Source organism: Priestia iocasae (assembly GCF_016909075.1).
Taxonomy (GTDB): domain Bacteria; phylum Bacillota; class Bacilli; order Bacillales; family Bacillaceae_H; genus Priestia; species Priestia iocasae.
On sequence record NZ_JAFBFC010000001.1, the window covers coordinates 115,344 to 173,014 of the forward strand.

Consider the following 57,671-nt stretch of genomic DNA (forward strand, 5'->3'; position numbering starts at 1 on the left):
AAAGAACAAGATCCTGATCTTTTTATTGTTCAGTTAATTGGAACGGATCAAATTGGTCATAGTCGTGGTGTTTTATATAATGAGTACATTGAAAAGATTGAAGAAGCAGACGCTCTTATTGAAGAGTATGTAAAGTGGTTAGAGAAAGAAGGGAAAATGGACAATACGACACTAGTCATTTGTGCAGATCATGGACAAGCCGATGGAATTGGTGGACATGGCCATTTAGATGAAGGAGAGCGGTATGTTCCATTTTTTGTACATGGTCCACATATTGAAAAAGGAAAAGTAGTGAATGAAAAGCAGAGCTTAGTTTCACTTGCTCCAACCATTGCTTATTTATTAGGAGCTCCTTATCCTAGTCATAGTCGAGGGCGTGTGCTAAAAGAAGCGATTAGAAAGGAAGAGCAGCATTGAGAAAACAACATGTGATGGTTTTTTTACCGGCACATAACGAAGAAGATGTAATTGGAGAGGTGATCTCTCGTATTCCACGTGTGTTTCATCCAGCTGTCAAAGTAGAGGTGCTTGTCATAGATGATGGCTCTACTGACCGAACAGTTGAAGTATCAAAACAAGCAGGAGCAGATTATATTGTACAAACTGAATCAAATCGCGGACTAGGAGCTGCTGTTCGATTAGGTCTTGAAGAGTGCGTGAAGCGTGGTGCAGATATAGGGGTAATGATTGATGCTGATAATGAATATCCACCTGAGCAGATTCCAGATTTATTAGCACCCATTTTTCAAGGAGAAGCGGATTATACAATGGGCTCTCGCTTTTTAGGAACAATACAAGGAATGAAATTGCATCGCCGATTAGGAAACTACTGCTTTACACTCGTGCAGTCTATTTTATTGCGACGTTGGATTCATGATGGACAGTCGGGGATGAGAGCTTTTACGTATCAAGCAATGATTCATGCTGAAATTATTCATGATTATAACTATGCGCAGGTCATTACGTTGAATTTAGTGAGAAAAGGTTTTCGAATGAAAGAAATTCCTATTCAGTATCAAGTGCGAAAAACAGGAAAGTCGTTTATTAAATTTAAGTCATATATGAGCAGTGTATTGCCAGCCATTATACAAGAGATGAGACGTCCAGTTGAGAAAGTGAATGTTAAGCATAATACGCATTTTCTACCAAACGAAAAGGCACAGCGCTAGTCAAATGGATTGATGCGTACCCAAAATTCTTTCTACTATCATTCAATAAAATGGATGAGTAGAGAATTTTGGGTACATGTTTTTGATAGAAAATAAAATGCCGAATGAAATGAGTTGCTTTCACTTTATTTTCTGAAAAAAGCAGATACCTTATTGACAACATTTTTGATAATCATTATCATTATCATTGTGGAGGAGTAAAAGATGAAAAAACAGATCTTATTTTTTTGTTCAATATTGATATTAATTCTCAATACCACCTTTGTTCAACAAGCATCTGCCTATTCATATGGAGATCCAGGAGAAGAGCAAATGGCGGAAGCGTATAAAGAAATGGATAAGCATTTACAAGCGGATGATTGGGATCGTGCGCGTTCCGTATATGATACATATGAAAAAGACTTTGACCTTTATTTTAAAGCTACTCAACCTCTAATTGAAACAGCTTTTGAAGAGAAAGATAAAGAATTGTTGTTAGAGTCTTATCAATATGCGATGCTCCTTAATGTCGAACGTCGATTGCATTTTGCAGAAGATCAGTTTGAAGATTATGGGCAGGCAAAGCTTTTGTTAGCAAAAGCTCGTGGAACATTCAATGTAATGGAGCCACTTTTAGTCGAAAGAGCTGACCAAGAAACATCGGATAACGTGTACAAAGCATTCGATGACGCTTTAAAAGCACTTGGTAATCCTGGTTTGTTCGGTATCGGGAGTAAAGGAACAGATGAGGATGTATTTAAAGAGAAAACTTCTTTTATCATTACAACTTTAAAAGAACATTTTAAATTACCTTCTGATGAAAAAGAAGATGAAAGTCACTTAACCGAAGAAAATTTAGGGTTTTTAAATGGGATGGACGAAGAAGGAAATTCTACGTTTTGGCTTCTCTTTTCAATTGGTTTATTCATCGCCCTTATTATCATCATTGTGTTAAACAAATTAAAAAATAAAAAGAAATAGGAGAGGATGCGAAATGGACTTTCAAGCGTTTCTGATTACACTTCGTGAAGCTATAGAAGCCATTTTAATTGTTGGGCTAGTTTTATCATACTTAACACGTCTTAATGCAAATCAATATAAAAAATGGGTCTATGTAGGTGTCGGTTTAGCGCTTGTTAGTTCGTTTTTAGTAGCCCTTCTGTTTCAAGTCGTGTTTACAGGGTTTGCAAGCTTTGGCTCAGAGGTCTATTTGAAAGTGGGGATTATGTTTGCTTCTGTCTTCCTCTTGACCCACATGGTGGTTTGGATGAAGAAGCAAACGAATGACATTAAATCTGACATGCAAGAGAAGATAAATGCTGCTGTTACAGCAGGTAGTGTGTCAGCGATGGTGATTCATTCTTATTTGATTGTCGTTCGTGAAGGGGTAGAGACCGTGTTTTTCTTTGCTGCCATTAGCGGTGGAGATATTACGAAAGTGTTTACAAGTCATGGTGCGCTTAGTGGATTGTTGTTAGCGTTAATTATCGGTTACTTATTCTTCTCTGGTACGATGAAATTTTCATTGAAGAACTTCTTTAATATTACAGGTATTTTAATTATGTTTATTGCAGCTGGTTTACTTGTTCAAGGAATTGGCGTGTTGCAAGATCTTGGGAAATTAGGATCTGTTGTTACAACAGCAGAAGGTAAACCACAAGAAATCTATAACATTGTTCATATTATGCCAGAGCATTATCAGGATGAAATGCACTATAAACGTGATACAGGAGAAGATGTATTAATTAGTGGTCAAATTGGTTTGTTTATGGCAGCGATGTTTGGTTATAGTCACAATCCATCTTTTGAGCAAGTAATCGGATATTGGGGATATTTCATCTTTATCTTTGTGATGATGAGGTTCTTTGATCGAGGTCGAATATCCTTTCAATTTTTAAAAAATAAGAAGATAGACAATAAAAGTAATAAAGCAATTAAAGTTTCATAATCGTTTGTTGAAAGAAAACTCACATGTGGTGGGTTTTCTTTTTTATGGTTAGCATTTTTTTATATAATGGAAATAAGTCTTATTTCTTTGTGAGATTAGATGTAGGAGGGCTTTATGCGTTACAAAGCAATCATTTTCACATGTGTTACCTTACTAAGCACAGTTTTTATCCTTTTGTTTCATTATGCAACAGATATTCCGAGAACATGGGACGAAGTAGATTTTGTACTTGCTCTTTCTCAATTTGATTTATTGGCGATGCAGCCTCACTTTCCTGGTTATCCTTATTTTATTTTAGGGGGAATGTTGCTTTCACCATTTGTAGAAGAGCCAACGAAAGCACTGGTTGTTTTTAATGTGTTGCTTCTTCTTACCGCTTCTATCCCTCTCTTTTTAATAGGGAAGAAATTTTTAACAAGCGAGAAGAGCCTTTTGCTTGTGACTCTTGTTCAAAGTCTAGGGTTTGTTGGAATTATGACAACGCAGCCAATGTCAGAAGGAGCGGCTTACGCACTTTTATGGTGGTATATCTGGATCGTAATGAAGGCAGATCAATCAGTCAAGCATTCGATTCTGTATCATTTGTTGGCTGTGTTTCTATTTAGCCTGCTAATGGGAGTGAGACTTTCTTATCTTGCATTTGGGGTAGGCTTATTATTTAGTTGGTGGAGAGACTGGAAGAAGCATCGACGCATGATGAGAGTGGTCTTTTTTATGTTCGCTGCTATTAGTTTTCAATTCATATGGATAACAGCTCTTGCTGCTACAGAAGGTGGGTTTGGTCCCTTCCTATCCTTGGCTTTGTCTTTTACAGAAGGTCACTTTCAAGATTGGGGAGGATCAATTGTAACAGAGAACCGCTCTTATGCAGAACGACTATGGCTGCTCATTCAAAATATTATGTGGACAGGCTTTTCGAGCGAAACCCCTGTTTTATTAGTAGGATATGTTGTATTAATTAGTATCTCACTTATTTGGTTTAAGAAGAGACAAGTAAGTGAAGCACCTTCTTATATCATACTGCTAGTATTGTTAATGGCTGCTTATATGGCATGGGCATTCTTTGCTCAAAATATTGATAAGCCTAGACACATTTTACCACTGCCAACATTCGTTTGTTTTTTGTTGTTTTATGTATGTTCTTTTCGAAGGAGCTGGAACGTTCTTTCTCTGTTTATCATATGTCTCATAGTTATTCAAACCATTATAGGAGCGCAGCTGCTTAACGAGCAAAAAAATGAAGTGCCGGCTGTTTATCAATTAGCTCATTATATGAATGAACAACAAGAACAGGCAATGATTTATACATGGGAAGAAACGCGCATCTTTGAATATTTACATGTACCATTTTCTTATAAACGTGTGTTAACATATGATTACTTTTTACAAGATGCTAAACATGGAAATTATAGTGACGTTTTTGTAACAAGTCATGTTGTAGAAGGATTTAAAAAGCAAGGAATTAACATGGAGAGTCATTTAGAAAAGGTAAAAACCTTTCATTCAAATAAATTGTTTGATCCTGTTTATTATGACATTACCTTGTATCGATGGGTACATTAAAAAGAGGTGAGGTGAAAAGGTGATGAAAGATCATTTAAAAGAAAAATTAAGTATTTTACCAGACCAACCTGGTTGTTACTTAATGAAAGATAAGTATGGTACGGTTATTTATGTAGGAAAAGCAAAGGTATTAAAAAATCGAGTACGTTCCTATTTTACAGGTTCACATGATGGAAAGACTCAAAGGCTGGTCCAAGATATTGTGGACTTTGAATATATTGTCACATCTTCAAATCTTGAAGCACTCATTTTGGAGATGAACTTAATTAAAAAGCATGATCCAAAGTACAATGTGATGTTAAAAGATGACAAAGGGTATCCTTTTATCAAAATTACGGCTGAAAAGCAACCTCGATTAGTGATTACGAGAAAAGTGAAAAAAGATAAAGGGAAATATTTTGGTCCATATCCAAATGCTCAGTCAGCAAATGAGACAAAAAAATTGCTAGATCGTATTTATCCATTACGCAAATGCTCAACGATGCCAGACCGTGCGTGCCTTTATTATCACATTGGACAATGCTTAGCGCCTTGTGTATATGAAGTAAAAGAAGAGCAAAACAAACAGCTCATTGAAAGCATTACAAAATTTTTAAATGGTGGACATGGTGAAGTGAAGAATGAGCTGCACGAGAAAATGATGAAAGCATCTGAGGAATTAGATTTTGAACGAGCGAAGGAATATCGAGATCAAATTGCTCATATTGAAGCAACGATGGAAAAGCAAAAAGTGGCGTTTAACGATTTTGTAGACCGAGATGTATTTGGCTATTCGTATGATAAAGGCTGGATGTGTGTACAGGTTTTCTTCATTCGTCAAGGAAAGCTCATTGAACGTGAAGTATCCATGTTTCCTTTCTACCATGAACCCGAAGAGGATTTTCTCACATTTATTGGACAATTTTATGCGAAAAATCTAAAGCCAAAAGAGGTTATGGTTCCACATACAATTGACGCTTCGTTAGCTGAACAGCTATTAGAAGTAGAGGTTCATCACCCGAAGCGTGGAAAGAAAAAGGAACTAGTTGAATTAGCGTGTAAAAATGCAAAAATTGCTTTACACGAAAAATTTTATTTAATTGAACGAGATGAAGAGCGTACGATTAAAGCCGTAGAACAATTAGGTCAAGAAATAGGAATTGATGCTCCGTATCGAATTGAAGCATTTGATAATTCAAATATTCAAGGAACGGACCCTGTGTCAGCGATGATTGTATTTATAGATGGAAAGCCTGAAAAGAAAGAGTATCGTAAATATAAAATCAAAACGGTAAAAGGTCCAGATGATTATGAATCAATGCGTGAAGTAGTCAGAAGAAGATATACACGTGTATTAAAAGAGGGCCTTCCGTTTCCTGATTTAATTATTATTGATGGAGGAAGAGGTCATCTCGCTGCGGTACAAGACGTATTAGAAAATGAGCTAGGATTATTAGTACCAACTGCTGGTTTAGTGAAAGATGATAAGCACCGTACAGCAAACTTAATGATTGGTGATCCACCTGAAATTGTTCAACTAGAACGAAATAGTCAAGAATTTTATTTGCTCCAACGTATTCAAGATGAGGTTCACCGATTTGCGATTACGTTTCATCGCCAAATTCGATCAAAATCAGCTTTTCAATCGGTTCTCGATGACATACCAGGTGTTGGAGAAAAGCGTAAAAAAGCCATCTTAAAACACTTTGGTTCTGTTAAAAAGTTAAGAGAGGCAACGGTAGAACACATTCAAGAAGCAGGTGTACCAGAGGCAGTAGCAAAATTAATTTACAATAAATTGCAAGATTAATCTTGCAAAAAAAAGTTATACCTGTTATTATTTTAACTAATTTCATAAGCCGCTTCACTATGATGAAGCGAAAGATAGAGGTGCGGGTTTTATTAGTAGCTAACTAGAAGAGTATGAGCTCTAGCGAAGGTTAGTGAAAGGAAAACTTGCCGAAGTGAACGTTACCTCATAGTAACCTTTGCTGGTTTTGCATTGAAGAAATGTAGGACTGTCAAGATGTAGTAGTCTTGGAGAGCTATCTCACCGCAAGGAACGTTAACGTATCTTTTTTTCGTTCGTAAAAGCAATGAGACCTCCATCTCATTGCTTTTTTTATTGTGAAAAAGGTGATTTATAGCCCAATGTTTTACATACTGCTACAAATGAAAAATAACAAAAAGGGAATGAGCAGAGATATGGGATTAGTGGTTCAAAAATTTGGAGGAACATCGGTTGGTTCAGTAGAGCGTATTCAACATGTTGCAAGTCGTGTTGTTCAAGAAGTAGAGAATGGAAATGAAGTAGTCGTTGTTGTATCGGCTATGGGGAAAACGACAGATCAGCTTGTATCACTAGCAAATGAAATTACGACACAGCCGAGTAAAAGAGAAATGGATATGTTATTAACAACAGGTGAGCAAATGACCATTTCACTTTTAACAATGGCTCTTCACCAAAAGGGATATGAAGCAGTGTCATTTACAGGCTGGCAAGCAGGAATGCAGACAGAAAGCATTCATGGAAATGCACGCATTCAGCATGTTGACACTACTCACATTCAATCGCAACTAAAACAAGGAAAAATTGTCGTGGTCGCTGGTTTTCAAGGCGTTACAAAAGATGGAAACATTACCACTCTGGGTAGAGGTGGCTCTGACACAACAGCTGTCGCATTAGCGGCTGCGCTAAAAGCAGAGAAGTGTGATATTTATACAGATGTAACGGGAGTGTTTACGACAGATCCAAGATATATAAAAGATGCAAGAAAGCTACAGGCAATTTCATATGATGAAATGTTAGAGCTTGCAAACTTAGGTGCAGGTGTACTTCACCCGCGTGCCGTTGAATTTGCCAAAAATTATCAAGTACCTTTAGAAGTACGCTCAAGCTTAGAAAATGAAAATGGAACAGTTGTGGAGGAGGAACCATCAATGGAACAAAACTTAGTGGTAAGAGGAATCGCCTTTGAAGATAATATTTCAAGAGTAACAGTTGCTGGATTACGTAATCAGCTTCAAACGCTATCTACTATTTTTACAACGTTAGCAAAGAACAACATTAATGTAGATATTATTATTCAGCATGCAACCTCATCGGACCGTATGTCGATCTCTTTTTCAGTAAAAACGGAAGATCTTCAAGAAACAGTCGCTGTATTAGAACAAAACCGTGAAATCTTGGAGTTTGAAAAAGTGGAGCATGAAAGTCAATTAGCAAAGGTTTCAATTGTAGGATCAGGTATGATTTCTAATCCTGGTGTAGCGGCGGACATGTTTGAGGTACTCGCACAAGAAAAAATTGAAGTGAAAATGGTTAGTACATCCGAAATTAAAGTGTCAACAGTCGTACCATATACCGACATGGTAAAAGCAGTTGAAACATTGCATGTAGCATTTGAGTTAGATAAACAGCTTGTTACTGCCTAACAAATTATTCATAAAAAGGGCCGTGTTAAAAGGAGCGTTTTGTTCCTTTGGACACGGCCACTGTATTTATGAAATGATATCTTTTTTATCCCATTTAACAGTGATGAAAACTTTTCCAGCTCTTTCTTTAACGGTTAAATAAGACTCTGCAATACATTGTTTTTGTTGCTGAATTTGATGAGCGATAAAACCAGCTTCGAGATGAAATGAGCAGTCGACTTGTTCATCCAGGCGTTTTTTTACAAGTTCACCATGCAACTCAAATTCAATTGTTTGCTTGTCTGCTTTTACTAGTAGAAGTGATCCCCACCCAGCTTCTGCAAAAAAGCTCACTATTTCATCGGATGAATGTAGTGGGAATTTACGAGCAATATTTTTTCCAGACCAATATAAGATTTGCTCTGCATCTTTACCTAATAAGTCTGTAAGTAAGATATCGCGAACAAGAGTGTATCCGAAAAATGGAACTTGTGTTTTTAACTTATCATCACGTTCAGTTGTTTCTTGTAAATCTTGCTTTTCCTCGGTATGTAAATGACTCATTTTTTCCCCTCTTTCTTTACTATTATTATATACAAAGATAGGTGATGTCTCATCCATTTTTTTATACGGTTTTGTGCTTTTTTTTATTATTTAAATATCTTCTTCACAAATAGTGAAAAAGGAAATAAAGCACGTGTAATAGATAGATTTATAGGTTAGAAAGCTTATAAATATCACGCAAAAAGAGCTTATATATAGATATGGATATTTTTTGAACAATTGCAGTTCGTGTCCTTGACGGTCTTTCTCTATAGGAGTAAAATGAATTTGTCACATACTTTCGAAAAATGCAAGGGTTTTCATTTTTGATCTTGTATAACAATCTATCAAGCTGGACCGGGAGTTACAATGATTTTCACAAAGTCTTTTCATTTTATCAAGGGGGGTATACAAACATGGCGGCAAACAGAGAATTTCAATACCGCAAATTACATTCGTTATTAGGTGTTATTCCAGTAGGAATCTTTCTTGTTCAGCACTTAGTAGTGAACCACTTTGCGACAAAAGGGGAAGAAGCTTTTAACCAAGCGGCTCACTTTATGGAGAGCTTGCCTTTTCGCTACGCATTAGAAATCTTCATTATTTTCCTACCAATTTTATTTCATGCAGTCTATGGTCTTTATATTGCTTTTACAGCTAAAAACAATGTGAATAACTATGGTTACTTACGCAATTGGATGTTTGTATTACAGCGTGTGTCAGGTGTAATTACATTAATTTTCATTACTTGGCACGTATGGGAAACGAGAATTCAAGCAGCACTCGGTGAACCTGTGAACTTCCAAATGATGGAGAATATTTTAAGTAATCCATTCATGTTAGGATTTTACATTGTTGGTGTCGTATCAACTATTTTCCACTTTGCGAATGGTTTATGGTCATTCGGAGTAAGTTGGGGATTAACGGTAACTCCTCGTTCTCAAAAGATCTCAACTTATGTGACATTAGCGATTTTCTTCGCGCTTACATTTGTAGGTATTCGCACAATCTTTGCATTTGCTTAATTTAAATTCGTTTTAAAGGAGTGGGGTTACGATGAGTCAAGGGAGAGTAATCGTAGTCGGTGGTGGCTTAGCTGGTTTAATGGCCACTATTAAAATAGCTGAAGCCGGAAAGCAAGTAGATTTATTTTCATTAGTTCCAGTAAAAAGATCTCACTCAGTTTGTGCTCAAGGTGGCATAAACGGAGCGGTTAACACAAAAGGTGAAGGTGACTCTCCATGGGAGCACTTTGATGATACAGTCTATGGAGGAGATTTCTTAGCAAACCAACCTCCTGTTAAGGCAATGTGTGAAGCAGCACCTGGTATTATTCATTTACTAGACCGTATGGGTGTTATGTTTAATAGAACACCAGAAGGATTACTAGATTTCCGTCGCTTTGGTGGAACGCAGCATCACCGTACAGCATTTGCTGGTGCAACAACCGGTCAACAGTTATTATACGCATTAGATGAGCAAGTACGTCGCTATGAAGTAGCCGGGCTTGTAACGAAGTACGAAGGATGGGAGTTCCTAGGCGCAGTTATTGATGATGATCGTATCTGTCGTGGGATTACAGGGCAAGACTTAACAACGATGGAAATCAAGACATTCCCAGCAGATGCAGTTATTATGGCAACTGGTGGACCTGGTATTATCTTTGGAAAGTCGACAAACTCTGTAATCAACACAGGATCAGCAGCATCGATTGTTTATCAACAAGGAGCGTACTATTCAAATGCTGAGTTCATTCAGATTCATCCAACAGCGATTCCTGGAGACGACAAGCTTCGTTTAATGAGTGAATCAGCTCGTGGTGAAGGTGGACGTGTTTGGACATACAAAGACGGTAAACCTTGGTATTTCTTAGAAGAGAAGTATCCTGCATATGGGAACTTAGTACCTCGTGATATTGCAACTCGTGAAATTTTTGATGTTTGTGTGTCTCAAAAACTAGGTATTAATGGTGAAAACATGGTTTACCTAGATTTATCACATAAAGATCCGAAAGAGCTAGATATTAAGCTTGGCGGTATTATCGAAATCTATGAAAAGTTCATGGGTGATGATCCTCGTAAAGTACCAATGAAAATTTTCCCAGCTGTTCACTATTCAATGGGTGGATTATGGGTTGACTATGATCAGATGACCAACATACCTGGCTTGTTTGCAGCTGGTGAGTGTGATTATTCACAGCACGGTGCAAACCGTCTAGGAGCAAACTCATTGCTATCGGCCATTTATGGTGGAATGGTTGCTGGTCCAAAAGCAGTTGAATATATGAGCGGTCTAGAAAAGAGTGCAGACTCTTTACCATCTAGTCTCTATGAGCGTCATGTAAAAGAAGAAGAAGGCAAATGGAATCGCATTATGTCAATGGACGGAAAAGAAAATGCGTATCTTCTACACAAAGAGCTTGGTGAATGGATGACGGATAACGTAACAGTGGTTCGTTACAACGACAAGCTATTACAAACAGATGAGAAAATTCAAGAGCTAATTGAGCGTTTTGATAACATTAACATTAACGATACGGCAAAATGGAGTAACCAAGGGGCAGCATTCACTCGTCAATTGCAAAATATGCTACAGCTTTCTCGCGTTGTTACACTAGGTGCCTATAACCGTAATGAAAGCCGTGGAGCACACTATAAGCCTGAATTCCCAGATCGTAATGATGAAGAGTTCTTAAAAACAACAATGGCGAAGTTTGTAGATTCAAAATCTGCTCCAGCATTTCATTATGAAGAGGTAGATGTATCATTAATTAAACCTCGTAAGCGTGATTATACGAAGAAAAAAGCGGACAAAGGTGCGAAAAAACAAGAAGAGGGGGTTCGTTAATCGATGAGTGAAAACAAAACAGTTAAGTTTATCATAACTCGTCAAGATTCACCGGACACTGCTCCATACACACAAGAGTTTGAAATTCCATATCGTCCGAATATGAACGTCATCTCAGCATTAATGGAGATTCGACGCAATCCCGTGGATGCACATGGAAATGAAACAACCCCAATTAATTGGGATATGAACTGTCTAGAGGAAGTATGTGGCGCATGTTCAATGGTCATCAACGGAAAGCCTCGTCAATCTTGTACAGCTTTAGTTGATAAACTTGAGCAACCGATTCGCTTACAGCCAATGAAAACATTCCCGGTCGTACGCGATTTACAAGTTGATCGTAGCCGTATGTTTGATTCATTGAAAAAAGTAAAAGCATGGATTCCGATCGATGGAACATATGATTTAGGACCAGGTCCACGTATGCCAGAAAAGAAGCGTCAATGGGCGTACGAATTATCAAAATGTATGACATGTGGTGTATGTTTGGAGTCATGTCCAAACGTAAACAGCAAGTCAAACTTTATCGGGCCAGCACCATTATCGCAAGTGCGTTTATTTAATGCTCATCCAACAGGTGCCTTAAATAAAGGTGAGCGTCTAAATGCAATCATGGATGATGGCGGCTTAGCAAACTGTGGTAACTCTCAAAACTGTGTTCAATCATGTCCAAAAGGTATTCCTTTAACAACATCGATTGCTGCGTTAAATAGAGATACAACCATTCAAGCATTCCGTAACTTCTTTGGAAGCGATCAAGTATAAGTCATTTTATTACGGATTAATAAAACCCCTTTATGTGAATCATAAAGGGGTTTTTCTAAACTTACGCGTTCTGCCATTTTGATAATTTGCTTTGCAAACATTTAAAGAGGTTTGAGAAGTTTAGATAAACAGATGTCGTCTATATAAAGAATCGAACAATAATGGTAATTTTACATATACATAGGGGGATGGAAGATGAAGCAAGCTTCATACATTCAAGACTTTGCACAATGGAAAGAAGGGTTTTCATTTAATCATAAAATAAAGGTGCGCTTTTCAGAGACGGATATGTTTGGTCATTTAAATAATACAATTCCGTTTGTCTATTTTGAAGAAGCAAGAATTGAATACTTCAAACACCTTGGATTTATGCAAACGTGGACACATCCAACCTCGGACAGTATTCCTGTTGTGGCAGACTTACAATGCGATTTTTGGAAGCAAGTCTTTTTCGGGGATTCATTTCAGCTTTATGTGAAAGCAGAAAACATTGGAACGTCTTCAGTAGATTTACATTACATGGCCATTAATCAGGATGGTGAAGTATGCTTTGTAGGACGAGGGACGATGGTTCAAATTTTAAAGAAAACAGGAAAAGGACATCCTTGGTCTGACGCACAAAAAGAGTTATTAACAAATAAAACAGAAGTTTGTAAATAAAAAGTTTTGGAATTAGTAACCGCCTTTAGCCTTTGCACATAAGATATGGTGACTAACTTTACACCCATCCGATAGTTCAACTCAGGATCAGGCAAGGAGGGTTACATTGAAGGAGAAAGAGTTTCAACCAAAGCCATTACTTACTAAAAGAGAACGAGAAGTATTTGAACTTTTAGTACAAGACAAAACAACAAAAGAAATTGCAAGTGAACTATTTATCAGTGAAAAAACAGTTCGAAATCACATTTCAAATGCAATGCAAAAGCTTGGAGTCAAGGGGCGTTCGCAAGCGGTGGTAGAGCTCCTTCGTATGGGGGAACTTGAGCTATAAGCATACCTGTTGCCGACTTTTCTTAATGAGAGATCATTGGGAGGAGTCGGTTATTTATGTTCATCGAATAGCATTTTATTGGAATATCTGTAATTTATATAGCAACCATTCTGCCTACAAGTTTAATAGGTTATTTTCTAATTTATCGCCCTTTTCTGTAAGCGATTTAACTAAAAATAAAACATCGAACTCCCTGTTGGATATAAATCTTCTTTTCTTCGTTTTACTCACTTATGTCTCAGACTCTTTTCGTAGAAATTGAAGACACAAATCAATCTTTCTATTAAATAAGAAGTTAGTCTTTATAAATAGCATTCCTAGTCAATATAGAGTGTATGAACCTTTCATACACACTTGCATAATGAAGTTACCATACATGTGTTTATTACTGATTGTTCTCAAAGAAATAGAAAAAGTCTAGTCCAGTCCAGTACAGTATAGTACAGTAGTTTTAACGAAGGTGACTAGATGATGTACAAAGGAGAATGCATAGTGGCCACATGTAACCAATCAATATTAGATTTGGTTCAATTTAATAAATGTGATGTTAAGGGTTTAATTGAGCTATCAGCGTCAGTTGGGTGGGATTATGATGAGCATGAAGTTGGAACGGTCTTATCTTCTGGTAAAATATTTGGACATAAAAATGAGCAAGGAGCTATTGTTTCTAGTGCTGCAATAGTTCCTTATGATGCTAAGTTAGCTTCAATTGGGATGGTAATCGTTCATAAAGAATATAGAGGAAGAGGGTTAGGAAAAGAGGTGACGCAAAAGTGCATAGACTCTGTGTCACATCAGACTTCAATCATGTTAATTTCTACTGAAGAAGGAAAGCATCTTTATGAAAAAATGGGCTTTATCGCAGTTAATTATGTTCATAAGTTTCTCTGTGATAGTTATTTATTCAATCAACCACTATATCAGCGTGAGGATATGATTATCGAAGTGTTTAATAATCAAGACTTTAACGACATTTTACAGTTAGATGCAGCTGCATTCGGAGATAAAAGAAGCACGTTCCTCCGAAATAGAATCAATCAGTCAGAAAAGTGCTTGGTCATGAGAGACAAAAAGGGAAATATAATCGGTTATGGAATGTCTATTCTAGGTCCCATTAACTTAGTTTTAGGTCCTATTGTCGCCCCCAATGCTAAAACAGCTGCTTTACTAGTTAATTGGTTAACTTCTGGGCATCAAGGTAAATTGAGAATCGATGTGCCATCAGACAATGAACCATTTATGTCACTTTTAACGCAAAGAGGATTTAAACAAGTTAGTCAACCTCCAATCATGGTGACTCATTCGGTTAGTATGCCATCTAGAAACGGTACGTTATTTGGTATTGCTGCTCAAGTCTTTGGTTAAAAATGCGGTATGTAAAAAGGTAAAGAAAGACTTTAGGTTTGTCAAAATAAACGGCAATGTAGACTAGGTGTTATCTCTCTAATGATAGTTATCTTAAGATCTTTTTCCTCTACTTTTTCAACACATTCTTAAATGGTGTCCATTAATCTACATATCTTTCCTTTTTGATTATTGAATAGACATTAGTCAGAAATTATACTTCTATTATATAGTAAATCAACACATTGTTTATTATTTTAGTTAAAGCGTGACGAAAGTAAGAATAAATGATGGCTGTGGCTATATTTATTGAAGGAGGAACAGTAATGGATATTCAAGTCTCACATGTTAGTAAAAGCTTTAATCAAAAGCAAGTTATAAAAGATATTACACTTACAATCCCAACAGGAGAAATTTGTTGTTTGTTAGGCCCTTCTGGTTCTGGCAAAACAACACTAATTCGCTTGATGATTGGTGCCATTACTGCTGATGAAGGAACGATTCAATTCGAAGATGTACAGATGCCAAATATGAGCATGTTAAAAAAGATAGGATTTATGCCGCAAAATGATGCGTTATACGACGATCTATCTGGCGAAGCGAATTTGTATTTTTTTGGAGGACTTTATGGTATTGATAAACGCGAATTGAAAAATCGTATCAATGAAGTACTAGCCATAGTTGATTTAACAGACCATCGAAAGAAATTAGTAAAGCATTTTTCTGGAGGCATGAAAAAGCGACTGTCTCTGGCAGCTTCCATTTTGCATTCTCCTAAAATCTTATTTTTAGACGAGCCGACAGTAGGAATTGATCCTGTGTTACGCCGTACGATATGGGCCCAATTTGAAGTCATTAAAAATTCTGGAACTACCATTATTGTTTCTACGCATGTGATGGATGAAGTAACAGAATGTGACAAAGCAGCACTCATTTATAACGGTTCTTTAATTGAATATGATACGGTTACAAATCTACTTGATAAAACGGAAAACGGACGAGTCGAGGAATTATTTTTCATTGCTTCAAGTGAACCAAAAGGTGGTGTCGTACGATGATTCATTTAGCCAAACGCGTCATCCTTCAAACAATAAATGACAAACGAAGTGTTATGATGATTTTAGTTGCGCCACTATTAATTTTGACGTTGATTTATTTTCTATTAGGTAATTCAGATTATGTGCCGACAGTAGGAGTTGATAAAAGTGCCCTTTCTAACCCTCTCGTAACGGCTTTGGAAGAACAAGATTTACATGTTAGAGGCATCACAAAGGATGAAGATCAAGATGCAACAGAATACTTGAAAGATCATCATGATGTAGATGCTATTCTTACCTTGTCACAAAGCTCTGGTATGAATATTACCATGTATGAGCCCTCCACTAAAGGGGCGAAGGCAGCTAGTGAGATTCAAGCAGCGATGGCTTCCTTAAACCCATCGGCAAAGATAGAGATGTCCTACGTTTATGGAACACAAGAACAGTCAAGCTTTGATTCACTTGGCTATGTGTTTCTGGCTTTATTCTCGTTTTTCTTAGTGTTTATCATTTCGGGAATGGCACTTGTAAGAGAGAGAAGTGGTGGTACATTAGAACGGTTATTAATGACACCAATTAAGCGAGGCGAGGTCATCCTTGGTTATACGTTAGGATATGGCGTGTTTGCAATCATTCAAGCAATTCTCGTTGTTCTGTATGCTATATTTGTTTTGCAATTAAGCTCTGCTGGAAACATTGGATGGATTTTGCTTACGATGGTTTTATTAGCTGTGACAGCTGTTTCATTTGGTGCTACCATTTCAATTTTTGCTAGTTCAGAACTTCAAGTTGTACAAATGATTCCATTTACGATTATTCCACAAGTGTTTTTTTCAGGTTTAATTCCTTTAGACTTAATTCCTTATCATCTAGGAAATCTAAGCTACATTATGCCTATCTATTATGGAGCAGCAGCCATTAAAGGCGTGATGGTTTATGGTGATGGCTTCTTTCAGATTTGGGGTTATCTTCTTGGGTTAGTTATCTATACATGTCTGTTATACTTAGTGAACTCACAAGCGTTGAAGAAATTTAGGAAAATTTAGCACTGCAAACAATGAACACTTTTCCTATTAGGATATGATTCTATCTCTACCTTGATAGTTTTAAAACGAATGAAGCTTCTGCTTATATCTTTGTAGAGGTTACTTGAGCGATAAAAGCATTAGCCGACTTTTCTTAGTGAGAAATCATTGGGAGAAGTCGGCTATTTACATTTAACAAACTCATATCTAGTCAGATTTCTTCAAGTTGAGAAGAGAATATCTCTCTAACCTAGCTCTAGATAGTGAAGAATATTTCAATCAGACACTATCATTAAAAACCATAAACGAGGAAAGAGAAATCTCCTTCCTCGTTTATTTTCTATCAGCCGTGTTATTCTTTTAATTAAGAAGCTTCTTTGCTTCATACAATCGTTGAAATGTAGTAAAAGTTTCAATAACAAAAAAGAGGAGTGTCAAAACAATTAGGTGCTTTGTAAATAAAATCATCGCTGTAAACAAAAGAAATCCTTCTGTTCGTTCTGCAAGTCCAGCTTGATAATAAAACGATTTAACTCCTTGCTTTTCTGACAAGGCCCCGACCGTTAAAAAAATTGTCATGGCATAAATGATGGATACACTTAGTAAAAGTAACGCCCACATTGCTTGTGGAAAACGAAAGGCTAAGCCAAGTATGACACTAATCTCAACAAGTCGGTCAAAGCTTATATCAAGTAAGGTTCCCCAAGAGGATGGTTTTGTATTTCGAGCCATCGTTCCATCTACTGCATCAAGAAAACCTGAGAGCCATAACGCAAAAATAGCCCAATATGGATGGTCAAAATAAATAAACAAACCAGACGAAACACCAATAAGAAAAGCAAGAAACGTAATATGATTAGCATGTAATCCTCGATTTAAGAAAAAGGTGGCTGTTTTTTCAATTGCAGGTTGTACATATTTTCGGGCGTGAGTATCTAACATGAAGGTCTCCTTTCTAATCGTGTAAATATTGCTTTCATTTTATAAGAAACAGAAATAACAATATGTAAGGAGGCTTACATTCAGATTGTTAAAAAGTGTTTATAATACATGTAAATTCAAATAAATGCATGAAGTAAACAATGAGATGACAATGAAAGGATTAAAAAGAATGAACAAACTAAACAAAAAAGTGAAAGTAGGATTAATCTTACTGGTTGTTGGAATCATCATTTGGTTTAGTCGGTCTTATTTAAATTTTGATACAAATCAAATACGAGACTGGATTTTATCATTTGGAATATTATCACCTGTTGTGTATATCATTGTTTACACAATAAGGCCACTTATCTTTTTTCCGGCATCCATTTTATCTATTGCTGGAGGATTAGCGTTTGGTTCATTATTTGGAACGCTTTACACAATTATAGGTGCGACTTCAGGTGCGGTTGTGTCGTTTATCGTTGCCAGAAAATTAGGTAAGAACATCGGGGGAGACAAACGTGAAGGAAATGTAAAAAAAATTCAACAACAAATGGAGAAAAACGGCTTTCTCTATGTTCTTCTGTTTCGACTTCTTCCTATTTTAAATTTTGATTTAGTGAGTTATTTAGCAGGTGTTTCAAGAGTACGATTTGTATCATTCTTTTTAGGAACGTTGATTGGTATTATACCAGGCACATTTGCTTACAACTTTTTGGGGAGCAGTATTATAAGTGGTGATCCAACTATTATTATCATTGCTATTATCGTGTTCATCTTACTCACAGCTATTCCTATATTGATTAAAAATCGATTTAGCAAAAGCTCAAATTAGTTATTTTATGAAAAGAGAGGGATTCATCGTGAAAAAATATGATGTCATTGTTATTGGTGGGGGAGCTGGTGGATTAACAGTAGCGGCTGGTGCTGCTAGCTTAGGTGCTAAAGTGGCTCTGATTGAAAAAAATTCAGAGCTAGGTGGAGATTGCCTGCATTATGGATGCGTCCCTTCTAAAGCGTTTATTACGGCAGCTAAAGAGGTTCATGAAACATTTAAATCTGCCAAGAAATTCGGATTAAAAGTCGAGGGGACTGCTCCTTTAGAACATGCAATGAACAGAGTAAAGGAAGCGATCTCCATTATTCAAGAGCATGATAGTAAAGAGCGGTTCAAACAATTAGGAATTGATTTGTTTGAAGGAAAAGGATATTTGAAAACGACCACTCAAGTACAAATCAATAAAGAAAAGACGATTGAAGGAAAGCGTATTGTTCTTGCAACAGGTTCAAGGCCGAACATCCCGCCGATAGACGGGTTATTGGAAGCTGGCTTTCTTACAAATGAAACGCTTTTTGAAGTCAAGAAAGCGCCAAAACGCTTGTTAGTCATTGGCGGAGGCCCTATTGGATTAGAGATGGCTCAATCGTTTGCTAGGTTCGGATCAGAGGTCACGATAATGGAAGGGAATTCGACTATATTTAGCAAAGAAGATGAAGAAATCGTCCCTATCGTTCTTACTGAATTACAAAAAGAAATGACGTTTCGATTTAATGTATCAATAAAAAAAGTTGAAAAGAAAGAGAATGAGAAAATAGTTACATTTGAGCAAAACGGAAAGATAGAGGAACTTATCTTTGACGAAATTCTACTCTCCGCTGGTCGAAAGCCTAACACGGATGGTCTGGGACTAGAAGAAGTGGGAGTTACACTCAAGCATGGCTATGCAGTCGTTAATGAATATCTACAAACGAATGTTCCAACTATTTATGCGGTTGGAGATGTAAATGGGCAATTTCAATTTACTCACGCTGCAGGAATGGAAGGGAAAGTGGTTGTACGAAATGCTGTATTCGGTATAAAAGGAAAAGTAAAGTATGATCATGTTCCATGGGTTACGTACACAGATCCTGAGGTCTTTCATTTAGGATTAACAGAAAGAGAAGCGAAAGAAACACATGGGGATAACATTCGTGTTTTCAAGGTTGATGTGAAAAATGTTGACCGATTCGTGTCTGACCGTGATGCAGTTGGTTTATTAAAAGTCATAACCAATGAAAAAGGCACGATTTTAGGAGCACATGCAGTTGGAAAAAACGCAGGAGACTGGATGCAAGAGATTACATTTGCTAAAGCGCAGGGACATAAAATTGGAGATATCTCAAATGTGATTCATCCTTATCCCACTCATGGAGCAATTATTCAACAAGCGGCTGATCAGTATTGGAGAGAAAAGCTCTTTAATGGATGGGTACCAAAAGTAGCTGAAACATACATTAAATGGTTTAGATAATTATATGTATGAAGCAAAAAGGTAGTAGAGCGAATGTTTGAGTAATGACTTCGATTTTTTCGTGATAAATTGAACCAATCTACGATGATTACACGGAAATTTAGGTATCAAACATGTTTAAGAATAGAAAAATCGTGAAGATAAATGATATAGAAGAACAATTAGTTTATTATTCCTACTAAAAACGTTAAAAAAGGAGAGGTTTTTAATGCCTGAATTTACATTAAAGAGTCAAGTTCCCGATTTCTCACTACCTACCGTGACAGGAGAGACGTTTTCATTCGACTCTCATCAAAAAGAACATCAGTCATGGCATCTTATTATTTTCTTTAGAGGGGCTTGGTGTCCAGTCTGTGTGAGTGACTTAAAAGATCTCGAGGGTAGTAAAGGGTTCTTTGAGGAAAAGAATGTTCATATTATAACCATTTCGACTGATAGTGTCGCTAATTTAAAAGAGATGGTAGAAGAGCATCAATTAACAATGCCCGTACTCTCAGATGAGAAGTTAGAGGCGTTGAAGGAATATGGTGTTTACTATCATGGAGAGGATGCTCCTTATGAAGATCATGGTGAACATGGAGAGCCTGCCTATTTTCTAGTAGATGAGGAAGGTAAGTTACTCTATCAGCAAAAGCAAACAAGTCCGTTTGGTCGTCCTAGTACCACAGAGTTAAGAAAAATAGTTCAGTATATCAAGAAAAATATGAAGTGACACAAAAAATGCGAATAAGTAAAGTTGAGTTAGCTACATGACAGGATTCATGAAAAGAAGGCGAGTCACCTCATATTAGGGATGATTTGCTTTTTCTGTCGTTCCTAACAAATGACTGCTAGTGCATATCGTAATAAAGAGGTTAGGTATAAAAAAAGAGAATTCGATAAGTAGAATTCTCTCTTTTTAGGCTTTATATTTCTTCTAATAACTCCTCAATTTTTTCAACATTAATAGACAACTTTAGTCCTCTCTTCATGTAGCCCTCTTTTTTTAATTTACTAATAACAGCACTCGTTGTTTCTCTTGTTGAGCCAATCATATTTGCAATATCTTGATGTGTAATTTTCATCTCAATTGTTTGCCATTCATTTTTTCGTTTCCCTGTTTTTTCACTAAGATGTAACAGTAAATATAAAATTCGGTATCGAACATCACTTAAAGCAATTTTTTCGCTTAGGCTATATAAGTCTTTTAAGCGTGTGGATAAAATATTTATGAACTTTAAAGCGATTTTTGGGTTCTGCTCAATAAATCCTTCAAACTGTTCACGGCTAATTGTACATAAATACGTATCGGTCATCGCTTCTGCATAAATTTGATCATCTGTTAAGGAAAGAGTAGCTGTTTCACCAAATATATTTCCGTCCACTAGAATATCGATTGTAAATTGCTTGCCACTTTGATTCATACGATATAAGCGCACTTGCCCTTTTTTCAAAAGGAACAATGCTTCGATTGGGCTATCAGGTGTTAAAATTAACGTTCCTTTTTTAACAGGCTTCATTTCACTGATGGTATCAATCATTTTTAAATCATCCATTGAAAGCTCATCAAACAAACTAATTTGTGAGAGTAAAAAGATTTTATCCATGTTCACTGCTCCTCTTTTCTATTGAAACAATTTTTGATTGTAGTGAAAGTAACATACATATATGACAAATACTTAAAAGCATAGTAGAAATAATAGACGAAATATCCCTTCTTTTTCAACTTGTTTATCTTCTATTGAATACATCTAGTATAACGATGTGTTATGTATATTCAGTAAGGTACATTACTGAAAAATGATTCACCATCTTTTATCGTATCATTAGGGGGGAATGTAAAAGTGAAACCAGTACTTTATATCATTGACGGATGTCACAATTGCTTTGAAGTAAGAAGACATTTAGTAAAAGAAGAGATACAGTTTGACGAAATTAACTTATTGCATAACCGACAAGCAGCTAAGGAATTAAAAAGAAAGGCGGGAGAAATAACTGCCCCTGTCTTTATTCAAGGAAACATAATCATAAAAGATTTGAACATCTTGCAAGTTAAAAAAACATCATACGGTAATAATAGAATCAACATGTGAAGAAGGTGTGTAATCTTTATTTTTCTTATACGTAAGAATATTTTTATTGAAGATAGCAAATGTAATCTCCCTTACAGATTGTATCAACTATTTTTCGTACAATAAGCATGTATAAAACATTAGGAGGTATTCAACATGGCAACTAAAACAAAAGTACAAGTAACAGGAAATACAGATGGAATGCAAACAGTCTTAACGGCAGGTAAACATAAAGTAGTTATTGATGAACCAAAAAACATGGGTGGTAAGGACGAAGCGGCTGATCCACTTGCTACATTACTATCATCATTAGCAGGATGCGAAAACGTTATTGCTAACATGGTAGCAAAAGAAATTCAATTTGATCTACAAGGAATTGAATTTGATATTAAAGGGATTTTAGATACTCGTGGCTTAATGGGCGACAAAAGTGTAAAGCCATACTTTGAAAAAGTAACAATTGAAGCAAAAGTGAAAACGTCTGAGACACAAGAGCGTGTAGACGAACTACAACGTATTACGGATGAACGCTGCCCTGTTTACACAACATTAAAAGCAGCAGGTATTGAATTAGAACCTAAATGGACAAAAGCATAATTACTATCATCTCATAAAATGGTGCAAATGTACCTCATTGATGTGAAGACGTTAATTGTGCATAAAAGCTGAATCTGTTTTAATCTTATAGAGCTCCTTTTTTTATAAGAGGATTGAGTTACAGATACACACAGCCGCCTTTTTTGTGAGAAATCATAAAAAAGGCGGCTATTTATATGGCGTTTTCTAAAGATGAAAGGTTGTTTTATCAAGCGTATGAAGTGATGTTGTTAATGAATGAATGAGAGTACTTATAAAAGAAAAAGAAGTTTGCAAAAATAAACAGTAAGCTTGCACGTCATTTTGAGTTTGTCATAATATATAAATATATGTACATATATTCATATAAAGGGGAGGATTTAATGGGACATTCGCATAGTCATGGAGCTCATGGACATCATCATGGAAGTAACAATAAATCAGCATTAAAGTGGTCGTTTTTCATTATTACAGCTTATATGATTATTGAAGTAATTGGTGGTATCTTAACAAACAGCTTAGCGTTATTATCAGATGCGGGGCATATGTTAAGTGATGCTGCTGCATTAGGGTTAAGCTTCTTAGCTCTTACGTTTGGACAAAAGGGTGCTTCTCTTTCAAAGACGTTTGGCTATAAACGCTTCGAAATTCTTGCTGCATTTATCAATGGGATGACGCTTATCGCAATTTCTCTTTATATTTTTTGGGAAGCATATCAACGAATTTTAGATCCTCCTGAAGTAGTAAGTACAGGCATGTTAATTGTTTCTTCTATAGGTCTTCTTGTAAACATGCTAGCCGCGTATATCCTTATGAAAGGTGACAAGGATGAAAACTTAAACGTTCAAAGTGCGTTTCTACATGTTCTTGGTGATATGTTAGGGTCAGTTGGTGCAATTGTAGCTGCACTTCTTATTATGTTTTTGGGATGGAGCCTGGCTGATCCACTTGCAAGTATTATTGTAGCGGTGTTAATCATTATCAGTGGTTGGCGTGTCACAAGGGATGCGTTTCATATTCTCATGGAAGGTGTGCCATCAAACATTGATGTCAAAGAAGTAAAAGATACACTGCTTAGCTTGGATGAAGTAAAAGACGTACACGACCTACATATTTGGGCTATTACGTCTGACTTTCCTAGTCTTAGCTGTCATTTTGTTGTAGAGCAAGACACGGATCATCAAAAGCTTCTTTTAAAAGCTAAAAAAGTCTTACATGATGAATTTAACTTGCATCATACTACCATTCAAATCGATGTTGAAGGTTATACTTGTTTAAACGGAGATCATTGTAACTAAAAAAATACCTGGCTCACTACATTCAGCTATAGTCATAAGTAGTGAGCCAGGTATTTTGTCTATTTCAGTGATAACCCTCTTACATATGGCGTGCATGGTCAATCATCTGTTTCAGAACATGAACGACATGCTCGTCGTCATGAGAATAAAACATTGTCGTACCTTCTCTCCTGAATTTCACCAATCGGATATTTTTTAAAAAGCGAAGTTGATGGGATACGGTAGATTGAAGCAAGGATAGTTTCTCAGCAATTTCATTCACTGAATGTTCTCCTTCAAACAAGAGATGAAGAATTCTAAGACGAGTTGGATCAGAAAGGCCTTTAAACGTTTGAGACACAATAAACAACGTTTCTTCGTCTAGACTGTAATCTTGATTTAGGTGTAACTCCTCTTCATGCATGTTACGATCTCCTTTTCCCTTTATTTCCTTCATTATAGAAAAGTCTTCTTCCAAGCACAATAACAGTATCGAGAGAAAATATACAAATATTCAAATGAATGTTTGACCATTTAATTAAATTGGCATATATTATAATCAAACAATGATTTGAATATTAAGGGGGATGTTATGACGAAGGACCGTTGTGAGACCTATTGTTTTAACGAGGAAAAAGTCACAGAAGTTAAATCTTTGATTATATTAGAAGATATTCAGCGTTCTGCAAAGTTGCTAAAGGCTTTAGCTGATGAAACTAGAATGAAAGTGGTTTTTGCCTTATATCAAGGTGGGGAATTATGTGTGTGTGACGTAGCTAATATTATTGAAGCAACAGTCGCAACTACATCGCATCACTTGCGCCTTCTTCGGAATATGGGCATTGCTAAATATCGTAAAGAAGGAAAGATGGCTTTTTACTCTTTAGATGATGAACACATTGAACAATTAATACAAGTTTTGTTTGCTCATCAAGAAGAACTTAAAACACGAAGCTAATTCGTCTTTGTAGGGATTAAATGGGAGTGAATACACGTGAGAGAAGACAGAGATAAGCAACACGAAGAAAATGTAAAAAAAACCTCTTGTTGTAGCAACAATCAGATAATAAACGAATCGACAAGTTGCTGCAGTTCAAAAGTAGAAGAAGATTCTACGGCGCAATCAACATCAAGTTGTTGCAGCTCAAAATCAGAAGATAAACCGAACACAAAAGAAGCTTCTACTTGTTGTCAATCAACGGGTGAAGCAAGTTTCGATTCGGTATCTAGCTGTTGCTCCACTAACGATCGCTCTGATGAAAGCATAAATGAATTTGATGGTGAAAAAGCGTCGTACCGTGTGTATGGAATGGACTGTCCAGCCTGTGCCACAACGATTGAAAAAAGCATAAAAACGTTAAAAGATATTCAAGACGTTAAAATCAATTACAGCACAGGAAGGATGGAAGTAGCTGCAAGTTTAGACTCTGCTTTTTCCTCCATCCCTTCTCAAGTTGAAAAGTTAGGTTTTGAGATTGAGCCTCTTCAACAAAATAAGCGAATGAAAACCTATGTAATTGAAGGCATGGATTGTGGGGCTTGTGCTAAAACGCTTGAAAAACATTTGCGCACAATATCTGATGTTAAAGAAGTGACGGTTAGCTTTGCTACCGGTAAAATGCAAATTGAACATGAAAACAGTGTAGAAGACATTATCAAAGAAGTATCAAAAGCAGGCTATACTGCTACTTTCGTCACGAAAAATAGAGGCACGACTGAGGCAAGTTTAACAAAAGGGAAAAATAACTCAATTATTATCTCTGGTATTCTTATTGCATTAGGATTCGCAGGTTCTTATGCTCAAGTGGCTGATTTTCTCACAACCCTCCTTTATGCGGTTGCGATGGTTGTCAGTGGCTACAAACCAGCAAGAAGTGCATATTACGCGGTGAAAAGTCGCTCTCTTGATATGAATGTGTTAATGACTGTTGCAGCTCTTGGTGCAGTACTCATTGGAGAATGGCTAGAAGGAGCGACCGTTGTATGGCTATTTGCATTAGGAGTAGCTTTGCAAACAAGATCCATTGAACAAACACGATCATCAATTCGAAACTTAATGAATTTAGCACCTCCTGAAGCATGGGTCAAACAAGGTTCACGGCTTGTGAAAAAAGACGTAGAAGAAATTATGGTTGGGGATGTAATTGTTGTTAAGCCAGGAGATCGTATTTCTTTAGATGGAGAGGTTGTAAAGGGAGAGTCGAGTGTAAATCAAGCACCTATTACAGGTGAATCAATCCCTGTGGACAAACAGATAGGGGATATAGCTTATGCAGGTACAATTAATGAAAGTGGTTCTCTTGAAATCAAGGTCACAAAAGTTGTAGAAGACACAACCATTGCCAAAATTATTCACCTAGTTGAAGAAGCACAAGAAAAGAAAGCACCTGCGCAGGCATTCGTGGATAAATTTGCGGCCATTTACACACCGATTGTTTTTCTTTTCGCTTTAGCCGTGATGATTATTCCACCTTTAATTGGAACGGGTGAGTGGGGTGAGTGGTTTTATAAAGGACTAGAATTACTTGTTGTAGCTTGTCCTTGTGCATTAGTCATCTCGACACCTGTTGCAATTGTTTCGGCTATTGGAAACGCAGCTAAAAATGGCGTGCTCATTAAAGGTGGTACATTTCTTGAGGCTGCCGGTAGTATTAAAGCCATTGCCTTTGATAAAACCGGTACGTTAACAGAAGGGAAACCAGCAGTTGATACGGTTTTTGTTGTTGATGGAACCGAGCAACAATTATTATCGGTGGCAAGAACGTTAGAAGAGTATTCTAATCATCCAATTGCAAAAGCTATTGTGAATGATGGAGATAAACGCGGAATTTCATCGTTACAAGGTGATCAATTTAAAGCAATTACCGGAAAAGGAATTCAAGCTACTATTGATGGAACGATTTATTATGCTGGAAACAAAAAGCTCTTTTTAGAAATAGGTGCACCACTTGAAAAGATTATGAATCAAGTTGAGCAACTAGAAGCCGAAGGGAAGACGCTGGTGATTGTAGGAACACAGCATAACCTATTAGGTGTCATTGGGATTGCAGATCAAATGAGAAACTCAACCCTGTCAGCACTAGAGCACTTAAAGCAAATAGGTGTGAATCAATTGGTTATGCTAACCGGAGATCATGAGGGGACGGCAAAAAAGATTGCTTCAGAGTCGAAGATTGACCGCTATTTTGCGAATTTAATGCCAGAGGATAAAGTATCTGCTATTCAGCAGCTTCAAAGTGAAGGCTATCCAACAGCAATGGTGGGGGATGGAATCAATGATGCACCAGCCTTAGCAACCGCAAACCTTGGAATTGCCATGGGGGGAGCTGGGACAGATACGGCAATGGAGACTGCTGATATTGTTCTTATGGCAGATAATCTTGAGAAGCTTCCTCATACGATTAAATTAAGTCGAAAAGCTTTGACCGTTATTAAGCAAAATATTTGGTTTTCATTGATTGTTAAAGCAGTAGCATTGGCCTTTATTTTCCCTGGCTGGTTAACATTATGGCTTGCGGTATTAAGTGATACAGGAGCAGCTTTAATTGTCATTTTAAACAGCCTTCGTTTATTACGAATGAAAGGATAATAAGTCTAGTATGCTGGCACTATGCACAGAAATCCAAAGATAAGCGTGATTAGTAATGAAATGAATAAAAAACCATATATTTTAACCATAAAGTAAAGAAAAAGGGATAGTCGTATTTCTGCAAAAGAAGTACTATTCCTAAAACGTAGGTGACTGACTTTAAGGGAGTGGAAAATATGGTTTCTCGTCTGTTTCGCGTGCACAGGCACATTCCATTTAATATGAAACAAGGAGACATATATCGGGATTCATCGGGGCGTTCATTTCGAGTGGTGAAAATTAAGTCGATTTTATTTACAAGTGAAACGACGATGGAAGTCATTGGAGTTTGTAAACCTCTTTAAATCTATAAAGATAGCCGCTCTTTCTAAATGAGTTTTCATTCAGAAAGAGCGGCTATTTATATAACGATTAATTTAAATCTTCGCTGCTTAACCAAGATTGAGCCCATTTTTCAACTTCCTTCATAATGGGTGCAAGAGCTTTCCCTTTTTCAGTTAAAGAATATTCAATTCGTACAGGTGTCTCAGGAAAGACTTCTCGTTTTACAATGCCTTTCTGCTCTAGATCTTTTAATCGTTCAGAAAGTACACGACCACTAACCGAGATAGATGATTCAATTGTACAAAAGCGCCGAGGACCTGAAAGTAATTGATAAATAATTAAGCCAGTCCATCGTTGACTGAATAGCGCCATTGCTTTTTCAAACCTTGGGCACAAAATGGATTCATTCATATTCGCTCACTCCTATTGCTTTAGTATAGCACAAAAAATATTCATTATTAATTAAAATGAATATACTTGACGGAAGTTAGTTTTAAAATTATATTAACTTACATAAAGTAAGTTTAATTTGAATGGATTTTAAATTTAGAGAGGGCTGAATGCATTTGAATTTTCATTGTCCACCGGCTGTGTTTATTAAAAATGTTCATTTAATAGTTGAAAATCTTAATCGTTCCTTACTATTTTATCGCGACGTTCTAGGTTTTAAGGTACTGAAAGAAACATCTCAAGCAGCTATATTAACAGTAGACGGGGAAACGCCTATTCTTACGATTGAACAACCAGAAGGTGTATTGCCAAAACCATCTCGAACAACAGGGTTGTATCATTTTGCATTATTGCTGCCGAATCGACACGACTTAGCAAATATGTTAACTCACCTTCTTCAAGTTGAATATCCTTTACAAGGAGCATCTGACCATTTAGTTAGTGAAGCGATTTATTTAGCGGATCCAGATGGGAACGGCATAGAAATCTATATAGATCGTCCATCAAATACGTGGAGGTGGGAGGACGGCGAACTCATCATGGCCACAGAACCTTTGGATGGAAAAGGATTATTAGCTGAACGAACAGAAACGTGGAAACAGATACCACATGGTACAATTATGGGTCATATCCATTTGCACGTATCCAATTTGCATGAAGCGGAATCTTTCTATTGTGATGGACTTGGATTTGATGTGACGACGAGATATGGAGATCAGGCGTTGTTTCTTTCATCAAATGGTTATCACCATCATATAGGTTTAAATACATGGAATGGGATAGGAGCACCACCTGCACCGAAAAATAGTGTAGGGTTAAAGTTCTCAACTCTGGTCTTTCCTACCATTGTATATAGAGAACAAGTGATAGAGCGGTTAGAGAAAATAGGAGCAACCATTAAAGTGAAAGATAATGAAATCATAACGAAGGATCCTTCTGGGAATGCAATTCGGTTAATTGTGGAATAAATAACAGGGCCAGATTAGACATAACGTAGTATTTTTTACTCTTTAGGCTTAATCTCGTTGTTTTTTCTTCATCTATACTCTTGAATTTTCAATGAAAAACAGACACAATAATAAGGACTAAACGTTAATTTGATTAAGAGAGGATATGATTATGGCAGTAGATCAGAACGATCCAATCGTAGCAGACCTTGAGAAGTCACTACGTTACATAGCGACAATCGTGAAACAAAAAGGTCGTGAAATTTTAAGTAACTATACAATTACTCCACCGCAATTTATTGCTTTGCAGTGGCTTTTAGAATATGGTGATATGACAATTGGAGAATTGTCGAATAGAATGTTTTTAGCATGCAGTACAACGACGGATTTAGTTGATCGAATGGAAAAGAGTAAGCTTGTGATGCGAGTCAAAGATCCAAAGGACCGTCGTGTTGTACGCATTCATTTATTAGAAGAAGGCGAGCGTATTATCGCTGAGGTTATTAAGAAACGTCAAGATTATTTACGTGGCGTACTTGTGAACTTTTCGGAAGAAGACATTGAGTTATTGCAGAAAAGTCTACAAAAGTTACATTATGAAATGAAAGAAGAATGAGGCGATTTTTTGAATAGAGCAATCGGAGTGATTGATTCTGGTGTTGGTGGTTTAACAGTAGCAAAAGAGATTATGCGACAGCTTCCTAAAGAACAAATTCTTTACATGGGTGACACGGCTCGTTGTCCATATGGCCCAAGACCAACAGAAGAAGTTCGTGCGTTTACATGGGAAATGACAAACTATCTACTAGACAAAGAGATTAAAATGCTTGTCATCGCTTGCAACACTGCTACTGCCGTTGTATTAGAAGAAATTCAAAATCAATTAACCATTCCGGTACTAGGTGTAATTCAACCAGGAGCGAGAGCTGCATTAAAAGTAACGAAAAATCATAAAATTGGTGTCATTGGAACAAATGGTACTGTAAAAAGCAAAGCATATACACATGCTCTCAAAGAACTTCATAACGAAGTAGAAGTGGAAAGCCTTGCTTGTCCGTTGTTTGTCCCACTTGTTGAAAGCGGTAATTATGAAGGAGCAGAAGCAGAGCGAATTGTAAAAGAAACGCTTGCTCCGTTTACTCATTATGAGATTGACACAATGATTTTAGGCTGCACACATTATCCTTTGCTGAAACCAGTCATTCAAAACTTTATTGGCGATAAAGTGAAACTCATCAGTTCAGGTGAAGAAACGGCGAGTGAAGTGAGTGCCATTTTGTCTTACAGTAACTTGTTGAATCAAACGGAAGAACAGCCAGTTCATCAGTTTTTAACAACAGGATCGACAGAGCTATTTCAGTCTATTGCATCAAAGTGGTTTGAACAACCAGTTCGACACGTTCATCATATTGCATTATAAGGTGCTAAATGATGACTATAAATCCTTGTTACTCTATCCATTCATAAATATTTTGGATTTGAGAGACAAGGATTTTTTGTGTCTGTTTCCAGTTTAATATCCTATGTTATAATATACAAGTTGTTGAAAAAATAGGCTTTCGTTTAATATGTTAGTAGGAATATAGGGAAAGAGGCAGCATCGTGCAAAAAATTTTAAAAAATGAAACGATAAAGTTTATTATAGTTGGTTTTTTTAATACATTTCATTATTATGTATGGTATTTGTTATTTACAGAATTATGGTCCATTCACTATCTAATTGGGCATTGGTTTGCGTTTCTGATTAGTATGGTTGGATCTTTCTATCTAAATACTTATTTCACTTATCGTTCAAAGCCTAGTTGGAAAAAGTTTTTCCAGTTTCCTTTAACGTATGTGGTCAACATATCTGTATCAACGAGTGCTCTCTATGTGTTAACAGAGTGGCTTCATATTGATAATAAGCTAGCGCCCCTACTTGCTTCAGGGATAGCCATTCCGTTTACCTTCCTTATATCACGAAAGATATTAAAATCATAAAAAGGGGGGAAACGTTGTGAAGAAACTTAGTATTGTTATTCCTTGCTATAATGAAGAACAAACCGTTAACAAATTTTATGAAGAAGCGCAAAAGTTCATGAAATTGATTCCTGCTGTAGTTGAATATATTTTTATCGATGATGGAAGTAGAGACAAAACGCTTGAGCAATTAAGAAAACTAGCCGATCAAGATTCAAGCGTTCATTATATTTCATTTAGTCGTAACTTCGGAAAAGAGGCAGCTATTTTGGCAGGCTTTCAGTATGCTTCTGGTGATGCCGTTGTATTAATTGATGCTGATTTACAGCATCCACCTTCTCTTATTCCATCTATGTGGGAATATTACGAAGAAGGCTATGATCAAGTCATTGCAAAGCGCAATCGTATTGGTGAAAAGTTTGTTCGCCGAAAATTGACGAATCTTTATTATAAGTTTATTAACCGACTTGTGGATGTAACCATTACAGATGGTGTTGGAGATTTTCGTTTATTAAGTAGACAAGCACTAGATGCTTTGTTGAAAATGACAGAATACAATCGCTTTTCTAAAGGACTTTTCTCATGGATAGGCTTTCATGAGAAAACAATTGAATACGATAATCAACTTCGTATAGAAGGTACGAGTAAATGGAGTTTTGGAAGTTTATTGAATTATGGAATGGATGGAATTCTATCTTTTAATAATAAACCATTACGTATAGCAATCTATAGCGGAATGGGGATTACGTTTTTTGGCTTCATCTATATTTTAATTACGCTTATTAATTATTTTCTCCATGGAGTAGAGACCCCAGGGTACTTTACGACCATTTCTGCCATTATTCTTCTAGGAGGCATTCAATTATTGTTTCTAGGAATCATTGGTGAATATATTGGGCGCATTTACTATGAAACAAAACGTCGACCTCAATATTTGATTAAAGAGAAAAAGTAATAAGGAGTTTACGTATGCCCGAGGAATTTTTGAACATGTTAAAAAAACGTATAAAAAAAGAATGGAAAGTAGCATTCATATCAACAATTGTTCTTGGCCTTCTTACACATATGTACGTTTTTACAAATATGCTACCAAACCATGATGGACTAACGAATATTTATAACACACAGCTAAAGTTCCAGTCTGGACGATTCTTTTTAGGTCCATTAAGTGGAATTAGTTCGTTCTTTGATTTACCTTGGATCAATGGCTTGTTTGCTATTTTCTATTTAGCTCTTATGACGGTCGTTGTGACAGAGCTTTTTGATCTTAGAAAAACGCTATCCATTGTACTAACGGCTGGTCTTATTGTTGCATTTCCTACCGTAGCAGCCACCTTCTCCTATATGTTTACCGCAGACGGATATATGGCAGGTAACCTTTTGGCTGTACTAGCGATTGTAATTACAAAGAAATACCGATTGGGTTTTCTACCAGCTTCATTCATTTTTTATATTAGTGTGGGAGTCTATCAAGCAAATCTCCCACTACTTCTTATGTTCATTACCGTTTGGCTCATTCGAGAATTACTGATAACTGATCGTTCAATTCAATCAATCTTTCAATATATTGTTCGCTTTGTTAGTATGACAGGTATTGGCATGGGAATGTATGCTATTACATTTAAAACCTATCAACACATGTTTAGTGGGAAAATTACAAGCTATCAAGGGCTAGATGAGATTGGTCAATCATCAGGAAGTGTACTTGATCAAGTGGTGAAGATAAAAGATTCTACTCTAGAGTTTTTCTTTAGAGGGTTTGTTACCGATGCTCCAGTGAATGTGTTTGAACTATTAAATGTAGGATTGTTCATTGTTATCGCTTTTATGATAGGATGGTGCTTTCTTCAGAATAAACTTTATGCTCAACCGGCAAAAGTGGGGGTACTATTCGCTTGTCTTTTCTCTTTGCCATTTCTCGTTTATATGCTTTATTTTATATCACCCGGGGTTGATTACCATATGCTGATGGTCATGTCAATAGTGAGTGTCTATCTATTGCCTATCATTGTGTATGACCGACTTGATGTTTCTTCTACGATCAACAATGCCTACTCATGGAGTGTTGTAGTTTTACTTTCTTTGACGATTTTTAACTTCGCAATCATTAGTAACATTGCCTATTTTAATATGTCTTTAAAGTATGAAAGATCATATGCAGTGATGAACCGGATCCTTGATCGAATAGAGCAAACAGAAGGATATGAGAATGCAACCCAGCTTGCCGTTTTAGGGAGCATTTCAATGAAAACGGAGATGAGTTCTATTAACGTAGCGGAGAATATTCCATCGATGACTGGAGCGATGGGAGACACCTTTTTATTTCAACCTTACCATTACGAATACATGCTTGCGAATCAGTTTGGAAAGCAATTATATCGAGTGGATGAAGAGAAGTTAGAAGAACTTCGCAATAGCACTATGTTTGATGAGATGGAAAGCTGGCCAGCAAGCAGTTCGATTAAGATTGTAAATGATGTGGTCATTATCAAATTTTAGTGGCTATACAAAAAAGATGGTGTTGAAAGCAGCACCATCTTTTTTTATTTTCTATTCAGTATCACTTATATCTTTTTCTCTTGCCCTTACTATCCTTGCAGACTGCTGTATAAATGATGACTTATCCCTCTTTTCTTTCCTTTAAGGGTAATCTGCTCTTGATTTGTCTATAAAAAAATAGATTCACTCGGTCTAATTTAGTAAAAGGCTCGTATACATAATAGTACAAACCGTCTTAGGAGGGAAAAGAATGTCCAAAAAGACAACAATAACGTTAGCATCCACATTTGTGGCTACATCGGTGTTTCTTTCAGGTTGTGGACTTTTCGGTGGAGAGAAAGTGTCAGAAGAAATTGATCCACCAAAAGATGTTACGTATGTAGAAGATGAGCAAGCACTAGAAAATGATCCAGGTTTAAGTGATGGAAAAGGCAATGAAAAAGAAGAAGGGGATCAAAAAGAAGAAGCAACACAGACAATTAAGCGGGACATTTACTTAATTGATAAAAATGGGTATGTCGTTCCACAATCGTTTGAATTACCAAAGCAAGAGGGTGTGGCTAAGCAAGTGCTTGAGCATCTTGTACAAGGTGGACCTGTTACGAATATGCTTCCAGATGGATTTTCAGCACCACTTCCTGCAGATACAGAAGTAGGTGTGAACATGGAGAAAGATGGAACGATCGTTGCAGATTTCTCTAAAGAGTTTAAAAATTATAAAGCCGAAGATGAGTTGAAGATTTTACAAGCCATTACGTGGACATTAACACAGTTTGATGGGGTAGAAAAAGTGAAAATTCGTATTAATGGTCATGATCAAAAAGTGATGCCTGTGAACAATACTCCGATTGGAGATGGTGTTAGCAGAGCCAATGGCATTAACTTTGATAGTAGTGGCGTCATTGACATTACGCAAACGAAGGCAGCAACGCTCTATTATGTAGCGCAAAATGGTGATGATACGTATTATGTACCTGTCACGAAACGTATTGAAGCAAAAGGGCAAAATGCGTATGTGACGATTATTAACGAGCTAATTAAAGGACCATCTGCAACATCTGGATTAGTAAGTGACTTTAATTCTGATGTAGCACTTTTAGATGAGCCTAAATATGAAGATGGAAATGTAACATTGAACTTTAATGAGAATATTTTAGGTAATTTAGAAGGAAATAAAGTCTCTCAACATGTTGTTAATTCACTTGTTCTTTCATTAACAGAGCAAGCTGGGGTCGAAAGTGTAGCCATCACTGTTGATGGGAAAGCTAAGCTAACTGATCATAACGGCAAAGAGCTTTCTGCACCTGTAACAAGACCGAAAAATGTGAACACAGGTAGTTTTTAAAAACTAATTTTTGATATACTATATAAAGGCTTATACGTAGGGGTCTGCTTCTTTAAGCGACCTCTTTCCTGTTTTTAAGTGATAGAGTTAGTTAGTATATAAAATGAATGATCGCTAATTAAGTATTCACTTTATACATATTTATGCATGAAAACCAATTGACAATAAGTGAAGGAGGAGTTTGTGTGCGTGTTGACGGAAGAAAGTCGAACGAATTAAGACCCGTAACGATTCAAACAAATTATTTAACACATCCAGAAGGATCAGTACTAATTACAGTAGGTGAAACAAAGGTTATTTGTACGGCAAGTATTGATGATCGAGTGCCACCGTTTATGAGAGGACAAGGAAAAGGTTGGATTACAGCTGAATATTCTATGCTTCCTCGCGCAACAGAGCAACGTAATATACGTGAATCGACAAAAGGTAAAGTAACAGGAAGAACGATGGAAATACAACGTTTAATTGGACGAGCTCTACGCTCAGTAGTGGATTTGGAGAAAGTGGGAGAGAAAACAATCTGGATTGATTGTGATGTTATCCAAGCAGATGGAGGTACCCGAACGGCTTCTATTACAGGTGCGTATGTTGCCATGGTGTTGGCTTTTGGGAAGTTAATGCAAGGCAAAAAGCTTCAAAGCATGCCTGTTACAAATTATTTAGCTGCGACATCTGTCGGCATTCATAGTGAAGTAGGTGAAATTTTAGATCTCAATTACATTGAAGATTCATCAGCCGAGGTGGACATGAATGTTGTAATGACAGGTGATGGTCAGTTTGTTGAGTTACAAGGTACGGGAGAAGAAGCAACTTTTTCTCGAAAACAGCTTAATGCGATGCTTGATTTAGCTGAAACAGGTATCGATGCTTTGATTAATCAGCAAAAAGAAGCACTTGGAGAGTTAGCTGCATCTATCCCAACTTCAAATAAGGGTCGTGAAGAGAAATGAAAGAATTGATTATTGCTACGCAAAATAGTGGGAAAGTAAAAGAATTTGAAGCTCTTTTTAGTTCACAAGGAGTTGTAGTAAAGTCACTGCTGGATTTTCCTCATATTGAAGACATTGAAGAGACGGGTACAACATTCGTTGAAAATGCAACCATCAAAGCAGAAGCGGTTTCACAATTATTAAATAAAATCGTTATTGCTGATGATTCTGGATTGGCAATTGATGCTCTTAACGGAGAACCGGGTGTTTATTCAGCTCGCTATGCAGGAATTGAGAAAGATAACGAAGCAAACATTCAAAAAGTATTGAACAAGTTAGAAGGCGTTTCACATGAAAAGCGTACAGCGAGGTTTCATTGTGCATTAGCCATTGCCATTCCAAATGAAGAAACAGCTGTTGTAGAAGGTACGTGTGAAGGTACGATTCTAGAAGCGAAGCGAGGAGAGGGTGGCTTCGGATATGACCCGATCTTTTTTGTGAATGAATTAGATAAAACGATGGCTGAGTTACCGAAAGAGCAAAAGAACATGATTAGTCATCGTGCGAAAGCGTTAGAGAAATTAGTACCTTTACTAAATGAACGAATGTAAGAGAGGTGGCTTCTTTATGAAAGTACTCATTGTAAGTGATAGCCATGGATTAGAGCAGGAGCTTTTAGCTATTAAAGAACGTCATCAGCAAGAAGTTCATGCAATGATTCATTGTGGAGACTCTGAACTGTCAAGCGATTCCAATGAAATGGCTAACTTTTTATCGGTGAGAGGGAACTGTGACTATGATAAACATTACATCAACGATCGCTTGGAGCAAATTGGAGAGCTGCGTTTCTTGGTCACGCATGGTCATTTATATAATGTCAAAATGTCATTGATGAACCTTCATTATAAAGCGGATGAAACAGAAGCAGATGTTGTTTGCTTTGGGCATTCTCATGTAGCGGGAGCCGAGATGATTGACGGTACATTGTTTATTAACCCTGGAAGCATTTTACTACCTCGTATGCGTAAAGAGCCTACATATGCTATACTAGAAACAAATGGAAATAACATAGTTGTACATTTTTATGAAGTAAATGGTACGGTTATGCAATCAATGAGTCAGACATTTGGCAGGTAATAAGTTGTTGTCTACAGAAAGGATGCTCTTTCGTGCTTATCATCCTTTCTGTACAACGGTTTTTCGTATTGCTTTTATCACGGTTTAAAAAAATGAAAAATAGTATTGACTTTATGCTCAATATTACATATAATAAATCTTGTCTTTGATACAATTTAATATTTTGTCCCAGTAGCTCAGCAGGATAGAGCAACGGCCTTCTAAGCCGTCGGTCGGGAGTTCGAATCTCTCCTGGGACGCCATTTATCGTACATACAACCGTTTACTTGTTAACAAGTAAACGGTTTTTTGTTGTGCTTATTCAATGTAAAAAGGATCAATTTGAATATTTATGCGAATATAACCTCTCATTCCATGGATAAAAAAGATGTAGAAAAAGAGAAAGTTTAGTTAAAAGTTTCGTGTCCTCTCTAAAAAGACAAATGTTTACACAAAAAAATTACAAGGAATTTGTAAGCCTATTATACCAATCATGTAAACGTATACAATTGTGTCCTTTTAATTGAAAATTAAGAAAATTTACTAAAAAAACGGTTGACGCCTTTTATAAATGGGCGTAAGATAGTCCTCAAATATAAGTTTTCTAAAAATTTTAACTAAATATAAAAGTTGACTCTTTTCTTTATTTCCTACACCAGAAACGAAAATAAAGAACAGTTCAGTAGGAGGAAACTTCTGAGTATTAGAAGGAAGGGTGTCATGGTTTGAGAGAACAATGGATTTACTTAAAAGATGAGTTTGTACGAAAAGAGGATGCAAAAATCTCAGTGTATGATCATGGGTTTTTGTATGGTGATGGTGTATTTGAAGGGATTCGAGTATACAGTGGAAATGTGTTTCGATTAGAAGAGCATATTGAGCGCTTATATCATTCTGCTCATTCTATTTTGTTAAACATTAAACAAACACCCGAAGAAATGACGCAGCTCATTGTCGACACTGTAAAGAAAAACAATCTTGAAAGTGCCTATATTCGTGTTGTTGTTTCTCGTGGACCTGGTGATTTGGGATTAGATCCATTCAATTGTCCTGAACCACAAATTGTGATTATTGCAGAGCCGCTCTCCATCTTTCCAAGAGAGCTATACGAAACAGGATTAGAAATTGTCACAGTCCCAACTAGACGAAATCGTCCTGACGTATTGAGCCCAAAAGTAAAATCTTTAAACTATTTAAATAATGTACTAGTCAAAATTGAAGCTCGCCTAGCGAATGTTAGCGAAGCCTTGATGTTAAATGACCAAGGGTATGTAGCAGAAGGATCAGCTGACAATGTATTCATTTTGAAAAAAGGCATATTATACACGCCTCCAACATATGTTGGAGCATTAGAAGGCATTACTCGCAACGCCATTATGGATGTAGCGAAAGAATTAGGTTATGAAGTAAAAGAAGAACCATTTACACGACATGATGTTTACACAGCTGATGAGGTGTTTTTAACAGGCACTGCGGCTGAAGTCATTGCGGTTGTAAAAGTAGATGGTCGATTAATTGGAAAAGGTATTCCAGGTGAACACACAAATAGGTTACTAGAAGCATTCCGCGAAAAAGTAGTAGCGGATGGCGTGAAAGTATATCAAGTCCATGAAAACACAAACGTAAGCTAAAACTTTCATAAGAAAAAGCGATGAAAAGGATAAGTAATCTTAAGGAATCAGGTATCTACAGAGAGTCGGGTTGCTGGAAGCCGATGTTACCTCCTTAAGCCGAACTCGCCTTGGAGTGTCAATCTGAATGAAGTAGGATTGGCCGGGTGTTTATTCCAAAACACTCGTTATTAAAACGAATGCATCACGCATTCTTAAGGTAATCGTATGATTACAAATGAGGGTGGTACCGCGGGAAGTCACAACCTTTTCGCCCCTTTGACCTAAAAATAACTAGGTCTGATTAGGGGTGGGGAGGTTTTTATTTTTTATAAAATTAATTAATAGAAAGGATGGGAGTATAAAGTGGGAGCCAACATGCAGATGAAGGAGCTAGTAAGCGTACAAACTCAAATGAGTGGAGCTGAAATGCTCATTGAATCATTGAAAAAAGAACATGTTGAAGTGATTTTTGGTTATCCAGGAGGAGCTGTTTTACCCATTTACGATAAGCTCTACCATTCGGGGATGTTTCATGTGTTAACTCGTCATGAACAAGGAGGTATACATGCAGCTGAAGGATATGCAAGAATCTCAGGAAAGCCTGGTGTTGTCATTGCCACAAGTGGACCTGGAGCTACAAACATCGTAACAGGTTTAGCAGATGCAATGATTGATTCACTCCCATTGGTTGTATTTACAGGTCAGGTAGCTTCAAGTGTAATCGGATCAGATGCTTTCCAAGAAGCAGATATTCTTGGAGTAACGATGCCGATTACAAAACATAGCTATCAAGTTCGAAATGTAGATGACTTACCAACTATTATCAAAGAGGCGTTTCATATTGCAACAACGGGTCGACCAGGTCCAGTTCTCATTGATATTCCAAAAGACATGGCAGCTGGTGAAGGAACGTTCCGTTATGATCAGGAGGTTCATTTGCCTGGTTATCAGCCAACTTATGTTCCGAATTTACTTCAAGTAAAGAAATTAACAGAAGCTGTCGAGCAAGCAAAGAAACCTGTCATTTTAGCAGGGGCTGGTGTATTGCTTGGAAAAGCTTCTAATGAATTAAAACAATACGCAGAGAGACAAAATATTCCTGTTATTAATACGCTTTTAGGTCTTGGAAATTTTCCAGCTCATCATCCTTTAAATCTTGGAATGGCCGGTATGCATGGGACATATACGGCAAATATGGCTATTTATGAATGTGATCTCTTAATTAGCATTGGAGCACGATTTGATGACCGAGTAACTGGAAACCTAAAGCACTTTGCTCCTAACGCAAAGATTGCCCACGTCGACATTGATCCTGCAGAGATTGGAAAGAATGTGCCAACTCAAATTCCAATCGTAGGCGATGCAAAAGAAGTATTAACACAATTACTTCTGCAAGAAAGTAAAACAGGAGATTATACGAAATGGCATGAGAAGTTAGAGGACTGGCAAAGAGAATATCCTCTATGGTATGAGCATTCAGAAGATGTGTTAAAGCCACAGCAATTGATTGAACTGATTCATCATTACTCACATGGTGAAGCCATTGTGACAACAGATGTAGGTCAACATCAAATGTGGGTTGCTCAATACTATAAATTTAACAACCCAAATAAATGGGTAACATCCGGTGGATTAGGAACAATGGGCTTTGGTCTTCCTGCAGCAATTGGAGCGCAATTAGCTGAGAAGAATTCAACGGTTGTAGCAGTGGTAGGAGATGGTGGCTTTCAAATGACGCTTCAAGAACTATCCGTCATTCGAGAATTAAACCTTCCAATAAAAATTGTGGTCTTAAATAACCAATCATTAGGGATGGTTCGTCAGTGGCAAGAAATCTTTTATGAAGAACGATATTCTTATTCTTTAATTCCAAATCAACCAGACTTTATAAAGCTAGCTGACGCTTATGGAATAAAAGGGTTACAAGCTTCAAATGAAAAAGAAGCAAATGAAGTGTTAAAAGAGGCATTTGCTACAAATGAACCTGTTCTTCTAAACTTTTATGTAGCACCAAAAGAAAATGTGTATCCAATGGTCGCACCTGGAAAAGGATTGCATGAGATGGTGGGGGTGAAGCCATGAAACGCATCATTACGGCAACCGTAAATAACCGAGCTGGTGTATTAAATCGTATTACAGGATTGTTTACAAAGCGTCATTACAATATTGAAAGCATTTCAGTTGGTCATACCGAAGCAGACGGTGTATCGCGAATGACGTTTGTGGTGAATGTAGAAGACGAGAAGTCAGCTGAGCAAGTGATTAAACAACTGAATAAGCAAATTGACGTATTAAAAGTGCAAGACATTACAGATCAAGAAGTTGTAGCTAGAGAGTTAGCGTTAATAAAAGTGACCTCTGCACCAGCTACTCGAAATGAAGTGTACTCACTCATTGAACCATTCCGCGCTACCATTATTGATGTGAGTAGAGAAAGCATCATTATTCAGGTAACAGGTGAAACAAATAAGATAGAAGCCATTATTGATTTATTGCAGCCATATGGGTTAAAAGAGATCGTTCGAACAGGAACGATTGCCTTCCCAAGAGGTAAGCAAAAACAGCTCTCAGCTCAAAAATTATCATCAATCTTGTAAAAGTAAGCAATTATTTAATGGAAATATACAGAATAGTGAAAAAGGGAGAGATTAGATATGGTAAAAGTATATTATAACGGAGATGCAAACGATCAAGTATTAGCAGGTAAAAAGGTAGCAATCGTAGGTTACGGTTCACAAGGTCATGCACATGCACAAAACTTACGTGATAGCGGTGTAGACGTAGTAGTAGGCCTTCGTCAAGGTAAATCATGGACACAAGCAGAAAAAGACGGTTTTAACGTTGTCGCTGTACAAGAAGCTGTTGAACAAGCAGATGTAGTCATGATCCTGCTACCAGATGAACTTCAACCAAAAGTATACAAAGAAGAAATTGAGCCAGGATTAAAACCAGGTAAGTCGCTTGTATTTGCACATGGATTTAATGTTCACTTTAGCCAAATTGTTCCGCCTCAATATGTAGATGTATTCCTTGTAGCGCCAAAAGGCCCTGGTCATCTTGTAAGAAGAACATATGAAGAGGGTGCAGGTGTTCCAGCCTTGTTTGCTATCTACCAAGATGTGACGGGTGAAGCAAAAGATGTGGCACTTGCTTATGCAAAAGCAATTGGATCGGCAAGAGCAGGAGTGCTTGAAACAACATTTAAAGAAGAAACAGAAACGGATCTGTTCGGGGAGCAAGCTGTATTATGTGGTGGTTTAACATCACTTGTAAAAGCAGGATTTGAAACATTAGTAGAAGCTGGTTATCAGCCAGAAGTTGCATATTTTGAGTGTTTACATGAATTAAAACTAATCGTAGACCTTATGTATGAAGGTGGCCTTGCAGGTATGCGCTACTCAATCTCTGATACAGCACAGTGGGGTGACTTCACTTCTGGACCGAGAGTAGTAGATGGTCGCGTAAAAGAGGAAATGAAAAAGGTACTTGAAGATATTCAAACAGGTGAATTTGCAAAGAGTTGGATCTTAGAAAACCAAGCAAATCGACCAGTGTTTAATGCAGTAAACAATCGTGAAAACGAACATTTAATTGAAAAAGTAGGCGCAGAGCTACGCGAAATGATGCCATTTGTTAAAAAAGAAAAGAAAGAAGCGGTGGGCGCGAGTGCGAAAAATTAACTTTTTTGATACGACGCTGAGAGACGGTGAACAGTCACCTGGGGTGAATTTAAACTTTCAAGAAAAGCTAGAAATAGCAAAGCAGCTCGAACGACTAGGTATCGATATTATCGAGGCTGGATTCCCAGCGGCATCAAAAGGTGATTTTCAATCAGTAAAAGAAATTGCTTCTATTGTAAAAGATTCTTCTGTAACAGGCCTAGCAAGGTCTGTTACAAAAGATATCGATATTGCGTGGGAGGCGTTGAAAAATAGTGCAGAGCCAAGATTGCATGTATTCATCGCAACTTCACCAATTCATATGAACTATAAATTACAAATGACTCCCGACGAGGTTGTTGAAACGGCTGTTAAGATGGTGAAATATGCAAAGGAACGCTTTCCCATTGTACAATGGTCCGCTGAAGATGCATGCCGAAGTGACTTGCCTTTTCTTGCAAGAATTGTAGATGAGGTTGTAAAAGCAGGAGCAGATGTTATTAACATCCCAGATACGGTTGGTTATACAACACCTAAAGATTATGGAGCGATTTTCTCTTATTTAAGGGAGACTGTTCCGAATATTGATCGTGTTGCTTTATCAGCTCACTGTCATGATGATTTAGGGTTAGCTGTTGCGAACTCACTAGCTGCCATTCAACATGGGGCTACACAAATTGAAGGAACCGTGAATGGGATTGGAGAGAGAGCAGGGAATGCTTCATTAGAAGAGATTGCTGTTGCCCTTCATATTCGTAAAGACTTTTATGAAGCTGAAACGAACATGGTTCTTTCTGAAATTAAACGAACAAGTGATTTAGTGAGCAAGCTGACGGGAATGACCATTGCCCCAAACAAAGCGATTGTAGGTAAAAATGCATTTGCTCATGAATCAGGTATTCATCAAGATGGCGTATTGAAAGAGCCGACAACTTACGAAATCATTTCACCAGAACTTGTAGGTGTTAACCAAAATCCGATTGTTCTTGGTAAACATTCTGGACGTCATGCGTTCCGAAATCGTTTAGTGGAATTAGGGTTTGTATTACCGGATGAACAGGTGAATTCATTGTTTGCGAAATTCAAGGATTTAGCAGATAAGAAGAAAGATATTACGGATGATGATTTATTTGCACTTGTCTTGCAAAAACAAGTAAATAGTGATGAATTCTATAAGCTGGAAACGCTACAGGTTCAATATGGTATGACGAACATTCCAACTGCTACAATTACATTAAAAAGATATGACGGGGAAATGGTTCAAGAAGCAGCTACTGGATCAGGTAGTGTCGAAGCGATTTACAATACATTAGAACGATGTCTTGATACGAATGTAAAGCTGCTTGATTACCGCTTGCAATCGATTAATGGGGGACCAGATGCGTTAGCTGAAGTCTATGTGAAAGTAGAAAGTGAAGGCTTTGAAGCAAGTGGACGTGGTGTCGCATTTGATGTGTTAGAGTCTTCAGCAAAAGCGTATATTCATGCAATTAATCGTTTGTTCGCCATTCAGCAACATCGATCAAAACAAGAAGTGATGTAAGCCATTCTGCTCAATTAGTGAAAGGAGAGAGGTTCATGAAAAAGACGATTGCGGTGCTACCAGGAGACGGTATTGGTAAAGAAGTAACAAAGGGTGCTGTCGAAGTGTTAAAGGCGGTCGGTCAATGCTTTAATCATCAATTTGAATTTGTATACGGCTTAATTGGTGGAGGAGCCATTGATCAAGAAGGCACACCTCTACCATCTAGTACGAAGCAAATGTGTGGGAAAGCAGATGCTGTATTACTAGGTGCCGTAGGTGGACCAAAGTGGGATTCATTGCCTCCTCATATGAGACCAGAAAAAGGTTTGCTAGGGCTACGTAAAGAGTTGGATGTATATGCGAATTTACGACCTGTTTCCTTTTATGAGAGCTTAGTAGATTCTTCTCCATTAAAAAGAGAATACATTGAAAATGTAGATTTTATCATTGTACGTGAACTAACAGGCGGTTTGTACTTTGGCAAGCCAAGTGAACGTGCACAACATAACGGCGAAGAATCTGTTGTAGATACGTTATTTTATAAGCGACATGAAATGAAGCGAATTATTAAAACAGCATTTGACATTGCTTCCATTCGAAACAAGCGCGTGACATCAGTTGATAAGGCAAATGTATTAGAGTCGAGTCGAATGTGGCGCGAAGTGGCAGAAGAAATAGCGAAGGATTATCCCGACGTAGCTTTAGAGCATATGCTTGTTGATGCAGCAGCGATGAAGCTTATTCAAAACCCTAAGCATTTTGATGTGGTTGTAACGGAAAATATGTTTGGTGACATTTTAAGTGATGAAGCTTCTATGCTAACAGGCTCACTAGGTATGTTGCCATCGGCTAGTTTATCGTTAGAAGGTCCGTCTTTATACGAACCGATTCATGGATCTGCACCTGACATTGCTGGAACAGATAAAGCTAATCCAATTGCCGCTATCCTATCAGTTGCCATGATGCTACGCTATTCGTTTCAGTTAGAAGAAGAAGCAAAGCATGTTGAGCAAGCTGTTGAACAAGTGTTAAGCGCAGGCTTCCGAACAGCGGATTTAGCGAAACCTGGTCAATCATATCTTTCGACAACAAAAATGATTGAAGAGATTATCGACACAATTGTGGATGATGCAGCAATCTCAAATATTATGACAGCCTATAGTTAAACCATTTAAAGGAGCTGACTCAAAGTATACTGTGACACTTTCTTCTATGTTAGTAAGAGAAGGAAGTAGCATCGGTGAGTCAGCCCCTTTTTCATAGAATGAGAGGAGGATCTATGTGAAGCCAAAAACAATTATTGAAAAAGTATGGGATCAGCACGTGGTAAAAAAAGAAGAGGGAAAGCCTGATTTATTATATATTGACCTTCATCTGATTCACGAAGTTACATCGCCCCAAGCATTTGAAGGCTTACGAGTAGCAAATAGACGAATAAGACGTCCGGACCTAACATTTGCTACGATGGATCATAACATTCCAACGGTTAATCGTTTTACGATTGAAGATCCCATTGCGAAAAAACAAGTGGATAAACTGTCAACAAACTGCGAAGAGTTTGGAGTAGAGCTATTAGATTTAAATAGCGAAGAGCAGGGAATTGTTCACGTCATTGGTCCTGAGCTTGGCTTAACGCAACCAGGCAAAACCATCGTTTGTGGAGATAGTCATACATCAACGCACGGTGCGTTTGGAGCGTTAGCGTTCGGTATTGGGACAAGTGAAGTGGAACATGTACTAGCAACACAAACGCTTTGGCAAGCACGGCCACGTACACTTCAAGTGAAAGTAAATGGTAAAAAGCAAAAAGGTGTGTATGCAAAAGATGTTGTATTAGCGATTATTCAAAAATATGGCGTTCATTTTGGTACAGGATTTGTGATTGAATTTACAGGTGAATGCATTCGTAGTATGTCAATGGAAGAGAGAATGACCGTTTGCAATATGTCAATTGAAGCAGGTGCTAAAGCCGGATTAATTAGCCCTGATGATGTGACGTTTGAATATATGAAAGGGCGACAATATGTGCCAAAAGACGAAGCATTTGACCAAGCGGTAGAGCAATGGCGACAACTCGCAACCGATGAAGGAGCGACGTACGATGCAACCATTGAGCTCGATGCATCTCAGATTGAGCCAGTGGTTACATGGGGAACAAATCCAGCGATGAGCTCTTATGTCACGAAAACAGTACCGAGTTTGGAAGAATGTAAATCGGAGGCAGAGAAAAAGTCATTAACAAGAGCATTAGACTATATGGGACTACAGCCAGGAATGCCAATTGAGTCAATTCCAATTCAACATGTGTTCATTGGGTCCTGTACAAATTCTCGCTTATCTGATTTACGTGATGTGGCTCAATTTATTAAAGGGAAAAACGTTTCATCAAACGTTCGAGCAATTATAGTTCCTGGGTCACAGCGTGTCAAACGTCTCGCGGAAGAAGAAGGATTAGCTGCTGTTTTTATAGAAGCTGGATTCGAGTGGCGCGATTCTGGATGTAGCATGTGCCTTGGCATGAACTCTGATTTAGTTCCAGAAGGAGAGCATTGTGCATCCACGTCTAATCGTAACTTTGAAGGTAGACAAGGAAAAGGGGCTAGAACCCACTTGGTTAGCCCAGTTATGGCTGCGGCCGCTGCCATTTATGGGCACTTTGTCGATGTGAGAAAAATACAAGAAGAAGTCGTTGTATAAGGAGGTCTTCTCATGAATGCTTTTACGATTCATAAAGGAAAAGTAGCAGGATTAGATCGTGCGAATGTAGATACCGATCAGATCATCCCAAAGCAATTTTTAAAACGAATTGAGCGAACGGGGTTTGGTCAATTTTTATTTTATGACTGGCGCTACAAAGCAGATGGCTCATTAAATGAATCATTTGAGCTAAATGCACCTGAAAATCAAGGAGCTACAATCTTGGTTGCAAACGAAAACTTTGGATGTGGTTCTTCAAGGGAACATGCACCGTGGTCTTTACTTGATTATGGATTTCAAGTTGTTATTGCGCCGTCGTTTGCTGATATTTTTAAACAAAATTGTTTGAAAAATGGGATGTTACCCATCTCTTTGCCACTTGAAGATGTAGAATATTTATTAGAAGAAGCGAAAAGCCCTTACTATGAATGTACTATTAATCTATATGAGCAAAGCATTAAAGACGGGAAAGGTTTTAGTCGTACATTTGATATAAATGGCCATTTTAAAAATATGCTATTAAATGGCTGGGATGAAATAGGCTATACACTTTCGTTTGTTCAAGACATTGATGAATATGAGAAGAAGGTAACGCAATTCGTTTAGTCGGATAGTGAATGATAGTAGAAAGAAGATATATGGATATCTCAAAAGGTACAGTTTTACTTTTTGGGATATCCTCTTCTTTTGGTCATTTCTTGTGTTTCGTAAAACAACTTGCTAAACTGTAAAGCAAATGCATGGCGAAGCGGGGAACATGATGGATAAAAGAAATGCTAAAAAAGTCGTAGCTTTTCCTAACTTGAAGGTGCGTTTAATTGAAAAAGCGACAGAATACATGCAGCAAAAAAAGTTTCATGAAGCCTTACCTTTATTCTCTCAAGCGTACGAGCTTGATGAATTAAATGCGGAAGCGTTGTTGGGGATGGTCATTTGTCACTTTGAGTTACATGAGTTAGAAGAAGCAAAAACGTATAGTCACAAGATGCTGCAAGAAGATGTAGGTGACTATTATCATAATTTACAAGTTCACTTAATGATTTTAATTCAGTTAGGTGAATATGAAGAAGGATATAAAATGCTTGAAGCTGTTATACAAGAAGAGCAGCTACCTGCTGAACATGCAGAGCAGTTCTATCGCTTGCTGCAATTCTGTAAAGCACGTATCCATGAAGAAGAGATACCCGATGAACAGGACGAAGCAGAGCAACTTAATCAACTTCAAACATTAGTGGCTGAAAATGATATCCATAAGCAAATGGAGATGATACAGTCCCTAAAGCATGTTCGACTTGAAAAACATCTAGTCCTTCTAAAAGAGTTGCTCGTACATAAAACCATTCATCCAATCATCAAAACGCTAGCTGTTAAAACGTTAATGGAAGAAAAAGTAGACGTTGATCTACAAGTTTGTAAATTTGATCGGAGTATAAAGGTGAATCCTATTCATTTAAATGAAATGATGCCTTATCCTCTAGCTATTAAAGTGGAAAATAAATTGAAAGAAAGACTTGAACAAGATAATCCAATGCTACTAGAGGTTGCGATTGAGTTATGGCACCGCCATTTGTTTCTTTTATTTCCGTTTTTACCAATCCAACAAGACGAAAATCTATTAACGGCTAGTATTCATTATATTTCTCTTCATCTACAAGGAGAGGAGATTGAAGTAGAAACGATTGGAGATTTATACGATGTTAACCTTTCATCTTTAAAGCAACTTGTGTCAGACATTCAAGAACTTGAAGAAATTTCTTTTTTGTAAAATGACTTGTTTAGTTGAAACGTTAGTATTGTATGGTATAATATAGTGGTTGTAAAATGCACTTTACCTACCAAGGTAAGCCATTAATTTTATATTCTATTCCTACATATTCTTAAAAGTAGGAAATTAGATAGAGAATGATTTGTTTGACACGTACAAGCATTTTCATTATCTGTTTACACTACTAGCCCTACTACCATAGTTAGTAGAGGCAACTATTTAAAATGATTTTGGAGGGAAACATACATGTCTGCTAAGTGGGAAAAACAAGAAGGCAATCAAGGCGTTTTAACAGTTGAAGTTGAAGCGGCTCAATTTGATGAAGCTTTAGATAAAGCGTTTAAAAAGGTTGTAACAAAGGTGAACGTACCTGGCTTCCGTAAAGGGAAAATGCCACGTGCAATGTTCGAAAAGCGTTTCGGTGTTGAATCTTTATACCAAGATGCATTAGATATCGTATTACCAGAAGCGTACAGCAAAGCTGTTGAAGAAACTGGTATTCAACCGGTTGATCGTCCAGAAATCGATATCGAAACAATCGAAAGAGGTCAAACGCTTGTTTTCACTGCGAAAGTGACTGTAAAGCCTGAAGTAAAATTAGGTGAATACAAAAACTTAGAAGCTGAGAAAATGGATGCAACTGTAACAGACGAAGACGTACAAGCAGAATTAACGAAGCTTCAAGAGCGTCATGCTGAGTTAGTTGTAAAAGAAGAAGGTAAAATCGAAAATGGTGACACAGCTGTAATCGACTTCGAAGGTTTCGTTGATGGCGAAGCATTCGAAGGCGGAAAAGGCGAAAACTACTCATTAGAAATCGGTTCTGGTACATTCATTCCAGGATTTGAAGAGCAATTAGTAGGTGAAGCTGTTGGTACTGAGAAAGAAGTAGAAGTAACATTCCCAGAAGAGTACCACGCTGAGAACTTAGCTGGTAAAGTTGCTACATTTAAAGTGAAAGTTCACGAAGTAAAAACAAAAGAACTTCCTGCTTTAGATGACGAGTTTGCAAAAGATGTAGACGAAGAAGTAGAAACACTTGATGCATTAAAAGCAAAAACAAAAGAAACACTACAAAGTGAAAAGACACGTGAAGCTGATGCAGCTCTTCGTGACGCACTAGTAGAAAAAGCGACTGAAAATGCAGAAGTAGAAATTCCAGCAGCAATGTTCGATACAGAAATGGATCGCATGATGCAAGAGTTCGAGCAACGCTTACAAATGCAAGGTTTAAACCTTGAGTTATACTTCCAATTCTCAGGTCAAGATGAAAAAGCTCTTCGTGACCAAATGCGTCCAGATGCTGAAAAACGTGTGAAAATGAACTTAACGTTAGAAGCAATCGCACAAGCTGAAAATCTTGAAGTAACAGAAGAAGATGTGGAAAAAGAATTAGAAAATATGGCAGGAATGTATAACACACCTGTCGAAAACTTAAAACAAATGCTTGGCAGTCTTGAAGGCATCAAAGAAGATATGAAGATTCGCAAAGCAGTTGAATTTCTTGTAGAGAACAGCAAAACTGTTGCATAATATAATTAATAAGGAACAAGGCGCGACGTGATCGTGCCTTGTTTTATACAATCTAGAACTTTCATATCATAGTAACTACATAATGAGGCTGCCTTTTGTGAACTGTTGTTTACCATCCAATGTTATGAATAGAGCCAATAAAGATAACACTACATAATAGCAGCATCGCCCTCACATTCTAAAAGGTGAGGATTTATACATAAGCGTTTTTAGTATCTATTCTTTACGATGTATGGTAAAATGCAATACAAATATTTTCATCTATAGGGAAATGTACAGAAATATGAAAATATAAGCCGCTTTTTACCTACAGACAAATTAGCCGTTATACGATTGGCTTTTACACTGGGTGGGACTTTAGTTTAAGCATTTTAGTAAATACTACAAGGGGTGAAAGTATGTTTAAATTTAACGATGAAAAAGGGCAACTTAAGTGTTCGTTTTGCGGTAAAACACAAGATCAAGTCCGCAAACTAGTAGCAGGCCCAGGCGTTTACATTTGTGACGAATGTATTGAACTTTGTACGGAAATCGTTGAAGAGGAATTAGGTACAGAAGAAGAAGTTGAGTTCAAAGATGTACCTAAGCCAAAAGAAATCCGTGAAATCTTGAATGAATACGTGATTGGTCAAGACGCTGCTAAAAAAGCATTGTCTGTTGCTGTATATAATCATTACAAGCGCATCAATTCAAATAGCAAAATTGACGATGTTGAACTATCAAAAAGTAACATTGCGATGATTGGGCCAACGGGTAGTGGTAAAACGTTATTAGCTCAAACGCTAGCACGTATTCTAAATGTACCTTTTGCAATTGCTGATGCTACATCTTTAACAGAAGCAGGTTATGTAGGAGAAGATGTTGAAAACATCTTACTTAAATTAATTCAAGCTGCTGACTATGATGTAGAGAAAGCTGAAAAAGGAATCATTTACATCGACGAAATCGATAAAGTAGCACGTAAGTCTGAAAATCCTTCAATTACTCGTGACGTATCGGGTGAAGGGGTACAGCAAGCGTTACTAAAAATTCTTGAAGGAACGGTTGCGAGTGTTCCGCCACAAGGTGGAAGAAAACATCCACATCAAGAATTTATTCAAATTGACACTACTAACATTTTATTCATTTGTGGTGGTGCCTTTGATGGAATTGAGCCAATTATTAAGCGCCGCTTAGGTAAAAAGGTCATTGGTTTCGGTTCAGAAGCGAAAAAAGAGGATATTAACGACAAAGAGCTTCTTTCAAAAGTATTGCCTGAAGATTTATTGAAGTTTGGTTTAATTCCTGAATTTATTGGGCGTTTACCAGTCATTGCAAATCTTGAGCAATTAGATGAAGATGCGTTAATTGAAATTTTAACAAAACCGAAAAATGCATTAGTGAAGCAGTATCAAAAGATGCTAGAGCTTGACAATGTAGAACTCGAGTTTGAACAAGGTGCACTAGCAGAAATTTCGAAAAAAGCAATTGAGCGTAAGACAGGAGCACGTGGTTTACGTTCAATTATTGAAGGAATTATGCTTGATGTTATGTTCGACCTTCCATCACGTGATGACATTGTAAAATGTATTATTACGGCTGAAACGGTACGTGATCAAGCACCACCAAAGCTAGTGTTACAAGATGGATCAACAATTGAAGAAGGCAGCAAAACGTCTGCATAAAAGAAACAGCCTTAAGCATCCTTTGCTTACAGGCTGTTTTTGTTTTTTTGAAGAATTATACATGTTAGTTTTTACAACCGAACGAAACGAGAAATCACGATGACGGATGTTTATTACGAGTCTTGCAGGGAGATAATAACAAATAATTATCTTATCACTAGAGTGCAGGAGGTTCTTTATGAATTGGATGAACATCGCTTTAATTATACAACTTTTTTTCGGGATCATAATTGGATTATATTTTTGGAACTTACTTCGTAATCAGCGCACCCAAAAAGTGTCCATTGATCGTGAATCAAGGAAAGAAATGGAACAGCTCCGTAAATTGAGGTCCATTTCATTAACAGAGCCGCTAGCTGAAAAGGTACGTCCAGTCAGCTTCAAAGATATTGTAGGACAACAGGATGGCATTCGTTCTTTAAAAGCAGCGTTATGTGGGCCCAATCCTCAACATGTCATTATTTATGGACCGCCTGGAGTAGGAAAGACAGCCGCTGCTCGCTTAGTATTGGAAGAGGCAAAGAAAAATCAAAAGTCTCCGTTTAAGCCAGGTGCTGTATTTGTAGAGTTAGACGCAACAACAGCGCGTTTTGATGAACGAGGTATTGCGGATCCATTAATTGGTTCTGTGCATGATCCAATTTACCAAGGTGCAGGAGCAATGGGACAAGCTGGTATTCCTCAGCCAAAGCAAGGAGCTGTTACACATGCTCATGGAGGAATTTTATTTATTGATGAAATTGGAGAATTGCATCCTATTCAAATGAATAAGTTATTAAAAGTACTGGAAGATCGAAAAGTCTTTATGGAAAGTGCGTATTATAGTGAAGAGAATACACAAATTCCTTCGCATATTCATGACATGTTTCAAAATGGATTGCCAGCAGACTTTCGCTTAATTGGTGCAACAACAAGAACACCAAATGAAATTCCACCAGCAATTCGTTCCCGTTGTTTAGAAGTGTTTTTTCGAGAGCTTGATAAAGATGAAATTACAGTCATTGCGAAAAAAGCTGCAAGTAAAATCAACATGGATGTACACGATAAAGGAATTGAAGTGCTTTCTACATATGCACGAAATGGACGAGAAGCAGTTAATATGATGCAGATTGCTGCTGGATTGGCTATTTCAGAAGAACGAACAAACATAAAAAATGAAGATATTGAGTGGGTCATTCATTCCAGTCAGCTCACTCCACGAAATGAGCCCAAAATTCCTGAAAAAGAAGGAGTGGGTATTGTTAATGGTTTAGCAGTATATGGCCCAAATTCAGGGGCACTGCTTGAGATTGAAGTGACAGCGATTAAAGCAAAAGAAAAAGGAAGTATTACAATTACAGGGATTGTAGAAGAAGAAAGCATTGGAGACAGAAGTAAATCAGTTCGTCGAAAAAGTATGGCAAGAAGCTCAATTGAGAATGTAATTACCGTATTACGTTCAATGAATGTTCCAGCAGACGAATTTGACATTCATGTGAATTTCCCGGGTGGTGTACCAATTGACGGACCATCTGCTGGAATTACGATGGCAACAGGTATATACTCAGCTATTTATGAAATACCTGTTAAACACACAGTCGCAATGACTGGTGAGATCGGTATTCATGGAAATGTTAAACCAATTGGCGGAGTAGTACCGAAAATCAAAGCAGCTAAGCAAGCAGGCGTAAAAACAGTTGTTATTCCTCATGAAAATCTAAGTTCGGTGGTCAATGACATAAAAGGAATTGAGGTCATTGCGGTGAAAAAGTTAAATGAAGTGTTTGATACGGCCTTTTTAGCACTAGAAGAGCACCTTGTAAATGTAACAGCTAAAAAGACATTGCCGAAAACAGAATCACTTTAATTAAATCGTCCTTTTCCGTTCCAAAGCCAATTTTGGAAAAGGGCGATTTTCCGTGCACTGTTTAATACGACCTATGCTATAATAAATAATTACTATGATTAGACATGTCCTTATAAATAAGATAGAATTGTAAAAAGACTTAACATTGTACATATTTACAAGATGAACATTGGAGGTGTTCGTTAGATGACGAATAAAGAAAAAATGATCGTTCCCCTCCTCCCGCTGCGTGGTTTACTCGTTTATCCGACAATGGTATTACATTTAGATGTTGGACGTGATAAATCAATACAAGCCCTAGAGAAAGCGATGGTAGAGGACCATCTTATTTGCCTTGTTACTCAAAAAGATATGTCGATTGATGAACCGGCTGAAGAGGATTTATATAGCGTTGGAACATTAGCAAAAATTAAGCAAATGCTTAAGTTACCAAACGGTACAATTCGTGTACTTGTTGAAGGTTTGAAGCGTGCGGTTGTTAACCGATTTGAGGAAGAGGAAGAATTCTTTACTGTAGAAATTGAAGGATATGATACAGAGGAAGAAGCTGATTTAGAAGACAAAGCATTGATGCGAACGCTCTTAGATTATTTTGAGCAATACATAAAGTTATCCAAAAAAATCTCGGTTGAAACATTTTCAACCGTTACTGATATCGAAGAACCAGGCCGTTTGGCTGATATTGTCTCTTCGCACTTACCGATTAAAGTGAATCAAAAGCAAGAAGTTCTTGAAATAAATGATGTAAAAGAACGATTAAACAAAGTCATTGCATACATTCACAATGAAAAAGAAGTCATGCAATTAGAGAAGAAAATTGGTCAACGGGTTAAAAAATCAATGGAGCGCACGCAAAAGGAATATTATTTGCGTGAGCAGATGAAAGCAATCCAAAAAGAGCTTGGTGACAAGGAAGGAAAAACAGGTGAAGTAGCCACTCTTCGTGAGAAAATTGAAGAAGTTGGCATGCCTGAAAATGTAGAGGCAGCTGCTTTAAAAGAGCTTGAACGATATGAAAAAATACCAGCAAGCTCAGCCGAAAGTTCAGTTATTCGCAACTACATTGAATGGTTACTATCAATTCCTTGGACGAAGGAAACAGAAGATATGCTTGATGTCAATCGAGCAGAGAAAATTTTAGACGATGAGCACTATGGATTAGAAAAAGTGAAAGACCGTGTATTAGAATATTTAGCGGTTCAACAGTTAACAAGATCTCTAAAAGGACCTATTCTTTGCTTAGCTGGTCCTCCAGGTGTAGGTAAAACGTCGTTAGCTAAATCTATTGCCACTTCGTTAAATCGCCATTTTGTTCGTATTTCATTAGGTGGAGTACGAGATGAATCTGAAATTAGAGGGCATCGCCGAACGTATGTAGGTGCAATGCCAGGACGAATTATTCAAGGAATGAAGAAAGCCGGAACCGTTAATCCAGTTTTCTTATTAGATGAAATCGATAAAATGTCAAATGATTTTAGAGGGGACCCATCCGCTGCACTATTAGAAGTCTTGGACCCTGAACAAAACCATACATTTAGTGATCATTACATTGAAGAGTCCTATGATTTATCAAAGGTAATGTTTGTTGCAACGGCAAATAACTTAGCAACAATTCCAGGGCCTTTGCGTGATCGAATGGAAATTATCCATATTGCTGGCTACACAGAAGTTGAAAAGCTAGAAATTGCAAAAAGACATTTAGCTCCAAAGCAATTAAAAAATCATGGATTACAAAAGTCACATCTGCAAATTCGTGATGATGCAATGATGGCTCTCATTCGTTTGTATACAAGAGAAGCAGGTGTGCGTAATTTAGAGCGTGAGATTGCATCTGTTTGTCGTAAAGCAGCTCGTATGATTGTCGCAGGTCAAAAGAAGCGAGTAGTTGTAACTGAAAAGAACATTGAAGAATTTTTAGGAAAAGCAAGATACCGTTACGGTCAAGCGGAATTAGAAGACCAAATCGGTGTTGCCACAGGACTTGCTTATACAACAGTAGGCGGAGATACACTTGCAATTGAAGTTAGTTTATCTCCAGGAAAAGGAAGACTTGTGTTAACAGGAAAACTTGGCGATGTCATGAAAGAGTCAGCACAAGCGGCATTCAGCTATATTCGCTCAAATACCAAAAAGCTGAATGTGGATGAAAAATTCCATGAGAAAAATGATATTCATATTCACGTTCCAGAAGGGGCTGTGCCAAAAGATGGACCATCCGCTGGAATTACGATGGCAACGGCTCTCATTTCTGCCTTAACCAATCGTCCAATTCGAAAAGAAGTTGGAATGACAGGCGAGATTACACTAAGAGGTCGCGTGTTACCAATTGGTGGTTTGAAAGAGAAGTCGTTAAGTGCTCATCGTGCTGGATTAACGAAAATCATTATCCCAAGGGAAAATGAAAAAGATATTGAAGATATACCAGAAATCATTCAACAAGAACTTCAAATTGTGCTAGTATCTCATATAGATGAAGTACTACAACATGCGTTAGTAGGAGAGAAAAAATGAAAGTAACCCAAGCAGACATTGTTATTAGTGCCGTAAAGCCTGAACAATATCCAGCGGAAAATTTTCCAGAGTTTGCCTTAGCAGGTCGTTCAAACGTTGGGAAATCGTCATTTATTAATAAAATGATTAATCGCAAGAGTTTAGCAAGAACGTCTTCTAAACCAGGTAAAACCCAGACATTGAATTTTTACATTATTAATGAATCAATTCATTTTGTTGACGTTCCAGGATACGGATTTGCAAAAGTATCAAAAAAAGAGCGTGAAGCGTGGGGGAAAATGATTGAAACATATCTTACCCACCGTGAACAGTTAAAAGCTGTTTTGCTTATTGTTGATTTACGCCATCCACCAAGCAATGATGATGTGATGATGTATGACTTTTTAAAGCATTATGATATTCCTGTCATAGTCATTGCAACAAAAGCGGATAAAATTCCAAAAGGTAAGTGGGAAAAACATGTAAAAGTAGTGAAAGAAACGCTGCAGCTTCAGCCGGAGGATCAAATTATTACGTTCTCTTCTGAAACTGGACAAGGAAAAGATAAAGCGTGGGGAGCGCTACAAAGATTTATGTAAGAAAAAAGCATTAGGGGAGTTTCCCTAATGCTTTTTTCTTATATAATAATGTTTTAAGAAAGAACAGAGAAAGCGTTCATAAAATATGTATCCATTACATGAAAATCTTACATAGTTTACTTTTTTTTGAAAAATAATAAGTATAAGCCAATAATTAGCAATGAAATAGGCCAGAAGTTCACCAAGTAAGCAACGTTATCTTCTACCATAGTTGTCCATTGCTTTATTCGTCCTGAAAACATCATTGTAAAAGCGGCAAGTAACAGTACAATCCCTTGTAATAATCCTGACTTTAAATGTCGTGAGCTAAGAAGAAAACTAATAGAGATCACAAAAGGTATCATGCCGGTATGAGCAGGCCAAAATGTTAAGACGTTGACAGCGATAAAATGGATACCAAGTGTCAAAAGAATATAACCTGCTAGCAACCCAGAGTGGTCTTGAGATGCACGTGCTTGAGCGAGCAGGGCTATCCCAATCAAAAGCATAACCGTTGGCCACGTATGTAACTTGGATGCAATCTCGACATTTAGTTCAGCTAAAAGAAAAAAGAGTCCAAATCCTACTAACAATACACCAAAAAACATCGCTTGTTTCTTCATCGTAACCTCCTGATAGACAAAAACAGGAAACTTGCTGTGTAACTGCTTTTTTGATAACGTACTTAATGAATGATAGCTACTATTTAGTTGTTTAGCAAGTTATGTGCTAATGCTTATTTTTCATAGAATTAATCTTAACATAGGTTGTCAAATACTGTTCAAACTTTTTTTTTAGTCCTAGTAAGGAAACATGTTATAATAGATAAAGGGATTTGAGTAAATTTCGATTATAGGGGGTATGTAACAAGTGCATATTATAGCAGTCGGCTTAAATTATCGAACAGCCCCTGTTGAAATAAGAGAAAAGCTTAGCTTTAATGAACATGAGTTACCATCTGCTATGAAAGCTTTAAGTAATCAAAAAAGCATTCTAGAAAATGTCATTATCTCAACGTGCAATCGTACGGAAATTTATGCCGTTGTTGATCAATTACACACAGGTCGTTACTACATTAAAGCATTTTTAGCAGAGTGGTTTCAATTAGATAAAAATGATTTTTCACCATTTTTAAATATCTATGAAGATGATGGTGCAATGGAGCATTTATACCGTGTTTCATGCGGATTAGACTCAATGGTGTTAGGTGAAACACAGATTCTAGGACAAGTGCGTTCTAGCTTTTTGCTTGCTCAAGAACAAGAAACGGTTGGAACAGTCTTTAATCAATTATTTAAACAGGCTGTTACCCTAGCAAAGCGTGCGCATCACGAGACAGAAATTGGCGCAAATGCCGTCTCTGTTAGCTATGCAGCAGTGGAGCTAGCTAAAAAGATTTTTGGAGACTTAACGTCAAAAAATA

The 57,671-nt window shown here is 37.2% G+C and carries 55 protein-coding genes, 1 tRNA gene, 1 riboswitch and 1 other annotated feature (2 of these 58 cut by a window edge); of the genes, 50 read left to right on the top strand and 6 right to left on the bottom strand.

What is annotated here, in order from left to right; genetic code table 11:
- The 7 genes from JOC83_RS00535 to JOC83_RS00565 all read left to right on the top strand — a co-directional run.
- Positions 1–417: the 3' portion of an alkaline phosphatase family protein gene (locus tag JOC83_RS00535; protein WP_205182498.1), read on the top strand. Its footprint begins 1,044 nt before the window's first position; only the last 417 of its 1,461 coding nucleotides appear in the window; its start codon lies beyond the left edge, outside the window; the stop codon is at positions 415–417.
- Positions 414–1,169, top strand: a complete 756-nt coding sequence (locus JOC83_RS00540) for a glycosyltransferase family 2 protein (protein ID WP_205182500.1) — start codon at positions 414–416, stop codon at positions 1,167–1,169. Before JOC83_RS00535 ends, JOC83_RS00540 begins: the two co-directional genes overlap by 4 nt.
- A 204-nt stretch (positions 1,170–1,373) precedes the next feature.
- A complete protein-coding gene (locus JOC83_RS00545; RefSeq protein WP_205182502.1) occupies positions 1,374–2,129 on the top strand; it encodes a hypothetical protein in 756 nt (251 codons plus the stop codon).
- Between the two features lie 13 nt (positions 2,130–2,142).
- A complete protein-coding gene (locus JOC83_RS00550) occupies positions 2,143–3,096 on the top strand; it encodes an FTR1 family iron permease (protein WP_205182504.1) in 954 nt (317 codons plus the stop codon).
- 114 nt (positions 3,097–3,210) lie between these two features.
- Positions 3,211–4,659 carry a nucleoporin-interacting protein gene (locus tag JOC83_RS00555; RefSeq protein WP_205182506.1) on the top strand — a complete coding sequence of 483 codons (1,449 nt, stop codon included), beginning with the start codon at positions 3,211–3,213 and terminating at the stop codon, positions 4,657–4,659.
- 22 nt (positions 4,660–4,681) lie between these two features.
- Positions 4,682–6,448: an excinuclease ABC subunit UvrC gene (gene uvrC, locus JOC83_RS00560; RefSeq protein WP_205182508.1), complete on the top strand. Its 1,767-nt coding sequence runs from the start codon at positions 4,682–4,684 to the stop codon at positions 6,446–6,448.
- Positions 6,449–6,515: 67 nt separating this feature from the next.
- Positions 6,516–6,694: riboswitch (Lysine riboswitch) on the top strand.
- Between the two features lie 149 nt (positions 6,695–6,843).
- Positions 6,844–8,073 (top strand): aspartate kinase, encoded by a 1,230-nt coding sequence (locus tag JOC83_RS00565; protein ID WP_205184693.1) that lies wholly within the window; start codon positions 6,844–6,846, stop codon positions 8,071–8,073.
- A gap of 66 nt (positions 8,074–8,139) precedes the next feature.
- On the opposite strand, the gene JOC83_RS00570 is transcribed toward JOC83_RS00565, so the two are convergent.
- Positions 8,140–8,616, bottom strand: coding sequence for a YslB family protein (locus JOC83_RS00570; protein WP_205182510.1), 477 nt, complete (start codon positions 8,614–8,616; stop codon positions 8,140–8,142).
- A 395-nt stretch (positions 8,617–9,011) separates the two neighbouring features.
- Between JOC83_RS00570 and JOC83_RS00575 the strand changes: the two genes are divergently transcribed.
- From JOC83_RS00575 to JOC83_RS00610, 8 genes are all read left to right on the top strand, one after another.
- Complete coding sequence (locus tag JOC83_RS00575; protein WP_205182512.1) at positions 9,012–9,620, top strand: succinate dehydrogenase cytochrome b558 subunit; 609 nt, start codon at positions 9,012–9,014, stop codon at positions 9,618–9,620.
- Between the two features lie 31 nt (positions 9,621–9,651).
- Positions 9,652–11,442: a succinate dehydrogenase flavoprotein subunit gene (gene sdhA / locus JOC83_RS00580; protein ID WP_205182513.1), complete on the top strand. Its 1,791-nt coding sequence runs from the start codon at positions 9,652–9,654 to the stop codon at positions 11,440–11,442.
- Between the two features lie 3 nt (positions 11,443–11,445).
- Positions 11,446–12,207: a succinate dehydrogenase iron-sulfur subunit gene (sdhB, locus tag JOC83_RS00585; RefSeq protein ID WP_205182514.1), complete on the top strand. Its 762-nt coding sequence runs from the start codon at positions 11,446–11,448 to the stop codon at positions 12,205–12,207.
- Positions 12,208–12,402: 195 nt separating this feature from the next.
- Positions 12,403–12,867: an acyl-CoA thioesterase gene (locus JOC83_RS00590; protein WP_205182515.1), complete on the top strand. Its 465-nt coding sequence runs from the start codon at positions 12,403–12,405 to the stop codon at positions 12,865–12,867.
- Between the two features lie 106 nt (positions 12,868–12,973).
- Positions 12,974–13,198, top strand: coding sequence for a spore germination transcription factor GerE (gene gerE / locus JOC83_RS00595; RefSeq protein WP_013059396.1), 225 nt, complete (start codon positions 12,974–12,976; stop codon positions 13,196–13,198).
- Positions 13,199–13,690: 492 nt separating this feature from the next.
- The gene (locus tag JOC83_RS00600; RefSeq protein ID WP_338038853.1) at positions 13,691–14,563 is read left to right on the top strand and encodes a GNAT family N-acetyltransferase; all 873 of its coding nucleotides are present in this window, start codon (positions 13,691–13,693) and stop codon (positions 14,561–14,563) included.
- 305 nt (positions 14,564–14,868) lie between these two features.
- Complete coding sequence (locus tag JOC83_RS00605; protein ID WP_205182517.1) at positions 14,869–15,600, top strand: ABC transporter ATP-binding protein; 732 nt, start codon at positions 14,869–14,871, stop codon at positions 15,598–15,600.
- A complete protein-coding gene (locus tag JOC83_RS00610) occupies positions 15,597–16,625 on the top strand; it encodes an ABC transporter permease (RefSeq protein WP_205182518.1) in 1,029 nt (342 codons plus the stop codon). Before JOC83_RS00605 ends, JOC83_RS00610 begins: the two co-directional genes overlap by 4 nt.
- A 339-nt stretch (positions 16,626–16,964) precedes the next feature.
- On the opposite strand, the gene JOC83_RS00615 is transcribed toward JOC83_RS00610, so the two are convergent.
- Positions 16,965–17,546 carry a CDP-alcohol phosphatidyltransferase family protein gene (locus JOC83_RS00615; RefSeq protein ID WP_205182519.1) on the bottom strand — a complete coding sequence of 194 codons (582 nt, stop codon included), beginning with the start codon at positions 17,544–17,546 and terminating at the stop codon, positions 16,965–16,967.
- 169 nt (positions 17,547–17,715) lie between these two features.
- Here JOC83_RS00615 and JOC83_RS00620 point away from each other — a divergent pair, with 169 nt between their 5' ends.
- The 3 genes from JOC83_RS00620 (at position 17,716) to JOC83_RS00630 (ending at position 20,528) form a co-directional block, all read left to right on the top strand.
- Positions 17,716–18,360 (top strand): TVP38/TMEM64 family protein, encoded by a 645-nt coding sequence (locus JOC83_RS00620; RefSeq protein ID WP_205182520.1) that lies wholly within the window; start codon positions 17,716–17,718, stop codon positions 18,358–18,360.
- 28 nt (positions 18,361–18,388) lie between these two features.
- Positions 18,389–19,816 carry an FAD-dependent oxidoreductase gene (locus tag JOC83_RS00625; RefSeq protein ID WP_205182522.1) on the top strand — a complete coding sequence of 476 codons (1,428 nt, stop codon included), beginning with the start codon at positions 18,389–18,391 and terminating at the stop codon, positions 19,814–19,816.
- Positions 19,817–20,024: 208 nt separating this feature from the next.
- Positions 20,025–20,528, top strand: a complete 504-nt coding sequence (locus JOC83_RS00630) for a peroxiredoxin family protein (protein ID WP_205182524.1) — start codon at positions 20,025–20,027, stop codon at positions 20,526–20,528.
- A 193-nt stretch (positions 20,529–20,721) separates the two neighbouring features.
- Here the strand turns inward: JOC83_RS00630 and JOC83_RS00635 are convergent, their stop codons facing one another.
- Positions 20,722–21,402, bottom strand: coding sequence for a Crp/Fnr family transcriptional regulator (locus tag JOC83_RS00635; protein WP_205182526.1), 681 nt, complete (start codon positions 21,400–21,402; stop codon positions 20,722–20,724).
- A gap of 237 nt (positions 21,403–21,639) precedes the next feature.
- On the opposite strand from JOC83_RS00635, the gene JOC83_RS00640 reads away from it, so the two are divergent.
- The 3 genes from JOC83_RS00640 (at position 21,640) to JOC83_RS00650 (ending at position 23,741) form a co-directional block, all read left to right on the top strand.
- A complete protein-coding gene (locus tag JOC83_RS00640) occupies positions 21,640–21,888 on the top strand; it encodes a glutaredoxin domain-containing protein (protein ID WP_205182528.1) in 249 nt (82 codons plus the stop codon).
- A 135-nt stretch (positions 21,889–22,023) separates the two neighbouring features.
- Positions 22,024–22,464, top strand: a complete 441-nt coding sequence (locus JOC83_RS00645) for an OsmC family protein (protein ID WP_205182530.1) — start codon at positions 22,024–22,026, stop codon at positions 22,462–22,464.
- Between the two features lie 362 nt (positions 22,465–22,826).
- Positions 22,827–23,741 carry a cation diffusion facilitator family transporter gene (locus JOC83_RS00650; protein WP_205182533.1) on the top strand — a complete coding sequence of 305 codons (915 nt, stop codon included), beginning with the start codon at positions 22,827–22,829 and terminating at the stop codon, positions 23,739–23,741.
- Between the two features lie 79 nt (positions 23,742–23,820).
- Here JOC83_RS00650 and JOC83_RS00655 read toward each other — a convergent pair whose 3' ends face one another.
- Entirely contained in the window at positions 23,821–24,144 is a 324-nt protein-coding gene (locus JOC83_RS00655) for an ArsR/SmtB family transcription factor (protein WP_205182535.1), read from the bottom strand.
- A gap of 168 nt (positions 24,145–24,312) precedes the next feature.
- Between JOC83_RS00655 and JOC83_RS00660 the strand changes: the two genes are divergently transcribed.
- The 3 genes from JOC83_RS00660 (at position 24,313) to JOC83_RS00670 (ending at position 27,653) form a co-directional block, all read left to right on the top strand.
- Positions 24,313–24,678, top strand: coding sequence for an ArsR/SmtB family transcription factor (locus JOC83_RS00660; protein WP_205182537.1), 366 nt, complete (start codon positions 24,313–24,315; stop codon positions 24,676–24,678).
- A 36-nt stretch (positions 24,679–24,714) separates the two neighbouring features.
- Entirely contained in the window at positions 24,715–27,309 is a 2,595-nt protein-coding gene (locus JOC83_RS00665) for a heavy metal translocating P-type ATPase (protein ID WP_205182539.1), read from the top strand.
- A gap of 176 nt (positions 27,310–27,485) precedes the next feature.
- The gene (locus JOC83_RS00670) at positions 27,486–27,653 is read left to right on the top strand and encodes a hypothetical protein (protein WP_205182541.1); all 168 of its coding nucleotides are present in this window, start codon (positions 27,486–27,488) and stop codon (positions 27,651–27,653) included.
- A 67-nt stretch (positions 27,654–27,720) separates the two neighbouring features.
- Here the strand turns inward: JOC83_RS00670 and JOC83_RS00675 are convergent, their stop codons facing one another.
- A complete protein-coding gene (locus JOC83_RS00675; protein WP_205182543.1) occupies positions 27,721–28,044 on the bottom strand; it encodes a winged helix-turn-helix transcriptional regulator in 324 nt (107 codons plus the stop codon).
- A gap of 155 nt (positions 28,045–28,199) precedes the next feature.
- Between JOC83_RS00675 and JOC83_RS00680 the strand changes: the two genes are divergently transcribed.
- The 25 genes from JOC83_RS00680 to yihA all read left to right on the top strand — a co-directional run bounded on the left by JOC83_RS00680 (position 28,200) and on the right by yihA (position 56,269).
- Positions 28,200–29,051, top strand: a complete 852-nt coding sequence (locus JOC83_RS00680) for a VOC family protein (protein WP_205184697.1) — start codon at positions 28,200–28,202, stop codon at positions 29,049–29,051.
- A 151-nt stretch (positions 29,052–29,202) separates the two neighbouring features.
- Positions 29,203–29,646, top strand: a complete 444-nt coding sequence (locus JOC83_RS00685) for a MarR family winged helix-turn-helix transcriptional regulator (protein WP_205182545.1) — start codon at positions 29,203–29,205, stop codon at positions 29,644–29,646.
- A 9-nt stretch (positions 29,647–29,655) separates the two neighbouring features.
- Entirely contained in the window at positions 29,656–30,450 is a 795-nt protein-coding gene (racE, locus tag JOC83_RS00690; protein ID WP_205182547.1) for a glutamate racemase, read from the top strand.
- 182 nt (positions 30,451–30,632) lie between these two features.
- Positions 30,633–31,010: a GtrA family protein gene (locus tag JOC83_RS00695; RefSeq protein WP_338038854.1), complete on the top strand. Its 378-nt coding sequence runs from the start codon at positions 30,633–30,635 to the stop codon at positions 31,008–31,010.
- Positions 31,011–31,026: 16 nt separating this feature from the next.
- Positions 31,027–31,944 carry a glycosyltransferase gene (locus JOC83_RS00700; RefSeq protein ID WP_205182549.1) on the top strand — a complete coding sequence of 306 codons (918 nt, stop codon included), beginning with the start codon at positions 31,027–31,029 and terminating at the stop codon, positions 31,942–31,944.
- 35 nt (positions 31,945–31,979) lie between these two features.
- Positions 31,980–33,488, top strand: a complete 1,509-nt coding sequence (locus JOC83_RS00705; protein WP_239583253.1) for a glucosyltransferase domain-containing protein — start codon at positions 31,980–31,982, stop codon at positions 33,486–33,488.
- A 250-nt stretch (positions 33,489–33,738) separates the two neighbouring features.
- Complete coding sequence (locus tag JOC83_RS00710) at positions 33,739–34,833, top strand: GerMN domain-containing protein (RefSeq protein WP_205182553.1); 1,095 nt, start codon at positions 33,739–33,741, stop codon at positions 34,831–34,833.
- Positions 34,834–35,018: 185 nt separating this feature from the next.
- Positions 35,019–35,783, top strand: coding sequence for a ribonuclease PH (gene rph / locus JOC83_RS00715; protein ID WP_205182555.1), 765 nt, complete (start codon positions 35,019–35,021; stop codon positions 35,781–35,783).
- Complete coding sequence (locus JOC83_RS00720) at positions 35,780–36,373, top strand: XTP/dITP diphosphatase (protein WP_205182557.1); 594 nt, start codon at positions 35,780–35,782, stop codon at positions 36,371–36,373. Before rph ends, JOC83_RS00720 begins: the two co-directional genes overlap by 4 nt.
- A gap of 16 nt (positions 36,374–36,389) precedes the next feature.
- A complete protein-coding gene (locus JOC83_RS00725) occupies positions 36,390–36,899 on the top strand; it encodes a metallophosphoesterase (RefSeq protein ID WP_205182558.1) in 510 nt (169 codons plus the stop codon).
- A 165-nt stretch (positions 36,900–37,064) separates the two neighbouring features.
- Positions 37,065–37,141 (top strand) — tRNA-Arg (locus tag JOC83_RS00730).
- A 462-nt stretch (positions 37,142–37,603) separates the two neighbouring features.
- A complete protein-coding gene (ilvE, locus tag JOC83_RS00735; RefSeq protein ID WP_205182559.1) occupies positions 37,604–38,509 on the top strand; it encodes a branched-chain-amino-acid transaminase in 906 nt (301 codons plus the stop codon).
- A gap of 11 nt (positions 38,510–38,520) precedes the next feature.
- Positions 38,521–38,770: a binding site (T-box leader), on the top strand.
- Positions 38,771–38,854: 84 nt separating this feature from the next.
- The gene (gene ilvB / locus JOC83_RS00740) at positions 38,855–40,573 is read left to right on the top strand and encodes an acetolactate synthase large subunit (protein WP_338038855.1); all 1,719 of its coding nucleotides are present in this window, start codon (positions 38,855–38,857) and stop codon (positions 40,571–40,573) included.
- Positions 40,570–41,088: an acetolactate synthase small subunit gene (ilvN, locus tag JOC83_RS00745; RefSeq protein ID WP_205182564.1), complete on the top strand. Its 519-nt coding sequence runs from the start codon at positions 40,570–40,572 to the stop codon at positions 41,086–41,088. The genes ilvB and ilvN overlap by 4 nt, the downstream gene beginning before the upstream one ends.
- Positions 41,089–41,145: 57 nt before the next feature.
- Complete coding sequence (gene ilvC, locus JOC83_RS00750; RefSeq protein WP_205182565.1) at positions 41,146–42,171, top strand: ketol-acid reductoisomerase; 1,026 nt, start codon at positions 41,146–41,148, stop codon at positions 42,169–42,171.
- Complete coding sequence (locus JOC83_RS00755; RefSeq protein ID WP_338038856.1) at positions 42,158–43,693, top strand: 2-isopropylmalate synthase; 1,536 nt, start codon at positions 42,158–42,160, stop codon at positions 43,691–43,693. Before ilvC ends, JOC83_RS00755 begins: the two co-directional genes overlap by 14 nt.
- A gap of 35 nt (positions 43,694–43,728) precedes the next feature.
- A complete protein-coding gene (leuB, locus tag JOC83_RS00760) occupies positions 43,729–44,841 on the top strand; it encodes a 3-isopropylmalate dehydrogenase (RefSeq protein WP_205182567.1) in 1,113 nt (370 codons plus the stop codon).
- A gap of 115 nt (positions 44,842–44,956) precedes the next feature.
- Complete coding sequence (gene leuC, locus JOC83_RS00765) at positions 44,957–46,372, top strand: 3-isopropylmalate dehydratase large subunit (protein WP_205182568.1); 1,416 nt, start codon at positions 44,957–44,959, stop codon at positions 46,370–46,372.
- 12 nt (positions 46,373–46,384) lie between these two features.
- Positions 46,385–46,978, top strand: a complete 594-nt coding sequence (gene leuD, locus JOC83_RS00770; protein ID WP_205182569.1) for a 3-isopropylmalate dehydratase small subunit — start codon at positions 46,385–46,387, stop codon at positions 46,976–46,978.
- A gap of 154 nt (positions 46,979–47,132) precedes the next feature.
- Positions 47,133–48,137, top strand: a complete 1,005-nt coding sequence (locus JOC83_RS00775; RefSeq protein ID WP_205182571.1) for a tetratricopeptide repeat protein — start codon at positions 47,133–47,135, stop codon at positions 48,135–48,137.
- 246 nt (positions 48,138–48,383) lie between these two features.
- A complete protein-coding gene (tig, locus tag JOC83_RS00780) occupies positions 48,384–49,670 on the top strand; it encodes a trigger factor (protein ID WP_205182573.1) in 1,287 nt (428 codons plus the stop codon).
- Between the two features lie 398 nt (positions 49,671–50,068).
- Positions 50,069–51,334: an ATP-dependent protease ATP-binding subunit ClpX gene (gene clpX, locus JOC83_RS00785; protein ID WP_205182575.1), complete on the top strand. Its 1,266-nt coding sequence runs from the start codon at positions 50,069–50,071 to the stop codon at positions 51,332–51,334.
- 178 nt (positions 51,335–51,512) lie between these two features.
- Positions 51,513–53,180: an ATP-dependent protease LonB gene (gene lonB / locus JOC83_RS00790; RefSeq protein WP_205182577.1), complete on the top strand. Its 1,668-nt coding sequence runs from the start codon at positions 51,513–51,515 to the stop codon at positions 53,178–53,180.
- Positions 53,181–53,366: 186 nt separating this feature from the next.
- Positions 53,367–55,691, top strand: a complete 2,325-nt coding sequence (gene lon, locus JOC83_RS00795) for an endopeptidase La (protein ID WP_205182579.1) — start codon at positions 53,367–53,369, stop codon at positions 55,689–55,691.
- On the top strand, positions 55,688–56,269 hold the full coding sequence (yihA, locus tag JOC83_RS00800; protein WP_205182581.1) for a ribosome biogenesis GTP-binding protein YihA/YsxC: 582 nt from the start codon (positions 55,688–55,690) through the stop codon (positions 56,267–56,269). Before lon ends, yihA begins: the two co-directional genes overlap by 4 nt.
- A gap of 116 nt (positions 56,270–56,385) precedes the next feature.
- Here the strand turns inward: yihA and JOC83_RS00805 are convergent, their stop codons facing one another.
- The gene (locus JOC83_RS00805) at positions 56,386–56,871 is read right to left on the bottom strand and encodes a LiaF transmembrane domain-containing protein (RefSeq protein WP_205182583.1); all 486 of its coding nucleotides are present in this window, start codon (positions 56,869–56,871) and stop codon (positions 56,386–56,388) included.
- A gap of 247 nt (positions 56,872–57,118) precedes the next feature.
- On the opposite strand from JOC83_RS00805, the gene hemA reads away from it, so the two are divergent.
- Positions 57,119–57,671, top strand: the beginning of a protein-coding gene (gene hemA / locus JOC83_RS00810; RefSeq protein WP_205182585.1) for a glutamyl-tRNA reductase. The gene runs 788 nt beyond the window's last position; 553 of the gene's 1,341 nt are visible here — the first part of the coding sequence; the start codon lies at positions 57,119–57,121; its stop codon lies off the right edge, out of view.

Bases quoted from the DNA above. Each gene is read 5' to 3' on its own strand.
- JOC83_RS00545 (WP_205182502.1), top strand. From the start codon at position 1,374: ATGAAAAAACAGATCTTATTTTTTTGTTCAATATTGATATTAATTCTC.
- JOC83_RS00550 (WP_205182504.1), top strand. From the start codon at position 2,143: ATGGACTTTCAAGCGTTTCTGATTACACTTCGTGAAGCTATAGAAGCC.
- JOC83_RS00555 (WP_205182506.1), top strand. From the start codon at position 3,211: ATGCGTTACAAAGCAATCATTTTCACATGTGTTACCTTACTAAGCACA.
- uvrC (WP_205182508.1), top strand. From the start codon at position 4,682: ATGAAAGATCATTTAAAAGAAAAATTAAGTATTTTACCAGACCAACCT.
- JOC83_RS00565 (WP_205184693.1), top strand. From the start codon at position 6,844: ATGGGATTAGTGGTTCAAAAATTTGGAGGAACATCGGTTGGTTCAGTA.
- JOC83_RS00570 (WP_205182510.1), bottom strand. From the start codon at position 8,616: ATGAGTCATTTACATACCGAGGAAAAGCAAGATTTACAAGAAACAACT.
- JOC83_RS00575 (WP_205182512.1), top strand. From the start codon at position 9,012: ATGGCGGCAAACAGAGAATTTCAATACCGCAAATTACATTCGTTATTA.
- sdhA (WP_205182513.1), top strand. From the start codon at position 9,652: ATGAGTCAAGGGAGAGTAATCGTAGTCGGTGGTGGCTTAGCTGGTTTA.
- sdhB (WP_205182514.1), top strand. From the start codon at position 11,446: ATGAGTGAAAACAAAACAGTTAAGTTTATCATAACTCGTCAAGATTCA.
- JOC83_RS00590 (WP_205182515.1), top strand. From the start codon at position 12,403: ATGAAGCAAGCTTCATACATTCAAGACTTTGCACAATGGAAAGAAGGG.
- JOC83_RS00605 (WP_205182517.1), top strand. From the start codon at position 14,869: ATGGATATTCAAGTCTCACATGTTAGTAAAAGCTTTAATCAAAAGCAA.
- JOC83_RS00610 (WP_205182518.1), top strand. From the start codon at position 15,597: ATGATTCATTTAGCCAAACGCGTCATCCTTCAAACAATAAATGACAAA.
- JOC83_RS00615 (WP_205182519.1), bottom strand. From the start codon at position 17,546: ATGTTAGATACTCACGCCCGAAAATATGTACAACCTGCAATTGAAAAA.
- JOC83_RS00620 (WP_205182520.1), top strand. From the start codon at position 17,716: ATGAACAAACTAAACAAAAAAGTGAAAGTAGGATTAATCTTACTGGTT.
- JOC83_RS00630 (WP_205182524.1), top strand. From the start codon at position 20,025: ATGCCTGAATTTACATTAAAGAGTCAAGTTCCCGATTTCTCACTACCT.
- JOC83_RS00635 (WP_205182526.1), bottom strand. From the start codon at position 21,402: ATGGATAAAATCTTTTTACTCTCACAAATTAGTTTGTTTGATGAGCTT.
- JOC83_RS00645 (WP_205182530.1), top strand. From the start codon at position 22,024: ATGGCAACTAAAACAAAAGTACAAGTAACAGGAAATACAGATGGAATG.
- JOC83_RS00650 (WP_205182533.1), top strand. From the start codon at position 22,827: ATGGGACATTCGCATAGTCATGGAGCTCATGGACATCATCATGGAAGT.
- JOC83_RS00655 (WP_205182535.1), bottom strand. From the start codon at position 24,144: ATGCATGAAGAGGAGTTACACCTAAATCAAGATTACAGTCTAGACGAA.
- JOC83_RS00660 (WP_205182537.1), top strand. From the start codon at position 24,313: ATGACGAAGGACCGTTGTGAGACCTATTGTTTTAACGAGGAAAAAGTC.
- JOC83_RS00670 (WP_205182541.1), top strand. From the start codon at position 27,486: ATGGTTTCTCGTCTGTTTCGCGTGCACAGGCACATTCCATTTAATATG.
- JOC83_RS00675 (WP_205182543.1), bottom strand. From the start codon at position 28,044: ATGAATGAATCCATTTTGTGCCCAAGGTTTGAAAAAGCAATGGCGCTA.
- JOC83_RS00685 (WP_205182545.1), top strand. From the start codon at position 29,203: ATGGCAGTAGATCAGAACGATCCAATCGTAGCAGACCTTGAGAAGTCA.
- JOC83_RS00705 (WP_239583253.1), top strand. From the start codon at position 31,980: ATGTTAAAAAAACGTATAAAAAAAGAATGGAAAGTAGCATTCATATCA.
- JOC83_RS00710 (WP_205182553.1), top strand. From the start codon at position 33,739: ATGTCCAAAAAGACAACAATAACGTTAGCATCCACATTTGTGGCTACA.
- JOC83_RS00720 (WP_205182557.1), top strand. From the start codon at position 35,780: ATGAAAGAATTGATTATTGCTACGCAAAATAGTGGGAAAGTAAAAGAA.
- JOC83_RS00725 (WP_205182558.1), top strand. From the start codon at position 36,390: ATGAAAGTACTCATTGTAAGTGATAGCCATGGATTAGAGCAGGAGCTT.
- ilvN (WP_205182564.1), top strand. From the start codon at position 40,570: ATGAAACGCATCATTACGGCAACCGTAAATAACCGAGCTGGTGTATTA.
- ilvC (WP_205182565.1), top strand. From the start codon at position 41,146: ATGGTAAAAGTATATTATAACGGAGATGCAAACGATCAAGTATTAGCA.
- leuB (WP_205182567.1), top strand. From the start codon at position 43,729: ATGAAAAAGACGATTGCGGTGCTACCAGGAGACGGTATTGGTAAAGAA.
- leuD (WP_205182569.1), top strand. From the start codon at position 46,385: ATGAATGCTTTTACGATTCATAAAGGAAAAGTAGCAGGATTAGATCGT.
- JOC83_RS00775 (WP_205182571.1), top strand. From the start codon at position 47,133: ATGGATAAAAGAAATGCTAAAAAAGTCGTAGCTTTTCCTAACTTGAAG.
- tig (WP_205182573.1), top strand. From the start codon at position 48,384: ATGTCTGCTAAGTGGGAAAAACAAGAAGGCAATCAAGGCGTTTTAACA.
- clpX (WP_205182575.1), top strand. From the start codon at position 50,069: ATGTTTAAATTTAACGATGAAAAAGGGCAACTTAAGTGTTCGTTTTGC.
- lonB (WP_205182577.1), top strand. From the start codon at position 51,513: ATGAATTGGATGAACATCGCTTTAATTATACAACTTTTTTTCGGGATC.
- lon (WP_205182579.1), top strand. From the start codon at position 53,367: ATGACGAATAAAGAAAAAATGATCGTTCCCCTCCTCCCGCTGCGTGGT.
- yihA (WP_205182581.1), top strand. From the start codon at position 55,688: ATGAAAGTAACCCAAGCAGACATTGTTATTAGTGCCGTAAAGCCTGAA.
- JOC83_RS00805 (WP_205182583.1), bottom strand. From the start codon at position 56,871: ATGAAGAAACAAGCGATGTTTTTTGGTGTATTGTTAGTAGGATTTGGA.